The 56,276-nt window shown below is 66.5% G+C and carries 58 protein-coding genes (2 of these 58 cut by a window edge); 27 read left to right on the top strand and 31 right to left on the bottom strand.

What is annotated here, in order from left to right; all coding sequences use genetic code 11:
- Positions 1–160: the end of a hypothetical protein gene (locus AC07XP_RS08220; protein ID WP_495264329.1), read on the top strand. 701 nt of this gene lie to the left of the window's left edge; 160 of the gene's 861 nt are visible here — the last part of the coding sequence; its start codon lies off the left edge, out of view; it ends in the stop codon at positions 158–160.
- Positions 161–247: 87 nt separating this feature from the next.
- Here AC07XP_RS08220 and AC07XP_RS08215 read toward each other — a convergent pair whose 3' ends face one another.
- The 5 genes from AC07XP_RS08215 to AC07XP_RS08195 all read right to left on the bottom strand — a co-directional run bounded on the left by AC07XP_RS08215 (position 248) and on the right by AC07XP_RS08195 (position 6,308).
- Entirely contained in the window at positions 248–2,833 is a 2,586-nt protein-coding gene (locus AC07XP_RS08215) for a bifunctional aconitate hydratase 2/2-methylisocitrate dehydratase (RefSeq protein WP_495264328.1), read from the bottom strand.
- A 93-nt stretch (positions 2,834–2,926) separates the two neighbouring features.
- Positions 2,927–3,484: a hypothetical protein gene (locus AC07XP_RS08210; RefSeq protein WP_062479718.1), complete on the bottom strand. Its 558-nt coding sequence runs from the start codon at positions 3,482–3,484 to the stop codon at positions 2,927–2,929.
- A 23-nt stretch (positions 3,485–3,507) separates the two neighbouring features.
- Positions 3,508–4,521: an HpcH/HpaI aldolase/citrate lyase family protein gene (locus AC07XP_RS08205; RefSeq protein ID WP_495264327.1), complete on the bottom strand. Its 1,014-nt coding sequence runs from the start codon at positions 4,519–4,521 to the stop codon at positions 3,508–3,510.
- Positions 4,518–5,306: a trans-aconitate 2-methyltransferase gene (gene tam / locus AC07XP_RS08200; protein WP_062479714.1), complete on the bottom strand. Its 789-nt coding sequence runs from the start codon at positions 5,304–5,306 to the stop codon at positions 4,518–4,520. Before tam ends, AC07XP_RS08205 begins: the two co-directional genes overlap by 4 nt.
- A gap of 15 nt (positions 5,307–5,321) precedes the next feature.
- Positions 5,322–6,308: a malate dehydrogenase gene (locus AC07XP_RS08195; protein WP_042578072.1), complete on the bottom strand. Its 987-nt coding sequence runs from the start codon at positions 6,306–6,308 to the stop codon at positions 5,322–5,324.
- A 181-nt stretch (positions 6,309–6,489) separates the two neighbouring features.
- Here AC07XP_RS08195 and AC07XP_RS08190 point away from each other — a divergent pair, with 181 nt between their 5' ends.
- From AC07XP_RS08190 to accD, 18 genes are all read left to right on the top strand, one after another.
- On the top strand, positions 6,490–7,248 hold the full coding sequence (locus tag AC07XP_RS08190; RefSeq protein WP_062479713.1) for a GntR family transcriptional regulator: 759 nt from the start codon (positions 6,490–6,492) through the stop codon (positions 7,246–7,248).
- 234 nt (positions 7,249–7,482) lie between these two features.
- Positions 7,483–7,929 carry a succinate dehydrogenase, cytochrome b556 subunit gene (gene sdhC / locus AC07XP_RS08185; protein WP_495264326.1) on the top strand — a complete coding sequence of 149 codons (447 nt, stop codon included), beginning with the start codon at positions 7,483–7,485 and terminating at the stop codon, positions 7,927–7,929.
- A 13-nt stretch (positions 7,930–7,942) separates the two neighbouring features.
- The gene (sdhD, locus tag AC07XP_RS08180; protein WP_062479708.1) at positions 7,943–8,308 is read left to right on the top strand and encodes a succinate dehydrogenase, hydrophobic membrane anchor protein; all 366 of its coding nucleotides are present in this window, start codon (positions 7,943–7,945) and stop codon (positions 8,306–8,308) included.
- A gap of 6 nt (positions 8,309–8,314) precedes the next feature.
- Positions 8,315–10,123: a succinate dehydrogenase flavoprotein subunit gene (sdhA, locus tag AC07XP_RS08175; RefSeq protein WP_095949551.1), complete on the top strand. Its 1,809-nt coding sequence runs from the start codon at positions 8,315–8,317 to the stop codon at positions 10,121–10,123.
- A 22-nt stretch (positions 10,124–10,145) separates the two neighbouring features.
- Positions 10,146–10,847 carry a succinate dehydrogenase iron-sulfur subunit gene (locus AC07XP_RS08170; protein ID WP_062479706.1) on the top strand — a complete coding sequence of 234 codons (702 nt, stop codon included), beginning with the start codon at positions 10,146–10,148 and terminating at the stop codon, positions 10,845–10,847.
- A 24-nt stretch (positions 10,848–10,871) separates the two neighbouring features.
- Complete coding sequence (locus tag AC07XP_RS08165) at positions 10,872–11,192, top strand: FAD assembly factor SdhE (protein WP_062479704.1); 321 nt, start codon at positions 10,872–10,874, stop codon at positions 11,190–11,192.
- Between the two features lie 24 nt (positions 11,193–11,216).
- Positions 11,217–12,527 carry a citrate synthase gene (gene gltA, locus AC07XP_RS08160; protein WP_062479703.1) on the top strand — a complete coding sequence of 437 codons (1,311 nt, stop codon included), beginning with the start codon at positions 11,217–11,219 and terminating at the stop codon, positions 12,525–12,527.
- Positions 12,528–12,707: 180 nt separating this feature from the next.
- Complete coding sequence (locus AC07XP_RS08155; protein WP_495264325.1) at positions 12,708–13,661, top strand: LysR substrate-binding domain-containing protein; 954 nt, start codon at positions 12,708–12,710, stop codon at positions 13,659–13,661.
- Positions 13,662–13,709: 48 nt separating this feature from the next.
- On the top strand, positions 13,710–15,131 hold the full coding sequence (leuC, locus tag AC07XP_RS08150) for a 3-isopropylmalate dehydratase large subunit (protein WP_492697157.1): 1,422 nt from the start codon (positions 13,710–13,712) through the stop codon (positions 15,129–15,131).
- A gap of 14 nt (positions 15,132–15,145) precedes the next feature.
- Positions 15,146–15,796: a 3-isopropylmalate dehydratase small subunit gene (leuD, locus tag AC07XP_RS08145; protein WP_062479700.1), complete on the top strand. Its 651-nt coding sequence runs from the start codon at positions 15,146–15,148 to the stop codon at positions 15,794–15,796.
- 43 nt (positions 15,797–15,839) lie between these two features.
- A complete protein-coding gene (gene leuB / locus AC07XP_RS08140; protein ID WP_062479698.1) occupies positions 15,840–16,928 on the top strand; it encodes a 3-isopropylmalate dehydrogenase in 1,089 nt (362 codons plus the stop codon).
- Positions 16,929–17,018: 90 nt separating this feature from the next.
- On the top strand, positions 17,019–18,164 hold the full coding sequence (gene asd / locus AC07XP_RS08135; RefSeq protein WP_070062265.1) for an aspartate-semialdehyde dehydrogenase: 1,146 nt from the start codon (positions 17,019–17,021) through the stop codon (positions 18,162–18,164).
- A gap of 182 nt (positions 18,165–18,346) precedes the next feature.
- Positions 18,347–21,139: a FimV/HubP family polar landmark protein gene (locus AC07XP_RS08130; protein WP_495264324.1), complete on the top strand. Its 2,793-nt coding sequence runs from the start codon at positions 18,347–18,349 to the stop codon at positions 21,137–21,139.
- 31 nt (positions 21,140–21,170) lie between these two features.
- Positions 21,171–21,995, top strand: a complete 825-nt coding sequence (gene truA, locus AC07XP_RS08125; RefSeq protein ID WP_159275650.1) for a tRNA pseudouridine(38-40) synthase TruA — start codon at positions 21,171–21,173, stop codon at positions 21,993–21,995.
- The gene (locus tag AC07XP_RS08120; RefSeq protein WP_369646099.1) at positions 21,992–22,735 is read left to right on the top strand and encodes a phosphoribosylanthranilate isomerase; all 744 of its coding nucleotides are present in this window, start codon (positions 21,992–21,994) and stop codon (positions 22,733–22,735) included. Before truA ends, AC07XP_RS08120 begins: the two co-directional genes overlap by 4 nt.
- 47 nt (positions 22,736–22,782) lie before the next feature.
- Entirely contained in the window at positions 22,783–24,069 is a 1,287-nt protein-coding gene (gene trpB, locus AC07XP_RS08115; protein ID WP_139702440.1) for a tryptophan synthase subunit beta, read from the top strand.
- Positions 24,069–24,914, top strand: a complete 846-nt coding sequence (gene trpA, locus AC07XP_RS08110) for a tryptophan synthase subunit alpha (protein WP_495264323.1) — start codon at positions 24,069–24,071, stop codon at positions 24,912–24,914. The genes trpB and trpA overlap by 1 nt, the downstream gene beginning before the upstream one ends.
- Positions 24,915–24,938: 24 nt before the next feature.
- Positions 24,939–25,811: an acetyl-CoA carboxylase, carboxyltransferase subunit beta gene (accD, locus tag AC07XP_RS08105; RefSeq protein WP_056572057.1), complete on the top strand. Its 873-nt coding sequence runs from the start codon at positions 24,939–24,941 to the stop codon at positions 25,809–25,811.
- 78 nt (positions 25,812–25,889) lie between these two features.
- On the opposite strand, the gene AC07XP_RS08100 is transcribed toward accD, so the two are convergent.
- Positions 25,890–26,450, bottom strand: coding sequence for a YggT family protein (locus AC07XP_RS08100; RefSeq protein ID WP_056572059.1), 561 nt, complete (start codon positions 26,448–26,450; stop codon positions 25,890–25,892).
- 49 nt (positions 26,451–26,499) lie between these two features.
- Here AC07XP_RS08100 and AC07XP_RS08095 point away from each other — a divergent pair, with 49 nt between their 5' ends.
- The 5 genes from AC07XP_RS08095 (at position 26,500) to AC07XP_RS08075 (ending at position 31,713) form a co-directional block, all read left to right on the top strand.
- The gene (locus tag AC07XP_RS08095; RefSeq protein ID WP_495264322.1) at positions 26,500–27,144 is read left to right on the top strand and encodes an LON peptidase substrate-binding domain-containing protein; all 645 of its coding nucleotides are present in this window, start codon (positions 26,500–26,502) and stop codon (positions 27,142–27,144) included.
- A 123-nt stretch (positions 27,145–27,267) separates the two neighbouring features.
- Positions 27,268–28,830 carry a lysine--tRNA ligase gene (gene lysS / locus AC07XP_RS08090; protein ID WP_159273206.1) on the top strand — a complete coding sequence of 521 codons (1,563 nt, stop codon included), beginning with the start codon at positions 27,268–27,270 and terminating at the stop codon, positions 28,828–28,830.
- On the top strand, positions 28,827–30,107 hold the full coding sequence (locus tag AC07XP_RS08085) for an Hsp70 family protein (RefSeq protein ID WP_495264321.1): 1,281 nt from the start codon (positions 28,827–28,829) through the stop codon (positions 30,105–30,107). The genes lysS and AC07XP_RS08085 overlap by 4 nt, the downstream gene beginning before the upstream one ends.
- A complete protein-coding gene (locus tag AC07XP_RS08080) occupies positions 30,104–30,652 on the top strand; it encodes a YgjP-like metallopeptidase domain-containing protein (protein ID WP_495264320.1) in 549 nt (182 codons plus the stop codon). Before AC07XP_RS08085 ends, AC07XP_RS08080 begins: the two co-directional genes overlap by 4 nt.
- A gap of 182 nt (positions 30,653–30,834) precedes the next feature.
- Complete coding sequence (locus AC07XP_RS08075) at positions 30,835–31,713, top strand: hypothetical protein (RefSeq protein WP_495264319.1); 879 nt, start codon at positions 30,835–30,837, stop codon at positions 31,711–31,713.
- Between the two features lie 36 nt (positions 31,714–31,749).
- On the opposite strand, the gene AC07XP_RS08070 is transcribed toward AC07XP_RS08075, so the two are convergent.
- From AC07XP_RS08070 to AC07XP_RS07950, 25 genes are all read right to left on the bottom strand, one after another.
- Positions 31,750–32,559 (bottom strand): galactosyltransferase-related protein, encoded by an 810-nt coding sequence (locus AC07XP_RS08070; RefSeq protein WP_369629808.1) that lies wholly within the window; start codon positions 32,557–32,559, stop codon positions 31,750–31,752.
- A 148-nt stretch (positions 32,560–32,707) separates the two neighbouring features.
- Entirely contained in the window at positions 32,708–32,860 is a 153-nt protein-coding gene (locus AC07XP_RS08065) for a hypothetical protein (protein ID WP_495264318.1), read from the bottom strand.
- A 108-nt stretch (positions 32,861–32,968) separates the two neighbouring features.
- Positions 32,969–34,318: a galactosyl transferase GMA12/MNN10 family protein gene (locus tag AC07XP_RS08060; protein ID WP_495264317.1), complete on the bottom strand. Its 1,350-nt coding sequence runs from the start codon at positions 34,316–34,318 to the stop codon at positions 32,969–32,971.
- A gap of 31 nt (positions 34,319–34,349) precedes the next feature.
- Positions 34,350–35,417: a beta-N-acetylhexosaminidase gene (gene nagZ / locus AC07XP_RS08055; RefSeq protein ID WP_495264316.1), complete on the bottom strand. Its 1,068-nt coding sequence runs from the start codon at positions 35,415–35,417 to the stop codon at positions 34,350–34,352.
- 44 nt (positions 35,418–35,461) lie between these two features.
- Entirely contained in the window at positions 35,462–35,854 is a 393-nt protein-coding gene (acpS, locus tag AC07XP_RS08050) for a holo-ACP synthase (protein ID WP_056572075.1), read from the bottom strand.
- Positions 35,851–36,618 carry a pyridoxine 5'-phosphate synthase gene (locus AC07XP_RS08045; protein WP_159275638.1) on the bottom strand — a complete coding sequence of 256 codons (768 nt, stop codon included), beginning with the start codon at positions 36,616–36,618 and terminating at the stop codon, positions 35,851–35,853. The genes acpS and AC07XP_RS08045 overlap by 4 nt, the downstream gene beginning before the upstream one ends.
- Positions 36,615–37,388, bottom strand: coding sequence for a DNA repair protein RecO (gene recO, locus AC07XP_RS08040; RefSeq protein ID WP_495264315.1), 774 nt, complete (start codon positions 37,386–37,388; stop codon positions 36,615–36,617). Before recO ends, AC07XP_RS08045 begins: the two co-directional genes overlap by 4 nt.
- Before the next feature lies 1 nt (position 37,389).
- Positions 37,390–38,355 (bottom strand): GTPase Era, encoded by a 966-nt coding sequence (gene era, locus AC07XP_RS08035; RefSeq protein ID WP_495264314.1) that lies wholly within the window; start codon positions 38,353–38,355, stop codon positions 37,390–37,392.
- A gap of 7 nt (positions 38,356–38,362) precedes the next feature.
- Positions 38,363–39,049 carry a ribonuclease III gene (rnc, locus tag AC07XP_RS08030; RefSeq protein WP_056572447.1) on the bottom strand — a complete coding sequence of 229 codons (687 nt, stop codon included), beginning with the start codon at positions 39,047–39,049 and terminating at the stop codon, positions 38,363–38,365.
- 20 nt (positions 39,050–39,069) lie between these two features.
- The gene (locus tag AC07XP_RS08025) at positions 39,070–39,441 is read right to left on the bottom strand and encodes a DUF4845 domain-containing protein (RefSeq protein ID WP_495264313.1); all 372 of its coding nucleotides are present in this window, start codon (positions 39,439–39,441) and stop codon (positions 39,070–39,072) included.
- Positions 39,442–39,482: 41 nt separating this feature from the next.
- Positions 39,483–40,448, bottom strand: a complete 966-nt coding sequence (lepB, locus tag AC07XP_RS08020) for a signal peptidase I (RefSeq protein ID WP_062475534.1) — start codon at positions 40,446–40,448, stop codon at positions 39,483–39,485.
- 11 nt (positions 40,449–40,459) lie between these two features.
- A complete protein-coding gene (gene lepA, locus AC07XP_RS08015; RefSeq protein WP_153282471.1) occupies positions 40,460–42,271 on the bottom strand; it encodes a translation elongation factor 4 in 1,812 nt (603 codons plus the stop codon).
- Positions 42,272–42,793: 522 nt separating this feature from the next.
- Positions 42,794–44,272 (bottom strand): DegQ family serine endoprotease, encoded by a 1,479-nt coding sequence (locus AC07XP_RS08010; RefSeq protein ID WP_390341916.1) that lies wholly within the window; start codon positions 44,270–44,272, stop codon positions 42,794–42,796.
- A gap of 108 nt (positions 44,273–44,380) precedes the next feature.
- On the bottom strand, positions 44,381–45,448 hold the full coding sequence (locus AC07XP_RS08005; protein WP_240531181.1) for a MucB/RseB C-terminal domain-containing protein: 1,068 nt from the start codon (positions 45,446–45,448) through the stop codon (positions 44,381–44,383).
- Between the two features lie 38 nt (positions 45,449–45,486).
- Positions 45,487–46,161 carry a sigma-E factor negative regulatory protein gene (locus tag AC07XP_RS08000; protein ID WP_390341914.1) on the bottom strand — a complete coding sequence of 225 codons (675 nt, stop codon included), beginning with the start codon at positions 46,159–46,161 and terminating at the stop codon, positions 45,487–45,489.
- A gap of 17 nt (positions 46,162–46,178) precedes the next feature.
- Complete coding sequence (gene rpoE, locus AC07XP_RS07995; RefSeq protein WP_235926394.1) at positions 46,179–46,853, bottom strand: RNA polymerase sigma factor RpoE; 675 nt, start codon at positions 46,851–46,853, stop codon at positions 46,179–46,181.
- Between the two features lie 9 nt (positions 46,854–46,862).
- The gene (locus AC07XP_RS07990; RefSeq protein ID WP_159275631.1) at positions 46,863–47,345 is read right to left on the bottom strand and encodes a hypothetical protein; all 483 of its coding nucleotides are present in this window, start codon (positions 47,343–47,345) and stop codon (positions 46,863–46,865) included.
- A gap of 13 nt (positions 47,346–47,358) precedes the next feature.
- The gene (fabF, locus tag AC07XP_RS07985; protein WP_495264312.1) at positions 47,359–48,603 is read right to left on the bottom strand and encodes a beta-ketoacyl-ACP synthase II; all 1,245 of its coding nucleotides are present in this window, start codon (positions 48,601–48,603) and stop codon (positions 47,359–47,361) included.
- Positions 48,604–48,699: 96 nt separating this feature from the next.
- On the bottom strand, positions 48,700–48,939 hold the full coding sequence (gene acpP, locus AC07XP_RS07980) for an acyl carrier protein (protein WP_007830471.1): 240 nt from the start codon (positions 48,937–48,939) through the stop codon (positions 48,700–48,702).
- A gap of 100 nt (positions 48,940–49,039) precedes the next feature.
- On the bottom strand, positions 49,040–49,783 hold the full coding sequence (fabG, locus tag AC07XP_RS07975; protein ID WP_062475549.1) for a 3-oxoacyl-ACP reductase FabG: 744 nt from the start codon (positions 49,781–49,783) through the stop codon (positions 49,040–49,042).
- Between the two features lie 32 nt (positions 49,784–49,815).
- A complete protein-coding gene (gene fabD / locus AC07XP_RS07970; protein WP_495264311.1) occupies positions 49,816–50,769 on the bottom strand; it encodes an ACP S-malonyltransferase in 954 nt (317 codons plus the stop codon).
- 51 nt (positions 50,770–50,820) lie between these two features.
- A complete protein-coding gene (locus AC07XP_RS07965) occupies positions 50,821–51,798 on the bottom strand; it encodes a beta-ketoacyl-ACP synthase III (protein WP_070062242.1) in 978 nt (325 codons plus the stop codon).
- Positions 51,798–52,895, bottom strand: a complete 1,098-nt coding sequence (gene plsX, locus AC07XP_RS07960) for a phosphate acyltransferase PlsX (RefSeq protein ID WP_139702424.1) — start codon at positions 52,893–52,895, stop codon at positions 51,798–51,800. Before plsX ends, AC07XP_RS07965 begins: the two co-directional genes overlap by 1 nt.
- 61 nt (positions 52,896–52,956) lie before the next feature.
- Positions 52,957–53,139 (bottom strand): 50S ribosomal protein L32, encoded by a 183-nt coding sequence (gene rpmF, locus AC07XP_RS07955; protein WP_057592299.1) that lies wholly within the window; start codon positions 53,137–53,139, stop codon positions 52,957–52,959.
- A gap of 173 nt (positions 53,140–53,312) precedes the next feature.
- Complete coding sequence (locus AC07XP_RS07950; RefSeq protein WP_495264310.1) at positions 53,313–53,870, bottom strand: YceD family protein; 558 nt, start codon at positions 53,868–53,870, stop codon at positions 53,313–53,315.
- 86 nt (positions 53,871–53,956) lie between these two features.
- Here AC07XP_RS07950 and AC07XP_RS07945 point away from each other — a divergent pair, with 86 nt between their 5' ends.
- The 3 genes in view from AC07XP_RS07945 to AC07XP_RS07935 are tightly spaced (at most 2 nt apart) and all read left to right on the top strand, a layout consistent with a single transcriptional unit that may run on beyond the window.
- Positions 53,957–54,538 carry a Maf family protein gene (locus AC07XP_RS07945; RefSeq protein ID WP_495264309.1) on the top strand — a complete coding sequence of 194 codons (582 nt, stop codon included), beginning with the start codon at positions 53,957–53,959 and terminating at the stop codon, positions 54,536–54,538.
- Complete coding sequence (locus AC07XP_RS07940) at positions 54,535–55,302, top strand: SAM-dependent methyltransferase (RefSeq protein ID WP_369646081.1); 768 nt, start codon at positions 54,535–54,537, stop codon at positions 55,300–55,302. The genes AC07XP_RS07945 and AC07XP_RS07940 overlap by 4 nt, the downstream gene beginning before the upstream one ends.
- A 2-nt stretch (positions 55,303–55,304) precedes the next feature.
- Positions 55,305–56,276 carry the 5' portion of an MFS transporter gene (locus AC07XP_RS07935; RefSeq protein ID WP_492697197.1) on the top strand. It continues 195 nt past the right edge of the window, so the window shows 972 of its 1,167 coding nt (coding positions 1–972); its start codon is at positions 55,305–55,307; its stop codon lies off the right edge, out of view.

Below are 56,276 nucleotides of genomic sequence, written 5' to 3'. Positions count from 1 at the left end.
CGCCAACTCGAACCTGACCCACCAGGGCGCCAAGCTGTACCGCGGCGATTTCGCCCATTCGCTGCAGGCCTCGCTGCCCTACGCGGTGGGCGGCCCCGCCGGTATGGCGATGGTGCTGAAGGGCCAGGAGCACCTGAAGCCGAATCCGCCGCCGGGCTGACACCGGCAGCGAACGCCCATGAAAAAGCCCCGCCGAAGCGGGGCTTTTTCATGGGGCTGGCGAATCGCTCGCCGGCTGCAACGACCCTCAGGCCGTGACCGTGTCCGCCACGCCCTTGTAGTCCTCGATCTTGTCGAAGTTCAGGTACTGGTAGATCTGCGCGCTGGACGCATCGATCACGCCCGTGGCGGCCATGTACTCCTCGCGGGTCGGGATGCGGCCCAGGCGCGAGCAGATGGCGGCCAGTTCGGCCGAGCCCAGGTACACGTTGGTGTTCTTGCCCAGGCGGTTCGGGAAGTTGCGGGTGCTGGTCGACATCACCGTCGCGCCTTCGCGCACCTGTGCCTGGTTGCCCATGCACAGCGAGCAGCCCGGCATTTCGGTGCGCGCGCCCGCGTTGCCGAACACGCCGTAGTGGCCTTCCTCGGTGAGCTGCTGTGCGTCCATCTTGGTCGGCGGCGCAATCCACAGCTTGACCGGGATGTCGCGCTTGCCTTCGAGCAGCTTCGACGCGGCGCGGAAGTGGCCGATGTTGGTCATGCACGAGCCGATGAACACTTCGTCGATGGTGGCACCGGCCACGTCGCTCAGCGTCTTCACGTCGTCCGGGTCGTTCGGGCAGGCCACGATGGGTTCGTGGATCTCGGCCAGGTCGATCTCGATGACGGCCGCGTACTCGGCGTCGGCATCGCCCTTGAGCAGCTGCGGGTCCTTGAGCCAGGCTTCCTGTGCGGCGATGCGGCGTGCCAGCGTGCGGGCGTCGGCGTAGCCTTCGGCAATCATCCACTTCATCAGCGTGATGTTGCTGTTGATGTACTCCTGGATCGGTTCCTTGTTCAGGTGCACCGTGCAGCCGGCGGCCGAGCGTTCGGCCGAGGCGTCGCTCAGTTCGAAGGCTTGTTCGACCTTCAGGTCGGGCAGGCCTTCGATCTCGAGGATGCGGCCCGAGAAGATGTTCTTCTTGCCTTGCTTGGCCACGGTCAGCAGGCCGCTCTTGATGGCGTACAGCGGAATGGCGTTGACCAGGTCACGCAGCGTGACACCGGGCTGCATCTTGCCCTTGAAGCGCACGAGCACCGATTCGGGCATGTCCAGCGGCATCACGCCGGTGGCGGCCGCGAAGGCCACGAGGCCGGAGCCCGCGGGGAAGCTGATGCCGATGGGGAAGCGGGTGTGGCTGTCGCCGCCCGTGCCCACGGTGTCGGGCGTCAGCAGGCGGTTGAGCCAGCTGTGGATCACGCCGTCGCCCGGACGCAGCGACACGCCGCCGCGGTTGGCCATGAACTCGGGCAGTTCGTGGTGCATCTTGACGTCGACCTTCTTCGGGTACGCCGCCGTGTGACAGAACGATTGCATGACGAGGTCGGCCGAGAAGCCCAGGCAGGCCAGGTCCTTCAGCTCGTCGCGGGTCATCGGGCCGGTGGTGTCCTGCGAGCCGACCGAGGTCATCTTGGGTTCGCAGTACGTGCCCGGGCGCACGCCCTGGCCTTCGGGCAGGCCGCAGGCGCGACCGACCATCTTCTGTGCCAGCGAGAAGCCCTTCTTGGTGTCGACCGGGCTTTGCGGCAGACGGAACAGCGTCGAGACCGGCAGGCCCAGCGCCTCGCGCGCCTTGGCCGTGAGGCCGCGGCCGATGATCAGCGGAATGCGGCCGCCGGCGCGCACTTCGTCGAACAGCACGTCGCTCTTGACCTGGAATTCGGCGATGACCTGCCCGCCCTTCAGGGCCTTGCCTTCGTAGGGACGCAGCTCGACCACGTCGCCCATGTTCATCTGCGTCACGTCGAGCTCGATGGGCAGAGCGCCCGAGTCTTCCATCGTGTTGTAGAAGATGGGAGCGATCTTGCCGCCGAGGCAGACGCCGCCGAAGCGCTTGTTCGGCACGAAGGGAATGTCTTCGCCGGTGAACCACAGCACCGAATTGGTGGCGCTCTTGCGCGACGAACCCGTGCCGACCACGTCGCCGGCGTAGGCCACGAGGTGGCCGCGCGCGCGCAGGTCTTCGATGAACTTCACCGGGCCGCGCTTGCCGTCTTCTTCAGGGACGATGCCGGGGCGGGCGTTCTTGTGCATCGCCAGGGCGTGCATCGGAATGTCGGGACGCGTCGTCGCATCGGGTGCGGGCGACAGGTCGTCGGTGTTGATTTCGCCAGCCACCTTGAAGATGCTGACGGTGATGCTTTGCGGCACTTCCGGGCGGCTGGTGAACCACTCGGCATCGGCCCAGCTTTGCAGCACGCCCTTGGCGTGGGCGTTGCCCTTGTCGGCCTTTTCCTTGACGTCGTGGAACTGGTCGAACATCAGCAGGGTCTTCTTCAGGCCTTCGGCTGCCACGGCGCCGACTTCGGCGTCGTCCAGCAGGTCGATCATGGGGCTGATGTTGTAGCCGCCGAGCATGGTGCCGAGCAGTTCAGTGGCGCGAGCGCGCGTGATGAACGCGTTCTTCTCGGTGCCGTGGGCCACGGCCGCGAGGTAGCTCGCCTTGACCTTGGCGGCGTCGTCGACGCCGGCGGGCACACGGTAGGTGAGCAGGTCCAGCAGGAAGGCGCCGTCCTTGGCGTTCGCGCTCTTCAGGAGCTCGATCGCTTCGGCGGTCTGCTTCGCGCTCAGGGGCAGCGGCGGGATACCGAGCGCGGCGCGTTCGGCAACATGATCAACGTAGGCTTGCAACATCTTCTTTTCTCCGGAAACTAGGCTATCGGGCGTGCGGAACGGTCTCGAGCGGCCAAGCAAGAGCCGCGCCGCACCCCGGGTTCGGTGCTCTTCTTACTTCTTGGCTGCGTCGGCACCTTCGAAAAGGGCCTTCGGCGGGTTCTTCTTCATCTCGTCGGCAAAGGCGACCTGGGCGGCGGTCTGGCATTCGTCGGCAATGCGCAGGCCGGCCTTCTGGTTCATCAGCATCGACTTGTTGCCCAGCTGGAGCCACATGGCGCCGGCACGCGGGTCTTCGAGGCGGATGGCGCCGGTGCGGCTTTCGACCGGGTGCATGCGGTACTTCAGGCCCTTGGTGGTCACGGTGAAGAAGCCGGGCTTCTTCTCGTCGGGCGTGACGGTCACGTCGGCGCCGAGTTCGCACTGGGCCTTGCCGATGGACACGCGTTGCGCCACGGCCAAGTCGGACTCGGACAGCACGATGTTGGTGTCGTCGGCGATCGGCGTGACCTCTTCGACGGCCTTGGCCGCCTTGCGGGTGACCTGGCGCTTCGGCGGGGTCTTCTTGGCTTCGGCCTTGGCCGCGGCCGGCTTGGTGGCGGTGGCGTTCTGGGCCACGGCGGCGAAAGGCAGGGCCAGCGCAACGGCGGCGATCAGTGCAATTTTCTTCATGAGCGGGGTTCCTTCAGGCTGATTCAGTGGGTTTCAGGAGACCGCGATGCAAACCAGGCTTTCGCCTCGGAGGGCAACGCGCGCCCTGTTGCGTGGGCGCGCGTCAGGACCTGCCAGAAGTGGCGGTAGCTCGCGCGGTCGTGCAATGTGCCATCAATTTGTGTCGGTGCCCAATCCGCGTCTGCGGCTTTTGTAATGATTTTTGTGGCAATTTGAATCTGCGCCTCGTCGGGCGCGAAGGCCTCGAGGATCGGCCGGATCTGGTTCGGGTGGATGCTCCACATGCGCGTGTAGCCGAATTCGGTGGCCGCCTTGCGGGCCGCCAGGCGCATCGCATCGGTGTCGTTGAACTCGGTGACCACGCAGTGCGAAGGCACCTTGCCGTAGGCATGTGCCGCCGAGGCCAGTGCCAGCTTGGCACGCACGACCAGCGGGTGGCTGAACTGCCCCGCCGCACCCATGCCGTCGGCGGGAATGGCGCCGGCATGCGCCGACACGAAATCCATCAGGCCGAAGCTCAGCGACTGCACGCGCGGATGCGCGGCAATCTCGAAGGCGTTGTGCACCGCCAGCGGCGATTCGATGAGCACGTGCAGCGGCAGCGCGGCGGCATCGGCGGCGTCGAGCGCGGCAACAGCCTGACACACATCGGCCACGGATTCGACCTTGGGCACCATGAGGTGGCTCAGCCGCTGGCCGGCGCGTCCGGCGATGGTGACCACGTCGCCGGCAAAAGCCGGGTGGTCGACCGGGTGCACGCGCACGCCGACGCGCATGCCGGGCTGGGCGGCCAGCGCGAGCTCGGTGACGAGCGCGGCATGCTCCGCCTCGCCGCCGACCGGGGCGCCGTCTTCGCAGTCGAGGGTGACGTCGAACACGCAGGCGCCGAACTCCTGCGCCATCTCGGCCTGGAGCGCGAGGCTCTTCTTCATGCGGGCTTCAACGCCGCTGTAGTGGTCGCACACCGGCAGGGTCACGGCGCCGGCCTGTGCGCCGAGCAGCACGTCCGCGGGGTGGGCGGCGTTCTTGGTGGTCATGCGTCTTTTTTCTTGTGTGCCACGATGAACATGCGCGGGAAGGCCAGCAGGCGCTTGCCGTCGGTGCGCACCGGGTAGGCCTCGTCCACCCGGCGTTCGTATTCGGCGAGGTAGCTCGCCTGCAGGTCGGGCGGCAGGCGGTCGACAAAGGGTTTCAGGCCCGTGCCCCGCACCCATTCGACGATGGCCGCGGCGTTGGCCATCGGGTGCTGGTAGATGGTGTGCCAGACATCGACATGGGCCGCACGCGCGGCCAAGAGGTCGTAGTAGCCGCCGAGCGGCAGCAGCAAGGTGCGCAGCTTGTCGGCGTCGCCGATGGGCTCGGCCCAGGGCGCTTCGGCCGCCACCGCCCGCATCAGGCGGTGCGTGGGCTCCTGGCGGTTGTCGGGCATCTGGACGGCGAGCACGCCGCCCGGGGCCAGCGCGTCGAACAGGCGGGGGATCAGCGTTTCGTGATCCGGCACCCATTGCAGGGACGCGTTGGCATAAATGAGATCGGGCGCTTCTGTTTCACGCGGCGCCCAGGTCGCGATGTCGCTCAACTCGAAGCGCGCCGCCGGCAGGCGCTCGCGCGCGCTGACCAGCATGGCTTCGGAGTTGTCGGTGCCCGTGACCTGCGCCGTCGGGAACCGATGTGCCAGCAGCTCGGTGGAATTGCCCGGTCCGCACCCGAGGTCGACCACGCGGGCGGCCTCGGCAAGCGGGACCCGCGCCAGGAGTTCCTGTGCGGGCCGGGTGCGCTCGTCCTCGTAGCGACGGTAGAGCGCGGGGTTCCAGTCGAGCATGCGGGCGGGCTTGCTTTACAGCAGGTGGGCGACGCCGGCGCGTTCGCCTTCGAGCTCTTCCAGGGTCTTGTTGATGCGCTCCTGGCTGAAGGCATCGATCTCGAGGCCTTCGACCAGCTTGTACTCACCGTTTTCGCAGGTGACCGGGAAGCCGAACATCACGTCCTTCGGAATGCCGTACTGGCCGTCCGACGGGATGCCCATCGTGACCCACTTGCCGTTGGTGCCCAGGGCCCAGTCGCGCATGTGGTCGATGGCGGCGTTGGCAGCCGAGGCAGCCGACGACAGGCCGCGCGCTTCGATGATGGCCGCACCGCGCTTGCCGACGGTCGGCAGGAAGGTGTTGGCGTTCCATTCCTGGTCGTTGATCATCTTGGCGACGCTTTCGCCGTTGATGGTCGCAAAGCGGTAGTCGGCGTACATCGTGGGCGAGTGGTTGCCCCAGACGGTGAGCTTCTCGATGTCGGCCACGGCCTTGCCGGTCTTGGCGGCGATCTGGCTGGCAGCGCGGTTGTGGTCCAGGCGCAGCATGGCGGTGAAGTTCTTGCGCGGCAGGTCGGGTGCCGACTTCATGGCGATGTAGGCGTTGGTGTTGGCGGGGTTGCCGACGACCAGCACCTTCACGTTGCGCGAAGCGACAGCGTTCAGTGCCTTGCCTTGGGCCGTGAAGATGGCGCCGTTGACGGCCAGCAGCTCGGCACGTTCCATGCCGGGGCCGCGGGGGCGCGAACCGACCAGCAGGGCGTAGTCGGCGTCCTTGAAGGCGGTCATCGGGTCGCCGTGGGCTTCCATGCCGGCCAGCAGCGGGAAGGCGCAGTCGTCGAGCTCCATCATCACGCCCTTGAGCGCCTTCTGGGCCTTCTCGTCGGGGATTTCGAGCAGTTGCAGGATGACCGGCTGGTCTTTGCCGAGCATTTCGCCGGAAGCGATACGGAACAACAGGGCGTAACCGATTTGACCGGCGGCACCGGTAACGGCAACGCGGACAGGCTTTTTGCTCATGGGAAGACTCCAGAAGGTGGTGAAACGGGTTAGCGCTCTCGTGGGGCGCCGCGGTCCAGCGGGGGGAAGCTTTCCCGCGGCGCGGGACCGGGCCGCATTTTAAGCCGATTCGACAAAGGCCGTCTTATGTCTTATATAAGATATCCTCTGGGGGTCCGCCACGGCGCACCCCACCGCTGCCATGAACACGCCCTCCACCCTCGACGAGCCCACGACGCCGTCCTTCAGTCCGCTCTACCAGCAGATCAAGACCCTGATCCTGCAGAGCCTGCAGGCCGGCGAGTGGAAGCCGGGCGAACCCATCCCCAGCGAGATGGACCTGGCCGTGCGGTACCGCGTGAGCCAGGGCACGGTGCGCAAGGCGATCGACGAGCTGGCAGCCGAAAACCTGGTGGTGCGCCGCCAGGGCAAGGGCACCTTCGTGGCCACGCATGCCGAGCAGCATGTGCAGTACCGTTTTCTCAAGCTCGTGCCCGACGCCGGCAGCCCGAGCGCCGAAGGTCCGGCCGAGCGCACCATCGTCGACTGCAAGCGCCTGCGCGCCTCGGCCGACGTGGCGCGTGCGCTGAGCCTGCGCACCGGCGACGCCGTGCTGCAGGTGCGCCGCGTGCTCGCCTACGCCGGCGTGCCGACCATCCTCGAAGACCTCTGGCTGCCCGGCGCGCCCTTCAAGGGCCTCACGGCCGACCGGCTGCGCGCCTGGCCGGGCCCGATGTACGCGATGTTCGAAACCGAGTTCGGCGTGCGCATGGTGCGCGCCGAAGAAAAGATCCGCGCCGTGCTGCCCGATGCCGAACAGGCGCAGCTGCTCGACGTGCCGCTGCAGATGCCGCTGCTCAGCGTGGAGCGCGTGGCGCACACGTACCACGACATGCCGATGGAACTGCGCCGCGGCCTGTACCGCACCGACACCCACCACTACCGCAACCAGCTGGGCTGATCCGATGGCGCCGAAGAACCTCGCCCGCGCGGGCACAAACGCGCACACTCAGCCCGCGCAACGCGACCTCGAGCCCCGAGCATCCGACTGCCGCAGTGCGTTGACTCCTGTGCGTCCGATGCGCGATGGTGCATTGCAATAGAATTTTGCGTTGTTTGCATTCCGCAGAAGAAACAAAAGCGTTCGCTCTCAGAACAAGCCAACAAGTCACAAAGCCACGAAAGCCATCTCCCTATGACCGAGCTTGCAACTCCCCCCCGGCCGCCGCGTCGCGAATTCCGGAACATCAACGCCTTCACCGATCTCACGACCTACCGGCTGCCGCCGGCCGGCATCGTGTCGATCCTGCACCGCGTGAGCGGTGTTCTGATGTTCCTGCTGATGCCCTTCATCATCTGGATGTTCGACACCTCGCTGTCATCTGACTATTCGTTCGCGAAATTCAAGGCCGCGTTCAACACCGGCATCGGCTTTGCCCCGGGATGGTTCTTCAAGCTCGTCGCACTGGCCCTCATCTGGGCCTACCTGCACCACTTCATCGCCGGCCTGCGTCACCTCTGGATGGACGTGAGCCACTCCGCCGTGACCAAGGAGTTCGGCCACAGCTCGGCCATCTTCACGCTGCTCGCGAGCATCATCCTCACGCTGGTGCTTGGCGCCAAGCTGTTCGGCCTGTACTGAGAAGGAGCCAACCATGTCTGTGAATTACGGCTCCAAGCGCATCGTCGTCGGCGCGCACTACGGTCTGCGCGACTGGCTCAGCCAACGCATCACCGGCGCCCTGATGGCGCTGTTCACGATCATCCTGCTCGCACAGCTGATCTTCTCGCGCGGCCCCATCGGTTACGACCTGTGGGCCGGCATCTTCGCCGCACAGTGGATGAAGGTCCTGACCTTCTCCGTGATCGTTGCCCTGCTCTATCACGTGTGGGTCGGCATGCGCGACGTGTGGATGGACTACGTCCAGCCCGTCGCCATCCGTCTCGTGCTGCAAGTTTTCACCATCGTCTGGCTTGTCGGTTGTGCGGGTTGGGCCATTCAAGTGCTTTGGAAGATCTGACCCACCATGACCTACACAAAAGAAAACATCACCAAGCGCAAGTTCGACGTCGTCATCGTCGGTGCCGGCGGCTCCGGCATGCGCGCCTCGCTGCAACTCGCCCGTGCCGGCCTCAACGTGGCCGTGCTCTCCAAGGTGTTCCCGACCCGTTCGCACACCGTCGCTGCCCAGGGCGGCGTGGGCGCCTCGCTCGGCAACATGAGCGAGGACAACTGGCACTACCACTTCTACGACACGATCAAGGGTTCCGACTGGCTCGGCGACCAGGACGCGATCGAGTTCATGTGCCGTGAAGCACCGAAGGTCGTGTACGAGCTCGAGCACTTCGGCATGCCCTTCGACCGCAACCCCGACGGCACGATCTACCAGCGTCCGTTCGGCGGCCACACGGCCAACTACGGCGAGAAGGCCGTGCAGCGCGCCTGCGCCGCGGCCGACCGCACCGGCCACGCGATGCTGCACACGCTCTACCAGAAGAACGTGGAAGCCCGCACCCAGTTCTTCGTCGAATGGATGGCGCTCGACCTCATCCGCGACAACGAAGGCGACGTGGTCGGTGTCACGGCCCTCGAAATGGAAACCGGCGACCTGCACATCCTGCAGGCCAAGACCGTGCTGCTGGCCACCGGCGGCGCAGGCCGCATCTTCGGTGCGTCCACCAACGCGTTCATCAACACCGGCGACGGCCTGGGCATGGCCGCACGTTCGGGCATCCCGCTGCAGGACATGGAGTTCTGGCAGTTCCACCCCACCGGCGTGGCCGGCGCGGGCGTGCTGCTGACCGAAGGCTGCCGCGGCGAAGGCGCCATCCTGCTGAACAGCAACGGCGAACGCTTCATGGAGCGCTATGCGCCCACCCTGAAGGACCTGGCCCCGCGCGACTTCGTCTCGCGCTCGATGGACCAGGAAATCAAGGAAGGCCGTGGCTGTGGTCCCAACAAGGACTACATCCACATGAAGCTGGACCACCTGGGTGCCGACACCATCCACAAGCGGTTGCCGTCGGTCTACGAGATCGGCATCAACTTCGCCAACGTCGACGTCACCAAGGAACCGATTCCCGTGGTGCCCACCATCCACTACCAGATGGGCGGCATCCCGACGAACATCAACGGCCAGGTCGTCATCCAGAAGGGTGAAGACAACAGCGCCGTGGTGAACGGCCTGTACGCGGTGGGCGAATGCTCCTGCGTGAGCGTGCACGGCGCCAACCGCCTGGGCACCAACTCGCTGCTCGACCTGCTGGTGTTCGGCCGCGCGGCCGGCAACCACATCGTCGAGTTCAACGACAAGCTCAAGGAACACAAGGAACTGCCCAAGGATGCGGCCGACCGCACGCTGCAGCGCCTGAACGAGCTCGAAGCCTCCACCGGCGGCGAATACGCCCAGGACGTGGCCGGCGAGATCCGCGCCGTCATGCAGCAGCATGCCGCCGTGTTCCGCAAGCAGGCCTCGATGGACGAAGGCGTGGTCAAGATCGCCGCCGTGCGCGAGCGCGTCAAGTCGATCGGCCTGAAGGACAAGTCCAAGGTGTTCAACACCGCCCGCATCGAAGCGCTGGAAGTCGACAACCTGATCGAAGTGGCCCAGGCCACCATGGTCTCGGCCGCCGCCCGCAAGGAATGCCGCGGCGCCCACACGGTGGAAGACTACGAGCGTCCCGCGGACGACCCGGTCGCACCGCTGGGCCGCGACGACGCCAACTGGATGAAGCACACGCTCTGGTACAGCGCGGACAACCGCCTCTCGTACAAGCCCGTCAAGCTGCAGCCGCTGACGGTGGCATCCGTGCCGCCCAAGGTCCGCACGTTCTAAGAATATTTACAAGGTCCATACGATGAAGCGCACATTCCAGATCTACCGCTACGACCCGGACAAGGACGCCAAGCCCTACATGCAGACGGTCGAGGTCGAACTCGACGGCCATGAACGCATGCTGCTGGACGCCCTGATGAAGCTCAAAGCGCAGGATCCCACGCTGTCGTTCCGCCGCTCGTGCCGCGAAGGCGTCTGCGGCTCCGACGCGATGAACATCAACGGCAAGAACGGTCTGGCCTGCCTGACCAACATGAACACGCTCAAGGGCACCGTCGTGCTCAAGCCGCTGCCGGGCCTGCCCGTCATCCGCGACCTGATCGTCGACATGACCCAGTTCTTCAAGCAGTACAACTCGATCAAGCCGTACCTGCAGAACGACACCGTGCCGCCCGAAAAGGAGCGCCTGCAGTCGCCCGAAGAGCGTGAAGAGCTCGACGGCCTGTACGAGTGCATCCTGTGCGCGAGCTGCTCCACGAGCTGCCCGAGCTTCTGGTGGAACCCCGACAAGTTCGTCGGCCCGGCCGGCCTGCTGCAGGCCTACCGCTTCATCGCCGACAGCCGCGACGAAGCCACCGCCGAGCGCCTGGACAACCTGGAAGACCCGTACCGCCTGTTCCGCTGCCACACGATCATGAACTGCGTGGACGTGTGCCCGAAGAGCCTGAACCCGACCAAGGCCATCGGCAAGATCAAGGAACTGATGGTGCGTCGCGCCATCTGACGGTTTTTCCGAGAAGCCTTACTTATGTCGACCCCCGCCAACGCCCCCGATACGCTGCTCGGCGAACGCGCGCTGAGCAAGCTCAAGTGGCGTTGCCGGCGCGGCCTGCTGGAGAACGACCTGTTCATCGCCCGCTTCTTCGAGCGGCACGAATCCCACATGACCGTCGGTCAAGCGGGAGCGATGGAGACATTGATGGACCTGTCGGACAACGACCTCCTCGACCTGCTGCTGTGCAGAAAGGAGCCCGAGCCCGCATGGGCCGGGGCCGAGGTGGTCGCATTGCTGCAGCTGATGCGTACCGACGGCGCTCAGCGTCCTGCCATTTTTTCTCCTTCGTCCTGAATCCACCTCTGAAAGTAAACCGAAATGAAAGCATCCGATACCAAGGCCACGCTGTCGTTCAGCAATGGCGGCGACAACGTCGAACTGCCGATCTACAAGGGCACCATCGGGCCCGACGTGATCGACATCCGCAAGCTGTATGCACAGACCGGCATGTTCACGTACGACCCGGGCTTCATGTCGACCGCCGCCTGCCAGTCGGCCATCACCTACATCGACGGTGACAAGGGCGAGCTGCTGTACCGCGGCTACCCCATCGAGCAGCTCGCGACCAACTGCGACTTCATGGAAACCTGCCACCTGCTGCTGTACGGTGAACTGCCGGACGCAGGCAAGAAGGCCAGCTTCACCAAGCTCGTGACCAACCACACGATGGTCAACGAGCAAATGCAGTTCTTCCTGCGCGGCTTCCGCCGTGATGCCCATCCGATGGCCATCATGACCGGCCTCGTGGGCGCCCTGTCGGCCTTCTATCACGACAGCACGGACATCAACAATCCCGAGCACCGCGAGATCGCCGCGATCCGCCTGATCGCGAAGATGCCCACGCTCGTGGCCATGGCCTACAAGTACACCGTCGGCCAGCCGTACATGTACCCGAAGAACGAACTCAGCTATGCAGGCAATTTCCTGCACATGATGTTCGCCACGCCGTGCGAAGAGTACAAGGTGAACCCGGTGCTCGAGCGCGCGCTCGACCGCATCTTCATCCTGCACGCCGACCACGAGCAGAACGCCTCGACCTCGACGGTGCGCCTGTGCGGCTCGTCGGGCACGAACCCCTTCGCGGCCATTGCAGCCGGCGTGGCGTGCCTCTGGGGCCCGGCCCACGGCGGCGCCAACGAAGCGGCGCTGAACATGCTGTACGACATCCAGCGCGAAGGCGGCGTGGAAAAGATCGGCGAGTTCATCAAGAAGGTCAAGGACAAGAACTCGAACGTCAAGCTGATGGGCTTCGGCCATCGCGTGTACAAGAACTACGACCCGCGCGCCAAGCTGATGCAGGAAACCTGCAACGAAGTGCTGACCGAGCTGGGCCTGGAAAACGACCCGCTGTTCAAGCTCGCCAAGGAACTCGAAAAGATCGCCCTGGAAGACGAGTACTTCGTGTCGCGCAAGCTGTACCCGAACGTCGACTTCTACTCGGGCATCGTGCAGCGCGCCATCGGCATCCCCGTGCCGCTGTTCACCGCGATCTTCGCGCTGGCCCGCACGGTCGGCTGGATCGCCCAGCTGAACGAAATGATCGGCGACCCCGAGTACAAGATCGGCCGCCCGCGCCAGCTGTTCGAAGGCTCGCCCAAGCGTGACGTGAAGCCGATCTCGGCTCGCTGATCGACCGGCTGCGGAACCTCCGCTCCCTGAAAAAAGCTGCCTCCGGGCAGCTTTTTTATTGCCCGTTCGGCATGCCCCTCCTCGCCAGCCGGCAGCGATGTCATCGCGCATCGCGATGGCAAGGGCTTCAAAACAGGAAGAAAATAGCAAACTCATCGCCAAACGCGATGCCCAAGCCCCATGAGCACGTCCGAACGCAACTTTGCCCGCCGCATCGACCTCACGTCGTTGCAGCTGTTCGTGGCCGTGTGCGAGCTGGGCAGCATCGGGCGCGCGGCGGAGCGCGAGTTCATCGCGGCCTCGGCCGTGAGCAAGCGGCTGTCCGACCTGGAGGCCACGCTCGGCACCGCCCTGCTCTACCGCCATGCGCGCGGCGTCGACCTCACGCCGGCCGGCGAAAGCCTGCTGCACCACGCCCGCTCGGTGCTCTACAGCCTCGAGAAGATGCAGGGCGAGCTCAGCGAATACGCCGACGGCGTGCGCGGCCATGTGCGGGTGCACGCCAACATCTCGGCCATCGTGCAGTTCCTGCCGGAAGACCTGGGCGTGTTCTCGCGAGCCCATGAGGCCATCAAGATCGACCTCGAGGAGCACCTGAGCAGCGAAGTGATCCGCGCGGTGCAGGAAGGCGCGGCCGACCTGGGTGTGTGCCACGTGGCCGGCGGCGCGGGCGAGTTGCAGAGCCTTTCCTACCGGCACGACCACCTCGCACTGATCGTTCCCGAGGGGCACGCGCTGGCCGCGCACGAAGCGATCGATTTCGTCGACTCGCTGGCCTTCGACCACGTGGGCCTGCACACCAACAGCTCGATCTACGTGGCGATGCACGAAGCGGCATTGAGCGCCGGCCGCAGCGTGAAGCTGCGCATCCACGTCACGGGCCTGGACGCCATGTGCCGGATGATCGACAACGGCCTGGGCATCGGCGTGATGCCGCAGCGCGCCTTCGAACTCATGCACAACGGCATCGGCCGCGGCCTCGTGAGCGTGACGCTCAACGACGCCTGGGCGGCGCGCGAGATCCGGCTGGTGGCGCGCGACTTCTCCACCCTGCCGGTGGCGGCGCGCACGCTGGTGAACCACCTGCACGCGGCGGCCGATTCGGCCGACGCCACCGAACGACTCGCGGCCTAGACCGCGTCGACAGACAATCCATTTCCCCACGAAAGACAAGAGACCGACATGGCACGCACGCTCTACGACAAGATCTGGGACGAACACGTCGTCCACACCGAGGAAGACGGCACCGCGATCCTCTACATCGACCGCCACCTGGTGCACGAAGTGACCAGCCCGCAAGCCTTCGAAGGCCTGCGCGAGGCCGGCCGCAAGCTGTGGCGCATCAGCTCGGTCGTGGCCACCGCCGACCACAACACGCCGACCACCGGCTGGGAGCGCGGCTACGAAGGCATTGCCGACCCGACCAGCAAGGAACAGGTCACCACGCTGGACCACAACATCGCCGAGTTCGGCGCCGCCGCGTTCTTCCCGTTCCTGAGCAAGCGCCAGGGCATCGTGCACGTGATCGGCCCGGAAAGCGGCGCGACGCTGCCGGGCATGACAGTGGTCTGCGGCGACTCGCACACCTCCACGCACGGCGCGTTCGGCGCGCTGGCGCACGGCATCGGCACCAGCGAGGTCGAGCACGTGATGGCCACGCAGACGCTGCTGGGCAAGAAGGCCAAGAACATGCTCGTGAAGGTCGAAGGCAAGCTGCCCTTGGGCTGCACGGCCAAGGACATCGTGCTGGCCATCATCGGCAAGATCGGCACCGCCGGCGGCACGGGCTACACCATTGAATTCGCCGGCTCGGCCATTCGCGACCTGAGCATGGAAGGCCGCATGACGGTCTGCAACATGGCCATCGAGGCCGGCGCGCGCGCCGGGCTGGTGGCGGTCGACGAAAAGACCATCAGCTACGTGAAGGGCCGCCCGCTCGCGCCCACCGGCGTCGAATGGGACCAGGCCGTGAGCTACTGGCGCACGCTGCAGTCCGACCCCGGCGCGACCTTCGACGCCGTGGTCGAGCTTGACGCCACGCAGATCCAGCCGCAGGTCACCTGGGGCACCTCGCCCGAGATGGTGGTCGAGATCAACGGCCGCGTGCCCGATCCCGACAAGGAAAAGGACGCCAGCAAGCGCAGCGCCATCGAGCGCGCGCTGGTCTACATGGGCCTGGAGCCCAACAAGGCCATGAACGACATCTTCATCGACAAGGTGTTCATCGGCTCGTGCACCAACAGCCGCATCGAGGACATGCGCGAAGCCGCCGCCGTGGTGAAGAAGCTGGGCCAGAAGGTCGCGAAGAACGTGAAGCTCGCGATGGTCGTGCCCGGCTCGGGCGTGGTGAAGGAACAGGCCGAGCGCGAAGGCCTCGATGTGATCTTCAAGGCCGCGGGCTTCGAATGGCGCGAGCCCGGCTGCTCGATGTGTCTGGCGATGAACGCCGACCGCCTCGAGCCCGGCGAGCGCTGCGCATCGACCTCGAACCGCAACTTCGAAGGCCGCCAGGGCGCGGGTGGCCGCACCCACCTCGTGAGCCCCGCGATGGCCGCCGCCGCAGCCGTGCACGGCCACTTCGTCGACGTGCGCACCTTCGCCTGACCTGGAGACATCACATGCAGAAATTCACCGTGCACAAGGGCCTCGTGGCCCCCATGGACCGCGAGAACGTCGACACCGACGCGATCATTCCCAAGCAGTTCCTCAAGTCGATCAAGAAGACCGGCTTCGGTGTGAACCTGTTCGACGAGTGGCGCTACCTGGATGCCGGCTTTCCGGGCCAGGACCCGGCCAGCCGCAAGCCGAACCCCGACTTCGTGCTGAACCAGCCGCGCTACGCGGGCGCCTCGGTGCTGCTGGCGCGCAAGAACTTCGGCTGCGGCTCGTCGCGCGAGCACGCGCCGTGGGCGCTCGACCAGTACGGCTTTCGCGCGATCATTGCGCCGAGCTACGCCGACATCTTCTTCAACAACAGCTTCAAGAACGGCCTGCTGCCGATCGTGCTGCCCGAGTCGCAGGTTTCGCAGCTGTTCGACGAAGCCTTCGCCTTCCCGGGCTACACGCTGACCATCGACCTGGAACGCCAGGTGGTCGTGAAGCCCGACGGCCAGGAGTTCGCGTTCGACGTGCAGGCCTTCCGCAAGTACTGCCTGATCAACGGGCTGGACGACATCGGCCTGACGCTGCGCCACAAGGACAAGATCAAGGCCTTCGAGACCGAGCGCCTGGCGCAGAAGCCCTGGCTCGCGCACACGATGATCTCGTGATCGGCGGCCTTTCCGTTTTCAAGAAAAAACCTCAGACCAACTTATGAAAATCGCAGTTCTCCCGGGTGACGGCATCGGCACCGAAATCGTGGCGGAAGCCGTCAGGGTGCTCGAAGTCCTCGACCTGAAGTTCGAGATGGAATCGGCACTGGTTGGCGGCGCGGCCTACGAGGCGCACGGCCACCCGCTGCCCGAATCGACGCTCAAGCTCGCCAAGGACGCCGATGCGGTGCTGTTCGGCGCCGTCGGCGACTGGAAGTACGACAAGCTCGACCGCCCGCTGCGGCCCGAGCAGGCCATCCTGGGGCTGCGCAAGAACCTGGGCCTGTTCGCCAACTTCCGCCCGGCCATCTGCTACGAGCAGCTGGTGGGCGCCTCGAGCCTGAAGCCCGAGCTGATCGCGGGCCTGGACATCCTCATCATCCGCGAGCTGACCGGCGACATCTACTTCGGCCAGCCGCGCGGACGCCGCATTGCCACCGACGGCCACTTCCCGGGCGCTGAAGAAGCCTTCGACACGATGCGCTACTCGCGCCCCGAGGTCGAACGCATCGCCCGCGTCGCCTTCGAGGCGGCCCGCAAGCGCAGCAAGCGCGTGACCAGCGTGGACAAGGCCAACGTGCTGGAGACCTTCCAATTCTGGAAGGACATCGTGACCGAGGTCGGCAAGGAGTACCCGGACGTCGAACTCGACCACATGTACGTCGACAACGCGGCCATGCAGCTCGTGAAGGCGCCCAAGAAGTTCGACGTGGTGGTCACCGGCAACATGTTCGGCGACATCCTCTCGGACGAGGCCGCGATGCTCACCGGCTCCATCGGCATGCTGCCCTCGGCCTCGCTCAATGCGAGCAACCAGGGCCTGTACGAGCCCAGCCACGGTAGCGCGCCCGACATTGCTGGCAAAGGGGTTGCCAATCCTTTGGCTACAATCCTGTCCGCTGCCATGATGCTCCGCTTCTCCCTCAACCAGCCCGAAGCTGCCGACCGTATCGAGTCGGCGGTCAAGCACGTGCTCGCCTCCGGGCTGCGCACGGGCGACATCTGGTCCGAAGGCACGAAGCGCGTCGGCACCCGCGAAATGGGCGACGCGGTCGTAGCAGCCATCACCAAAAAGACGATTACCGGCTAACCGCAGCCCGCTTCGTCACGCCCTCCCCCGGCCGACGAGTCGGGGGCAAAAAAGACTGATTTTTTCTTTCTTCACTAAGGGCAAACTGAAATGGCGAACGCATCCAAGCAACCTCTGGTCGGCCTCGTGGGCTGGCGCGGCATGGTCGGCTCGGTCCTCATGGACCGCATGCAGGCCGAAGGCGACTTCGGCCTCATCGAGCCGGTCTTCTTCTCGACCTCGAACGCGGGCGGCAAGGCCCCGGCGATGGCCAAGAACGAAACCGCGCTCAAGGATGCGAACGACATCGAGGCACTGAAGAAGTGCGACATCGTCATCACCTGCCAGGGCGGCGACTACACCAGCGAGGTGTTCCCCAAGCTGCGCGCCGCCGGCTGGAACGGCCACTGGATCGACGCGGCCTCCACGCTGCGCATGAACGATGACGCGATCATCGTGCTCGACCCCGTCAACCTGCCCGTGATCCAGAACGCGCTCGCCAAGGGCGGCAAGAACTGGGTCGGCGGCAACTGCACCGTCAGCTGCATGCTCATGGGCGTGGGCGCCCTCTACAAGGCCGGCCTGGTCGAGTGGATGACCAGCATGACCTACCAGGCGGCCTCGGGCGGCGGCGCGCAGCACATGCGCGAGCTGCTGACCCAGTTCGGCACCCTCAACGCCGAAGTGCGCGCCCTGCTCGACGACCCGAAGTCGGCCATCCTCGAGATCGACCGCAAGGTGCTGCACAAGCAGCAGAACCTCAGCGCCTCCGAAATCGCCAACTTCGGCGCGCCGCTGGGCGGCTCGCTGATCCCCTGGATCGACAAGGACCTGGGCGACGGCATGTCCAAGGAAGAGTGGAAGGGCGGCGCCGAGACCAACAAGATCCTCGGCCAAGGCGCGGGCTTCGGCACCGCCGCCACGCCGGTGGACGGCTTCTGCGTGCGCATCGGCGCGATGCGCTGCCACAGCCAGGCGCTGACCTTCAAGCTCAAGAAGGACGTGCCGGTGGCCGACATCGAAGCGATGATCGCCGCCGACAACCCCTGGGCCAAGGTCGTGCCGAACACGCGCGAAGCCACCGTGAAGGACCTGACGCCGGTGGCCGTGACGGGCACCATGGACATCCCGGTCGGCCGCATCCGCAAGCTGGCGATGGGCCCCGAGTACGTCGGCGCCTTCACCATCGGCGACCAGCTGCTGTGGGGCGCGGCCGAACCGCTGCGCCGCATGCTGCGCATCCTGCTCGAAGCCTGATGCGGGCAGCTCAGGGCCTTGAAATACAAAAATGTTGCCAAAAGGCAACACAGGATGTCATCGGAAGTATGCGCGCACTGGGTAGATCAGGCGCATTGCCTTGTCAGTGCATGTTGATGATGCTAACGTCCTCTTACAAATTCAGGGCCTGAGCCGCCCCTATCAGCATGACAAGACATCTGTTGCCCGCGGCCCGCCCTTCGGCCGCCCGCCCCGCCCTGCCGTCGAATGGCTGGCGCCTTTCCATCCTGGGTGCCGCTGCGGCCCTGACGCTGGGACTGGCCAGCGCCGACGCCAGCGCCTTCGCGCTGGGACCGCTGCGGGTGCAGTCGGCACTGGGCGAACCGCTGCGCGCCGAGATCGATGTCACTGAAATGGCCGCCAACGAGGCGGAAGGCCTGAAGATCAACATCGCCACGGCCGAAGCCTTCAAGAACGCAGGCATCCCGTACAACGCGGCCCTGGGCGATGTGAAAGCCACGCTGCAGCGCCGCGCCGGCGGCCAGTACGTGGTGCGCCTGGCCGGCAACCGTCCGCTCAACGACCCCTTCATCGACCTGCTGCTCGAAGCCAATGGCGCCTCGGGCCGCATCGTGCGCGACTACACCGTGCTGCTCGATCCGCCGGCCACGCGCCAGGCGGCAGCCGCACCGGTCGCGCCCATCGCACCGCAGATCGCCACGCCGGTCGAGCGCCCCGCGCCCGCCCCGCGCGTGCGCCGCGAGCCTGCGCCTGCAGTCGCTGCAACGCCTGCACCCGCTGCGGCTGCACCGGCCCCTGCGACCGCACCGGCTCCTGCGCCGGCACGTGCCGCCGTCGCCGCGCCCAGCGGCGGCAGCGGCGAGCAAGTCACGGTGCGCCGCGGCGACACCGCCGGCAAGATCGCCTCCGCTCACAAGCCCGCCGATGTCTCGCTCGACCAGATGCTGGTCGCGCTGCTGAACGCCAACCCCGACGCCTTCGTCGGCGGCAACGTCAACCGGATGAAGGCCGGTGCCGTGCTCGACCTGCCGAACGCTGCCGCAGCGGCCGCCGTGCCGGCCGCCGACGCACGCCGCACGATCACCGCACAAAGCCGCGACTTCGGCAGCTACCGCCAGCGCCTCGCCGAAAACGCCCCGACCACCAACGTGGCCGCCGCGAGCCGCCAGGCCTCGGGCAAGCTGCAGGCCAGCGTGGAAGACCGCAATGCCGCCGCCAGCGCCCCCGACAAGCTCACAGTGTCGCAAGGCAACGCCGCCGCACGCGCCGCCGACGAAAAGGTCGCGCAGGCCCGCCAGGCGCAGGACAGCAGCAACCGCGTCGCCGAGCTCACGAAGAACATCAACGAGCTGAACAAGCTCAAGGCCGGTACCGGCACGGGCACCGGATCGTCCGCTGCCGCCGCCGCGCCCGCAGCGCCGGCCACCACGCCCGGCATCGCCGTTCCCGCACCGCTGACCGGTGCCACGACGCCGACGCCGACGCCAGCGGTAGCGGCCGCTCCTGCGCCCGCCGCGGCCCCTGCCGCCGCAGCCACCGCACCGGCAACGCCGGCGCCGGCAGCCGCTCCCGCTGCAACGCCCCCGGTCGCTGCGGCCTCCGCTGCAGCACCCGCCGCAGCCACCGCACCATCGGCCACCGACGCAGCCGCCTTGCCCGTGGCAGCCGCTGCCAGCGCTGCAGTTGCAGCCGCCGCGCCCATCGTCGCACCCAAGCCCGTGGTCAAGGCCGCACCACCGCCGCCCCCGCCGGAACGCAGCTTCCTCGACGAGTTGCTCGACAACCCGCTGATGCTCGCCGGCGCCGCGCTGATTGCGCTGCTGGTCGGCTTCCTGCTGTACCGCGTGCTGGGCCGCCGTCGCGAAGAGATGAGCGAAAGCGTGTTCCTCGAGAGCCGCATTCCCAAGGACTCGTTCTTCGGCGCCAGCGGCGGCGAATCGGTCGACACCAAGAACCGCGGCGATTCCACCGTGTCGTCGCTGTCGTACTCGCCGAGCCAACTCGACGCGGGCGATGTCGACCCGGTCGCCGAAGCCGACGTCTACTTGGCCTACGGCCGCGACCTGCAGGCCGAGGAAATCCTGCGTGAAGCGCTGCGCCTGAACCCGGACCGCACCGCCATCCACCTCAAGCTGCTCGAGATCCACGCCAAGCGCCGCGATGTGCGCGCCTTCGATGGCCTGGCCACCGAAGTGCACAAGCTGACCAATGGCGCGGGCTCCGAATGGAACCGCGTGGTCGACATGGGCAAGGACCTCGATCCGGGCAACCCGCTGTACGAATCGGGCACGGGCACCGCACGTGGCGCCAGCCAGGCCGAAACCGCCGCATTCGCCGGCGCGCTGGCAGCCGCCGCCAAGCCGGCTGCCGCCGTCGCAGCCGCCGTCGTGGCGCCGCCGCCCCCGGCCGCACCGCCCGTCGCGTCGGCCCCGCCGGCCTTCATGCCCTCGGTCGCACCGCTGGACTTCGACCTCGACCTGACCCAGCCGCCCGCACCGGCACCTGCTCCGGTGGGTGCCAGCCTGCCGAAGTCGGTCTACGCGCCGACGGCCGCACCGGCCCCGCTGAGCAACGGCCACGCCGCGGCACCTGTCGATCTCGAAAACGATTTCGACACGGCCCCCGGCGCGCTGACGGCCCATACGCGCCCCTCGTCGCTGAACGACGCGGAGCACAACACCCGCCCGGCCATGCTGCGCGACACGCTGCCTGCCGACTCGGGCTTCATCGAGTTCGACATGAGCGCCCTCGCCGGCCTGCCGGCCCGCTCCGCCGCCGCCGAAGCACCGCGCTCTGCGGCCGTGGCCACCTCGCCGTCCGCCCTGGACGACGACGGCGACGACAACCCGCACGCCGTGAAGCTCTCGCTGGCCCGCGAACTGCAGGCCATCGGCGACGTCGAAGGCGCGCGCTCGCTGGTCGAGGAAGTCGAAGCCGAGAGCGCCGGCGACCTCAAGTCGCAAGCCAAGCAGCTGCTCGCCGAACTGCGCTGAGCCGGTTGCCGACTGCCCTTCTGATCGCTTCGTGAGGCTGGCACTCGGCATCCGCTACAACGGCCAGGCATACGAGGGCTGGCAGAGCCAGCGCTCGGGCCGCACGGTGCAGGACAAGCTCGAAGCCGCCCTCGCGAAGTTCGCCGGCCTGCCCGCCGGCAGCCGGGTCAGCACGCTGTGCGCCGGCCGCACCGATGCCGGCGTGCACGGGCTGATGCAGGTGGTGCATTTCGACACCGACATCGAACGCGACCCTTTCTCCTGGATGCGCGGCACCAACCGCTACCTGCCCGACGACATCGCGGTGCAGTGGGCGCACCCGGTGCCCGCCGAATTCCATTGCCGCGCCAGCGCCCTGGCACGCCGCTACGTCTACGTGCTCTCGCAGTCGCCCGTGCGGCCCAGCCTCGACGCGGGCCGGGTCGGCTGGTCGATGTACCCGCTCGACGGCGATGCGATGCGCGCCGCGGCGGCCCTGCTGGTCGGCCGGCACGATTTCAGCTCGTTCCGCGCCTCGGCCTGCCAGGCCCTCTCGCCGGTCAAGGACCTGCGGCGCCTGGAGATCACGCGCGTGGGCGACGGCGAGCGCTGCCGCTGGCACTTCGAGTTCGAGGCCGACGCCTTCCTGCACCACATGATCCGCAACCTGATGGGCAGCCTGGTGCGCATCGGCCGCGGCGATGAACGGCCCGAATGGATCACCGAGGTGCTCGAGGCGCGCAGCCGCAAGGTCGCCGCGCCCACCTTCTCCGCCGACGGCCTGTACTTCCTCGGCCCGTTGTACGACGCCAAGTGGGGTCTGCCGGCCGAGGCCACGTTCCAGGGCGAGCGGGCTTCGTATGATGGCCCGCCATGACATCTCCCGCCCCCCTCGCCCCGCGCACCCGCATCAAGATCTGTGGCCTCACGCGTGAGGCCGACGTGGACGCGGCGGTCGAGGCCGGCGCCGACGCTATCGGCTTCGTGCTCTACCCGAAGAGCCCGCGCGCCGTGAGCGCCGAGCGCGCCGCCGAACTGGCCTCGCGCCTGCCGCCCTTCATCACGCCTGTGCTGCTGTTCGTGAACGCGGACGCTCCCGAAGTCCTGGCCTCCCTGGCCCGCGTGAAAGGCGCCATCGCGCAATTCCACGGGGAAGAAACGCCCGAACAGTGCGAGGAAGCCACCGGCCCGGGACGCTTTCGTTACATGCGCGCCGCCCGGATTCCGCTGGGGGCTGCCGGGGCCGGCTTCGACCTCGTAAAATACGCGTCCGATTACTCCCGCGCCCAGGCCATCCTGCTCGACGCCCATGTCGAAGGTTATGGCGGAGGCGGCAAGGCTTTCGATTGGTCACTTCTTCCACCCGCCGTCGACGCTCACCTCGTCTTGAGTGGTGGGCTCACACCTGCAAACGTGAGCGATGGCATTCACAGCCTGCGGACGCGCTGCAAGACGCTGTCCGTTGATGTGAGCTCGGGCGTCGAAATCGACGGTCCCGGGCACAAGGGCCTCAAGGACGCCGGAAAGATCCGGGCATTCGTCGCCGCCGTGAGAGCCGCAGATGCGGCGAACACTGTCAAGGCCTCGGCAGCCGACGCTTCGTCCTTCTCCAGTTAGCCGCCGCACCCGATCGCATTCGGGCTGCGGCCCATCGATCGAGAACCATGCAAAGCCAATTCCAGGACTACCAGCAACCCGACGCCAGCGGCCACTTCGGCCCCTACGGCGGCACCTTCGCGAGCGAAACGCTCACGCACGCGATCAACGAGCTACGCGACGCGTACGCCAAGTTCAAGGACGACCCGGCCTTCCTGGCCGAGTTCCACTACGAGCTGAAGCACTTCGTCGGCCGCCCCTCGCCGATCTACCACGCCGCGCGCACCAGCCGCGAAATGGGCGGCGCGCAGATCTACCTGAAGCGCGAAGACCTGAACCACACCGGCGCGCACAAGATCAACAACGTGATCGGCCAGGCGATGCTCGCGCGCCGCATGGGCAAGCCCCGCGTGATCGCCGAGACCGGCGCCGGCCAGCACGGCGTGGCCACGGCCACCATCTGCGCGCGCTACGGCCTCGAATGCGTGGTCTACATGGGCAGCCAGGACGTGAAGCGCCAGAGCCCCAACGTCTACCGCATGAACCTGCTGGGCGCGACCGTCGTGCCCGTCGAATCGGGCAGCAAGACGCTGAAGGACGCGCTCAACGAGGCCATGCGCGACTGGGTCACCAACGTCGAAAACACCTTCTACATCATCGGCACGGTGGCAGGCCCGCACCCCTACCCGACGATGGTGCGCGACTTCCAGAGCGTGATCGGCACCGAGTGCATCGCGCAGATGCCCGCCATGCTGGCGGCCGACGGCATCACCGGTGAAGCCGAGGGCAAGCAGCCCGACGTGGTGGTCGCCTGCGTGGGTGGCGGCAGCAACGCGATCGGCATCTTCCACCCCTACATCCCGTTCGCAGGCACGCGCCTCATCGGCGTGGAAGCGGCCGGCGAAGGCCTGGACAGCGGCAAGCACGCCGCCTCGATCTTGCGCGGCAGCCCCGGCGTGCTGCACGGCAACCGCACCTACCTGCTGCAGAACGACGACGGCCAGATCACCGAGACGCACAGCGTCAGCGCGGGCCTCGACTACCCGGGCGTCGGCCCCGAGCACGCCTACCTGGCCGACATCGGCCGCGCCGAGTACGTCGGCATCACCGACGTCGAGGCGCTCGAAGCCTTCCACTACCTGTGCCGCACGGAGGGCATCATTCCCGCGCTCGAATCCAGCCATGCCCTGGCCTACGCCCTGAAGCTCGCCAAGACCATGCGCCCCGACCAGTCGATCCTCGTGAACCTCTCGGGCCGTGGCGACAAGGACATCGGCACCGTCGCCGACCTGTCGGGTGTCGATTTCTACGACCGCCCCTCGATGCGCGGTCTGAGCGTGAAGGGAGGCAAGTGATGAGCCGCATTGCCGCCAAGTTCCAGGCCCTGCAAACGCAAGGCCGCCGCGCGCTGATCCCTTACGTCACCGCCGGTTTCCCCTTCGCCGACATCACGCCCGAGCTCATGCACGGCATGGTCGAGGCGGGTGCCGACGTGATCGAGCTGGGCGTGCCCTTCTCCGACCCGATGGCCGACGGCCCCGTGATCCAGAAGGCCGGCGAGGCCGCGCTGGCGCTGGGCGTCGGCATGAAGCAGGTGCTCGCCATGGTGGCCGCCTTTCGCGCCAAAGACACGGCCACGCCGGTCGTGCTCATGGGCTACGCCAACCCGGTCGAGCGCTACGACCTCGTGCACGGCAAGAAGGCCTTTATCCGCGACGCGGCCGCGGCCGGCGTCGATGGCCTGCTGGTCGTCGACTACCCGCCCGAGGAATGCGAGGACTTCGCCGCCGACCTGAAAGCCGCCGGCATCGACCTGATCTTCCTGCTGGCCCCCACCAGCACCGCCGAGCGCATGGCGCAGGTGGCGCGCATCGCGAGCGGCTACGTGTACTACGTGTCGCTCAAGGGCGTGACCGGCGCCGGCCACCTCGACACCGAGGCGGTCGGGCGCATGATCCCGCGCATCCGCGAGCACGTGAGCATCCCCGTCGGCGTGGGCTTCGGCATCCGCGACGCGCGCACGGCGCAGGCCATCGGCTCGGCGGCGGACGCCGTGGTCATCGGCACCAAGATCATTCAACTCATCGAAGACCAGCCCCGCGACAACGTGGTGCCCACGGTGCGCGAATTCCTGGCCGGCATCCGCGAGGCGCTCGACGCCCTGCCGGCCGCCACGGCCAAGAACGCGGCTGGTCGATAATCACTGCCCTCACAAGGAGCCCCCATGAGCTGGCTTGAAAAACTGCTACCCGCCAAGATCGCACAAACCGACCCGTCCGAGCGCCGCCAGGTGCCCGAGGGCCTGTGGATCAAATGCCCGGCCTGCGAGACCGTTCTGTACAAGACCGACCTCGAGCACAACCAGAACGTCTGCCCAAGCTGCAGCCACCACCACCGCATCGGCGCCCGCGCGCGCCTGGATGCCTTCCTGGACGCCGAAGGCCGCTACGAAGTCGGCCAGGAAGTGCTGCCGGTCGACGCCCTGAAGTTCAAGGACAGCCGCAAGTACCCCGAACGCCTGAAAGAAGCGCTGGAGAACACCGGCGAGACCGACGCGCTGGTCGTCATGGGCGGCTCGGTCCACAGCATCAGCGTGGTCGTGGCTTGTTTCGAGTTCGAGTTCATGGGCGGTTCCATGGGCAGCGTGGTCGGCGAGCGTTTCGTGCGCGGCGTCGAGACCGCCATCGAGCAGAAGGTGCCTTTCATCTGCTTCACCGCCACCGGTGGCGCGCGCATGCAGGAAGGCCTGCTCTCGCTGATGCAGATGGCCAAGACCAACGCCGCGCTCACGCGCCTGGCGAAGAAAGGCCTGCCCTACATCAGCGTGCTGACCGACCCGACCATGGGCGGCGTGAGCGCCGGCTTCGCCTTCGTGGGCGACGTGGTGATCGCCGAGCCCAAGGCGCTGATCGGCTTTGCCGGCCCGCGCGTGATCGAGTCGACCGTGCGCGTGACCTTGCCCGAAGGCTTCCAGCGCGCCGAGTTCCTGCAGACCAAGGGCGCGATCGACTTCATCAGCGACCGCCGCGAACTGCGCAAGACCATCGCCAGCACGCTGGCCATGCTGCTGCGTCAGCCGGCCGACGCGGTGCTCTGACCGTTTCAGGCCCTGGCCTGTACGCCCGCACGCCGAAAGGCGGTGCGGGCGTTTTGCTGTCTGGGGTACCCCGACGCGTCAGGCGCCGAGCCGGAACGCGAAGACCAGCAGGTTGCCCAGCACGATCGCCACCACCTGCAGCACCACGATGGCGGCCAGCGGCGACAGGTCGACGCCACCGATCAGCGGAATGAAGCGGCGGAAGGGCCGCACCAGCGGCTCGGCCAGACGCGAGATCAGGTCGAGCAGCATCGGCGAGGCGCCGGGAATCCACGACAGCACCGCGTACACCACCAGCAGCGCCGTCAGGCCCGACACCGCCAGCTGCAGCAGGCCGACCAGCGACACCAACGGCAGCGCCGTGATTCGCGCCAGGCTGCCGGCCAGCAGCCACAGCACCAGGAACTTGAGCATCACCAGCAGCCAGGCCGCGATCAGGCTCGCGAGGTCCCAGCGCTTCACCGCGGGCACGATGCGCCGCAGCGGCAGCACGATCCAGTCGGTGATGGCGAACACGAAACGCCCCAGCGGATTGCCGAAGGGCACGCGGTGGTACTGCATGTACAGGCGCAGCAGGCAGGCGCCGCCGAGCAGGCCGACGATCACGTCGAGAAGAAACGAAGGAATCTGATAGAGCATGGGGCGCAGCCGTGAGCGGAATGCGATGATAGCCACGCAAGGTTCTTCGATGACGACACAACCCCTTTTGCATTCACTGCCATTGTTCCCACTCGGCACGGTTCTCTTCCCCGGCGGCCTGCTGCCCTTGCGCATCTTCGAGGTCCGCTACCTCGACATGATCGGCAAGTGCCGCAAGGCCGGCGCCCCCTTCGGCGTGGTCAGCCTGACGAGCGGCGCCGAGGTGCGCAAGGCCGGCGCCGAAGCCGAGAGCTTTGCCGCCGTCGGCACGCTCGCCGACATCCGCACCTTCGACGCGCCGCAAAGCGGCCTGCTGCAGATCGAATGCGTCGGCACGCAGCGCTTTCGCGTGCGCAGCAGCGAGCTGCAGAAACACGGCCTGTGGGTCGCGGAGGTCGAGGCCATTGCCGACGACGTCGCGCTCGACATCCCCGACGACCTGCGCCACACCGCCACCGCGCTGCGCCGCCTGATCGACACCCTCGAAGAGCGCCGCCACGCGCAGGGCGACACCGTGCGCCTGCCGATCGGCGCGCCCTATCGCCTCGACGACTGCGGGTGGGTGGCCAACCGCTGGTGCGAGCTGGTGCCGATGCAGCTTGCGCTGAAGCAGCGGCTGATGGAACTCGACAGCCCGCTGATGCGCCTGGAGCTGGTGAGCGACCTGCTGGCGCGCACCGGCATCACTGAATAGTTTGCTTCCTTTTTTATAGCGTCTTGTGCAGGATTGACGGGCGCTCAGGAGCGGTTTCATTCGAAAGCGATCGGCTAAAATGCCGGGCTCGCGCACGCTCCGGTTGCGCCTCATCCGCTCCTCATGTCCGATCACCTCACCCCTCCCATTCCCGCGCCCGCTGCAGCCCCCTCCTCTGCACCCGCCGTCGACGACAACCAGCTCATCGTCGAACGCCGCGAAAAGCTCAAGCTGCTGCGCACGGCGCAGACCGAAGGCAAGGGGGTCGCGTTCCCGAACGACTTCAAGCCCGGCCACCGCGCCGCGGCGCTGGTCGAGCAGCACGGCGGCACCGAGCCGGAAGCCCTGGAAGCACAGGCCGTCGCCGTCAGCGTGGCCGGCCGCATGATGCTCAAGCGCGTGATGGGCAAGGCCAGCTTCGCGACCGTGCAGGACGCCACCGGCCGCATCCAGCTGTACGTGACGCGCGACGCCATCGGCGAAGAGGCGTACGCCGACTTCAAGCGCTGGGACCTCGGCGACATCCTCGGTGCCGAAGGCACGCTCATGAAGACCAAGACCGGCGAGCTGTCGATCAAGGTCAGCCGCCTGCGCCTGCTCACCAAGAGCCTGCGACCGCTGCCCGACAAGTTCCACGGCATGGCCGACCAGGAGCAGAAGTACCGTCAGCGCTATGTCGACCTGATCACCGACGAGTCGGCCCGCGTGCGCTTCACCGCGCGCAGCAAGGCCGTGAGCGCGCTGCGCGAGTTCATGGTGGCCAACGACTTCCTCGAAGTCGAGACGCCCATGCTGCACCCGATCCCGGGCGGTGCGAACGCCAAGCCGTTCAAGACGCACCACAACGCGCTCGACCAGGAGATGTTCCTGCGCATCGCGCCCGAGCTGTACCTCAAGCGCCTGATCGTCGGCGGCTTCGAGCGTGTGTTCGAAATCAACCGGAGCTACCGCAACGAGGGCATCTCGGTGCGGCATAACCCCGAGTTCACGATGATGGAGTTCTACGCGGCCTACTGGAACTACCGCGACCTGATGGACTTCACCGAGACGCTGATCCGCACCATCGCCGACAAGGCCGTGGGCACGCAGCAGCTCACCTACGGCGGCAAGGCCGTCGACCTGACGCAGCCCTTCGAGCGCCTGACGATCCGCGAAGCGATCCTCAAGCACACCGACGCCGGTGATGGCGTGGACGACACTGCCTGGCTCATCAACGCCCTGCGCAAGCTCGGCCTGAGCGAAGAAAAAGACAAGCTCTCGCAGCGCAGCCTCGCCAGCCTGCAGGTGATGTACTTCGAGGAGACCGTGGAAGAGAAGCTCTGGCAGCCGACCTTCATCATGGAGCACCCGACCGAGATCTCGCCGCTGGCACGCGCCAACGACGAGCGCCCCGAGGTCACCGAGCGTTTCGAGCTGTACATCACCGGCCGCGAATTCGGCAACGGCTTCAGCGAGCTGAACGACGCCGAAGACCAGGCCGCGCGCTTCAACGCGCAGGTGGCCGCCAAGGACAGCGGCGACGACGAAGCCATGTTCTACGACCACGACTTCGTGCGCGCCCTCGAATACGGCATGCCGCCCACTGGCGGCTGCGGCATCGGCATCGACCGCCTGATGATGCTGCTGACCGATTCGCCGAGCATCCGCGACGTGATCCTGTTCCCGGCGCTGCGCAGGGAATCTTGAGCGTGTTGTCACCGTCGTCGCTGCCGACGATCGGCATCGACTTCGGCACCTCCAACTCCGCCGTGGCCTGCCGGGTCGACGGCGTGGCTCGCCTGCTGCCCATCGAAGGCGCGGCCACCACCCTGCCCACCGCGATCTTCTTCAACGCCGAAGACCGCACGACCCACTTCGGTCGCGACGCCATCGGCCAGTACCTCTCGGGCACCGAAGGCCGCCTGATGCGCTCGCTGAAGAGCCTGCTCGGCAGCGCGCTGATGCAGGAAAAGACGGCGATCTACGACGGCCTGGTGAGCTTCGAGGACATCATCGCGCGCTTCCTGCGCGAACTGGCCGTGCGCGCCAGCCGCGAGCTCGGCCAGACGCCCGAGCGCGTGGTGATCGGGCGACCCGTGCATTTCGTGGATGACGATCCGAAACGCGATGAACGCGCCGAGGAAAGCCTGCGTCACGCGGCGCGCGCCGCGGGCTTTCGCGAGATCGGCTTCCAGCTCGAACCGATCGCAGCCGCCTTCGACTACGAGCAGCGCATCACGAAAGAGTCGATCGTGCTCATCGTCGACATCGGCGGCGGCACCTCCGACTTCACCGTCGTGCGCGTCGGACCCGAGCGAGCTGCACGCGAGGACCGCACCGACGACGTGCTGGCCACCAGCGGCGTGCACATCGGCGGCACCGATTTCGACCAGCGCCTGAACCTCGAACGCGTGATGCCGCAGTTCGGCTTTCGCCACACCGGGCCGCAAGGGCGCGAGGTGCCGAGCAAGGTGTTCTTCGAACTCTCGTCCTGGCACCTGATCAACTGGCTCTACGCCGCCAAGGCGGTGCGCCAGGCGAAAGACCTGCGCACGAGCTACAGCGACACGCGGTTGCACGACCGGCTGATGACCGTGCTCGAAGAACGGCACGGCCACCGCATCGCGAGCGCGGTGGAAGCGGCCAAGATCGATGCGTCAGTGACCGACGCGGCGACAGCCATCGACCTCTCCTGCGCCGAGCGCGGGCTGGTGGCCTCGCTCACACCGGACGATATGGCTCAGCAGCTGGCCGGCCCGCTCGAGAACGTGATCGCCTGCGCACATGCGTGCGTCAAGCGCGCCAGCTTGCGCAGCAGCGACCTCGATGCGATCTACCTCACCGGCGGCTCCTCGGCGCTGCGGCCATTCCAGCACGCCCTGCGCAAGAGCTTTGCGGGCGTGAACCTGGTCGAAGGCGACCTGTTCGGCGGCGTGGCCACAGGGCTGGCCTGCGCGGCGCACACGGAGCGCCGTCGCGCATGAAGTACCTGGCGGGCTATCCGGCGCCCCTGCTGGACCAGGTCCGCCAGTTGGTCGCCGAAGACAAGCTGGGGGTGCTGCTCGGCAAGCGCTATCCCGACGGCGTGCACGGCATCCAGACCGATCGCGCACTCTACGACTACGTGACCGAACTCAAGAACGAGTTCATGCGCAAGGCCGCCCCGCTGTCGAAGGTGATGTTCGACAACAAGCTGCACGTGATCCGCAATGCGCTGGGCACGCACACCACGGTGTCGCGCGTGCAGGGCGGGAAGCTCAAGGCCAAGCGCGAGATTCGGGTGGCGAGCCTGTTCAAGGACGTGCCCCTGGCGTTGTTGCGGATGATCGTCGTGCACGAGCTCGCGCACATGAAGGAACGCGACCACGACAAGGCTTTTTACGCGCTGTGCATGCACATGGAGCCGGACTATCGGCAGCTTGAATTCGACTTGCGGCTGTATCTGACGCACCTGGATTCAGACGGAACGCCGCTCTGGGCATCGAACGGCCACGCTCATCGTCTGGCCGCCGAGTCAAACGGGGCGTAAACTTTTTCAGCTCGCAGGCGTTGGGCAAGATCCCGAGTGACTGCGAGGAGTGAAAAAATGAAACTCCTGATCAAAGGCATCAACGGGTTTTGCAGGAAAAATGCTGTGACCAACGAAAATCTTGATCGAGCCCGCCCCGACACCTTTGCTCGCAGGCAGCGCCCCTAGCGCGTGATCCTTCAATGAATCCAAAACTGCATCTCACTTCTGTCGGTGACCCGCAAATGGTCGGGGAGATCGTCGAAGGCTTCCGGCTGGGATTGTGCGAGCTCGGGTACGACGTCACGTGCAACTACGCCCAGATCGATGCGGCTCGGGTCAACATCATCATGTTCGGGGCCGCATCGCTGAAGTGGAAGGATCTCGCTCATCTGGCGCCGAACTGCATCGTCGTGAATATCGAGCAACTCGTGGAGGGTGGAAACGCCTTCAATCCGATCTATCTGGAAGTTCTGCGTAACAGCTACGTGTGGGAGTACAGCGAGCTGAACTTTAGAAGGTACGCGGAACTCGGCATACCGCACGCCAGCCTGGTTCCACTCGGCTACCAGGCCGGGGCGATCCTGGCACCGCCGGAAGCTCAGGCCCCTCCCGTGGAAGACATCGATGTGCTTTTCTTCGGCAGCCTGAATGCGCGGCGACATCGCCTTCTCGATGAAATGCGCGAGCGAGGGTTGCGTGTCGAAGCACATCACTCGATTCCTGCCGAAGAGAGGTCTGCGCTCCTGATGCGAAGCAAGTTGATGCTCAATGTGAGCTATCTTGACACCACGCGAACCGTGGAGCTTCCGCGGCTGGCCGTAGGATTTGTCGCAAGGAAAGCCATCCTCACGGAGATCTACGATGACAGCGAATTGCGCACCGAGTTGCGTCAGGGCCTTTTCGGCGTCCCCTACGAGCAGCTGGTCGACACAGCAGAGCGACTGATTTCCACGCCCGAGCAGTTGCGCGAACGCGCCGACCTGGGGCATCGGCTATTTACCGCGAAGTCCCAGGCTTCGTTCATTCAGCCAGCATTGAAACAATTCTTCGCTTGGCGCGAGAACCAGGCTGCGCGTTGATTCAGTCGACGGTTGAGGCGGGTTTGCCGCTCGGTTTCAGCGAAAAAAATCGGCCAGCTCACGCGCGAGTGTTTCCAACTCTTCCTGCGACATGCTCTCGATGGCGTTCGACGCGCGCAAGTTGTCGGAGTCGCGGATGCTCTCGATCAATGCATTGCGCGAACCCGAGTCGTGGTGCAAATGGAAGAGGGGCACGGGTATCGAGTGCCAGCGCAACCCCAGCCGCCCCGCCCTGCGCAGCAGTTCATCGTCCTCGCCGCCCCACCCCTCCAGGCGCGCGTTGTATCCGCCGACGCGGATGTACTCGCTGCGCTTGAACAGCACAATGCCCCCGTTGGCATTCGAGTACAGCACGCTGGTGTCCGCAGGCAACTGCTCCGCGTTGATCGATGCGAACCATGCGTAGTCGGGCGACTGCATGAAATTGCGCTTGAGCTCGCCGGCAATGTTGATGACGTTCCAGTAAGGGCACAGCACGTCGCTGTCGCCGCGGTCCAGCAGCGCATCGACGCAGCCGCGCAGCGTTGACGGCTGGGCAATGGAGTCGGCGTCATGAAAGCAGATGACAGGGCTGCGGGCCAGCCGAACGCCCGTGTTGTAGAGCATCGATTTGGGAAACGGCCCGTCGTGGTGGATGAAGACATGCCGGATCTTCGGATCGTTCAACCTCTGCCACTCGAAGCGCGGAGTCGGCGCAGCCTCCATCAACCACAACCGGTAGTCGGTATAGGTGCGGCCCAGATGCGCCAGCACGGCGTAGAGGTTCTCTCGCCGCTCTTCATTCGCCTCCCGGTAGGAGACGATGATGTCGATATCACGAAGGGAAATCTTGTCGGCTTCGGCCATGGGACAACGCTTGTCAGAGGGGGCGATACAGCACCACATTGTGCCCGTCGGTCTGTTCCTTGTAGCGCGTGTCGCGAATCGTCAGGTTGACCGGCAGCTTCTGGCCGCTGGAATGTCCGTTGAAAAGTCCGGCCCCATTTGACCGCACTCACCACCTCGGCCAGGCCGGGCCCGGCCCAGTTGTCATGTCCCATTCCGGTGCGGAAACGATGAGATAGCGCGACCGGTAGTTGAGAAATTCCAGCAGGTCGCGGCCTTGCGAGTGGAGCATGTGCTCGATGACATCGCCCAGGATCACCACGTCGTAAAGATCGTTGCTGCGCTCAGGGAGCTTGTCAGCCGTGATCGGAAGAATCTGGTGGTAGCGTGTGCTTCCCAGCTTGTGGCAATGCGCCGGCGTCGTGCCTGCCTACCGGACCTGCTGCGACGCGGCGTCCATCGCAGCCATGTACACGGACCGATAAGGCTCGGCGAGGCTCACGAAATGCACGAGCAACGTGTCTTCGCTTGCAAGCAAGGGTGGCGTGTTGATGGTCAGGTTGTCGAGCACGCTGCGCTCGTCCAGGAGCGACGCCTGGCTCAACACCTCGTTGGTGTAGTACTGGTCGCCCATGCTGCTGTAGACGCCCGACTTGTCGGCCACCTCGCCGATCCGCGACCAGATCTGCGCCAGCAATTCGAGGTTGCGCGGCGTACTGCGGAACCCCATCACGCCGGAATTGAAGAACCACGCGCCCACATCCTTGGCCAGCAGCAGGTCACGCCCCTGCAGCAGGGGCTCGATCGGACGAGACTGGTTGAAGAAGAGCACATCGGCATCGACCCAGATCACCCAGTCGTGATCTGGCAGGTGCTGTTGCAGCAGCCAGCTCCTGACCCAGGAGCCGTTGATGCCCGGTCCGATCTCGTGGGGAACCTCGCGATACACGTGATACGCGTAGCCGTGCACGTCGCAGTAGCGGCGCACGTTGTGCTCCGAGACCCGGGCATAGGTCTGCACGTGGTGGGTGTAAAGCGTCACAAACGCGATGCGTGCGCCGGGGTTGAGGCTGCTGAGAGGTTCGTCGCCAAGCGAGGGGTATTGGGGTGGCTGCAGTACGGGCCGACCGTGCATCAGCGCGCCGTTGACTTCGCGCACCAGCAAGGCCTGCAGGTTCACGTCGTGCAGGACCTCGTCGCGCCATCCACCGCCTGGCAACGGAACAGGCAATGGCGCCAGATTGACCACGAAGACCCGCGCGTTGTGCCACTGCGCAATGCGCCAGGACACGTTGAAGTAGACATCGGCCACGATGCCATTGCACGCCAGCAGTCCTGCTGGACGCAGCCGTGCCGTCTCGTCGAGCCGGTCAGACTCCAGTGCAACGACATGGCCCGAGTCCACGATCAGCTGGTGCAGCAACGCCCGATTGGCCGCCGTGTTGCGCACGACCAGCGTGTTGGTCATGGCCGGACCCGGTCGACCGTCGGTTGGCGGCCCTTCCGCCGCGAGCAGGTCGAAGCCTTGCACCAGGGTGTCGATGGCCACGGGGTGAAAGATCACCGAATCGCCATCGAGAAAAAACAGCCAGTCACCCTCGTCCAGCGTCCGCAAATGGCGAAGGATCTGGCTGTACTTGGCGCTGGCACGCAGCGCCGGATGGATCAGCTTGTCGCTCTCCAGCCATTGGTGAGGGTAGCCAAACAGGCGACAGTAGTGCGCATGGTTGCGCAGCACAGCCTCATCCATGCGCTGAAAAAGACTGAGGCACAGGGGCATGGCGGGCTCTGGATTGGCGGGACAGCAGCGCTCAGATGTCCACGATCCGCCTTGCGTCGCGGTATCCGCGCGAGGCGACCAGCGTCTGCCAGTCGGGTGCGGCGCCCGTCGGCAGCAGCGCCTGCCGGCGCGCTTCGCTGTTCGTGTCCGGCTGCCATCGGCCCGCGCGCACGGCAGCCTCGAATCCGTCGAGGAAGTCGTCCAGCAAACGCCCGTCTCCCACACTCTGGTTGCACAACAGCGCCAGATCGCATCCGGCTTCGAGCGCAGCCAACGCCGCATCTGTGTAGCTCAGCAGCTCGCCATCGATGTAGCGCCCTGCCTCCATGCTCAGGTCATCGCTGAACACGGCGCCGTCGAACGCGAAGCGCTGGCGCAGGATTGCCTTGAGCCATTTCGACGAGAAACCCGCCGGCCGCTTGTCGACCTTCGGGTAGATCACATGCGCGGGCATCACGGCCGCGAGCGTGCCGCCCAGCCAGTCGTAGGGCCGCGCATCGTCGGCCAGAATGGCCTTCAGGCTGCGCCGGTCGACCGGAATCTCGACGTGCGAATCGGCCTGCACGAAACCGTGCCCCGGAAAGTGCTTGCCGCAGTTGCGCATGCCCATCTGCAGCATGCCGTGCATCACGCTCTTGGCGAGCAGCGCGACCACGCGCGGGTCGCGGTGGAAGCTGCGGTCGCCAATCACGCTGCTGCCGCCGTAGTCCAGATCGAGCACCGGCGCGAAGCTGAAGTCGACGCCGCAGGCGCGCAGCTCGCCGGCCAGCACCTGCCCGGCAGCGGTGGCAACCTGCGTGGCGCGCAGGGCATCGTGCATCCACAGTTCGCCCAGGCTGCGCATCGAGGGCAGCCGCGTGAAGCCGTCGGTGCGAAAGCGCTGCACCCGACCGCCTTCGTGGTCGACGCAGATCAGCAGATCGGGCCGGATCGCCTTGATCTCGGCGTTTAGCGCGGTCATCTGCGCGCGATCCTGCCAGTTGCGGGTGAAGTGGATCACGCCGCCCACATGCGGGTTCGCGAGGCGCCGGCGGTCGGCGGGGGTGAGTTCGGTGCCGGCCACATCGATGAGGAGCGGCGCGTGGTTCAGTTCGGTCATGTCGGTCGATCGGTCGGCAAGGCGCAACGGCGCCGGAGATTCGTTCAGGCCTTTTCCACCACCACGAAGCTGGCGGCGTACTCGGTTTCGTCGGTGACGGTCACGTGCGCCGTCAGGCCCTGCGCCTCGAACCAGTCTTTCAGTTCGCCGTGCAGCACGATCACCGGCTTGCCGCTGCGCAGGTTGGCGATCTCGCACAGGCGCCAGCTCATCGGCATGCGCATGCCCAGGCCGATGGCCTTGCTGAAGGCTTCCTTGGCGGAAAAACGCGTGGCGAGGTAGCTCAGGCCGCGCTTGGGCCAGCGCGCGGCGCGGGCCTGCCAGATGGCGAACTCGGCGTCGCTCAGCACCCGGCGGGCGAAGCGTTCGCCCTGGCGCTCGAAGGTGGCCGCGATGCGGCGCACATCGCAGATGTCGGTCCCGATGCCGTAGATCATGCGGCGTCGGCGATGCAGCGCAGGTAATCGCGCGTGGTCGCGGCGTACCCGAGTTCGAGCGCATCGGCGACGAAGGCATGGCCGATCGACACCTCGTGCACGCCGCGCACCGCGCGCAGGAACGGCGTGAGGTTGTCGCGGCTCAGGTCGTGGCCAGCATTGACGCCCAGGCCCGCCGCATGGGCGGCCTGCGCCGCGGCCACGTAGCGCGCGAGCACGGCGGCTTCCTGCGGCGTGCCGCGCGAGGCGGCGTAGCCTTCGGTGTAGAGCTCGACGCGGTCGGCGCCCACGGCCTTGACGGCGGCCATCATCTCGGGGATCGGGTCCATGAACAGGCTCACGCGCACGCCCAGCGCCTTGGCTTCGGCGATCAGCGGGCGCAGGCGCTCGGCGTCTTCCGGGAAGCTCCAGCCGTGGTCGCTGGTCGACTGGGTTTCGCTGTCGGGCACGAAGGTGGCCTGGTGCGGCTTGAGTTCGCGCACGAAGTCCATCAGGTTGTGGAAGGGGTTGCCTTCGATGTTGAACTCGATGCCCGGCCAGTCCTTGGCGAGCAGTTCCGACAGGTCGCTCACGTCGTGCGCGCGGATGTGGCGCGCGTCGGGGCGCGGATGCACGGTGATGCCCTGCGCGCCCGCCGCCAGGCAGGCCTGGGCGGCGCCCACCACGCTCGGGATGCCGAGGTGGCGCGTGTTGCGCACCAAGGCGACCTTGTTGAGATTGACTGACAGGGCCGTGGTACCGGCATCGCCCGAAGAAGTGCTCATAGTGCTTGCAGATCCCTCATCATTTGCCGCGTGCGCAGCGTGGTCACGCCGCAATGGTAGTTGAGCAAGGCCCGCAGCTGGTTGCGCAGGGCACTGTTGCTGCCGGCGTTCATCGTCGCGACCTCGCGCAGGGTGGCGGTGAACGGGGTGCGGTCGTCGAGCACGCTCTGCAGCACCTGCCAGTCGGCGCCGGGCAGCGCGGCCTCGTCCTTGGCCGCCTGGCGCAGGCCGGCTTCGGGCACGAGGGTGTAGCGCGTGCGGGCCGCCAGCGGCTCCAGGGTGAGCGTCTGCACGTCGAGCGAGGGCAGCAGGCCGACCGAACGCAGCAGCAGCAGCTCGAAGGCACGCAGCGCGGCGGCCTGCGTCGCGGCCTGGGCGCCCGCGTGGTCGCCGGCCAGCACCTGCACCACGCCGGCGTAGGCGTCGAACAGCGCCTCGTGCGCGTCGTCGCGCGCCAGCAGGCGCAGCAGGAGTTCGTTGACGTAGTAGCCCGAGAGCAGCGCCTCGCCGGTCGGCATGACGTGGCCGCCCATCCATTCAGCGCCTTTCAGCGTGCGGATCTCGGCGTCGCCGCCGTAGTTGAGCTGCAGCGGCTGCAGCGGCAGCAGCACGGGACGGAAATTGGAACTCGGCCGCTTCGCCCCCTTGGCCACGAGCGCGATGCGCCCGTGGTGGCGGGTGAAGACCTCGAGGATCAGGCTCGACTCGCTCCAGTCGTAGCGATGGAGCACGTAAGCCGGTTCATGCGAAACGCGATGAGCGGCAGCCACTTCATTCGTAGCCGAAGGAGCGCACGCGCGCCTCGTCGTCGGCCCAGCCCGAGCGCACCTTCACCCACAGCTCGAGGAACACCTTGGCGTCGGCCAGCTTCTCGAGCTCGACGCGGGTTTCCATGCCGATGCGCTTGATGCGTTCGCCCTTGTCGCCGATCACCATGGCCTTGTGGCCGTCGCGCTCGACCACGATGGTGGCGGCGATGCGCAGCAGGCGCTTCTGGCCCTTCTTCTGGGGCGGCTCTTCCTCGAACTTGTCGATGATGACGGTCGAGGTGTAGGGCAGCTCGTCGCCCGTGAGGCGAAAGAGCTTTTCGCGCACCAGTTCGCCGGCGAGGAATTTCTCGCTGCGGTCGGTGAGCTCGTCTTCGTCGTAGAACCAGGGCTGCTCGGGCAGGTATTTCTCGCAGATGCCGAACAGGCGCTCGACGTCCTTCGAGTTCTTGGCCGACATCGGCACGAACTCCGCGAAGCTGTGCTTGGCCTGCATCGTCTGCAGCCACGGCGCGATGTCGCCGCGGCGGTGCACGTTGTCCAGCTTGTTGGCCAGCAGCACCGTGGGGATGCCCTTGCCCAGCAGCTTGAGCACGCGCTCGTCGGCCGGCGTGAAACTACCGGCCTCGACCACGAACAGGATCAGGTCGACGTCGCCGACCGCGCCCTGCACGGTCTTGTTGAGCGACTTGTTCAGCGCGTTGGCATGCAGGGTCTGGAAACCCGGCGTGTCGACGAACACGAACTGCGTGACGCCCAGCGTGCGCATGCCGGTGATGCGGTGGCGCGTGGTCTGCGCCTTGCGCGAGGTGATGCTGATCTTCTGGCCGACCAGCGCATTGAGCAGCGTCGACTTGCCCACATTGGGCTTGCCGACGATGGCGATCAGGCCGCAGTGCTGCGGCCCGGTGGCAGGCGTGTCGCCTGCGGTGTCTTCGGGTCCCGCTGCGGGATTGGTTACATCGTTCATTCTGATTTCACGCGGCGCCGCGTGCCTTGAGCCGGATCAACATGGCGGCCGCGGCAGCTTGCTCGCCGGCGCGGCGCGAGCCGCCGATGCCGCGCTCGCGAAGGCCCAGCTCGGGCACCTCGCACTCGACATCGAAGGTCTGCTTGTGCGCTGCACCCAGCGTCGCTGCCACGCGGTACACCGGCAGCTTCATTTTGTGGCCCTGCAGCCATTCCTGCAATTCGGTCTTCGGGTCTTTCGCGGCGGCTTCCATGCGCGGATTGATCTCGACCGCCTCGTAGAGCCGGTGCACCAGCGCCTGCGCGGCGGCAAAGCCGGCGTCCAGGTAGACCGCGCCGATCAGCGCTTCGAGCGCGTCGGCCAGGATGGAGGGCCGGTTCGGGCCGCCCGAGCGGGCTTCGCCTTCGCCCAGGCGCAACAGCGGCGACAGCGCCAGTCCCAGCGCGAGCCGGTGCAGCGTGTCCTGCTTGACCAGGTTGGCCCGCACGCGCGACAGGTCGCCCTCGGGCAGTTCCGAGAGACGGATGTACAGCAGGTGCGAGACGGCCAGGTTCAGCACCGAATCGCCGAGAAACTCGAGGCGCTCGTTGTGGTCGGCCGAGAAACTGCGGTGCGTGAGCGCGAGCTGGAGCAGACGCGGGTCCGAGAACGTGTACTGAAGGCGCGCCTGCAGCGCGACGAGGCTGCCGTCCACCTTCTTGTTCGACACCGCGGTCAGCGGGACGTGCCCTTGTATTTGAGCGTCAGGTAGGCCGGCCCGAACAGGGGGATCTCGCGCTCGTACGCATACGACACGACGACCTTGTCGCCCACCTTCTTGATCTCGAGGTCCCGGCCGCTGACCGACTTGAAGTCGTCGATGGCCTGGGCGCGGTCGAAGATCGCGCGGATCTCGGGCACCGTGGCGCCTTCCTTGGCCTTGTTGGCGGCCTTGTCGATGGCCTGCCATTCGATCAGCGTCGGAATGACCTGCGCGACGACAACGCCCACACAGCCCAGCACCGCCGCGACGAACACCAGGCCGATGAACGAGATGCCGCGCTGGTGCGCGGCACTGCCACGGACGGACCGACTGTTGGTTCTCATGCCCTCTTACCCCTCGAACAGTAACGTTGACTGTTGATTAATTATTGAAACGGACCGATGCGACCGAGATCGCCGAAGTTCATCCAGACGAAGAAGGCCCTGCCCACGATGTTCTTGTCCGGTACGAATCCCCAGAAACGGGAATCGGCCGAATTATCGCGGTTGTCGCCCATCATGAAGTAGTTGCCTTCGGGCACCTTGCACACCACGCCCTCGACCGAGTAGCGGCAGTTCTCGCGGAACGGGAAGTCGCTGGCCCCTGGCACGAAGGCGGGGGCGTTCTCGTCGTTGAGGATCTTGTGCTGCTTGCCGCCCAGGTCTTCGTCGAATTGCTTCAGGATGCGCATCGACTCGCCATCGAGGTAGTCGGCGATCGGGGCCTTGCCCACCGGCTGGCCGTTGATCGTGAGCTTCTTGTTCAGGTAGGCCACCTCGTCGCCCGGGATGCCGACCACGCGCTTGATGTAGTCCATGCTGGGCTTGGGCGGGTAACGGAACACCACCACGTCGCCGCGCGCCAGCGGCGTGCCGTCGGTGAGCTTGGTGTTGACGACCGGCAGGCGCAGGCCGTAGGTGAACTTGTTGACCAGGATCAGGTCGCCGGTCAGCAGCGTGGGCATCATCGAGCCCGAGGGAATCTTGAAGGGCTCGTACAGGAACGAGCGCAGCAGGAACACCACCAGGATCACGGGGAACAGGCCCGCGGTCCAGTCGAGCCACCAGGGCTGCATCAGCAGGCGCTCGCTGGCCTTGGCGTCGGTGGTGTCGACCTGGGTGATGCCCTGCCCTGCCAGCCGCGTGTTGCGTTCGGCGATGGAGCTCTCGAGCGTGGCGGCGGCGCGTTCGCGCTGCGGCAGGAAGTAGAAGCGCTCGGCCAGCCAGTAGACCCCGGTGACCACCGTGGCCACGAACAGCAACAGCGCGAAGTTGCCTTCGAGCGCGCCGAAATACCAGGCGCCGACGTAGCTGGCGAACGCCGCGAGAACCAGGGTGGTGAGGTATGCCATGTTCGTGGTGATCAGTCTTCGACTTGCAGAATCGCGAGGAAGGCCTCTTGCGGGACTTCGACGGAGCCGATCTGCTTCATTCTTTTCTTGCCCGCCTTCTGCTTCTCGAGCAGCTTCTTCTTGCGGGAGATGTCGCCGCCGTAGCACTTGGCGAGCACGTTCTTGCGAAGTGCCTTGATTGTCTCACGCGCAATGATCGTGACCCCGATGGCCGCCTGGATCGCCACGTCGTACATCTGGCGCGAAATGATCTCGCGCATCTTCGACACCACCGCCCGGCCGCGGTACTGCGACTGGCTGCGGTGCACGATGATCGACAGCGCATCGACCTTGTCGCCGTTGAGCAGGATGTCGACCTTCACCACGTCGGAGGCGCGGTACTCCTTGAACTCGTAGTCCATGGAGGCGTAGCCGCGGCTCACCGACTTCAGCTTGTCGAAGAAGTCGAGCACGATTTCGCCCAGCGGCATCTCGTAGGTCAGCATGACCTGGCGGCCGTGGTAGGCCATGTTCAGCTGCACGCCGCGCTTCTGGTTGGCCAGCGTCATGACGGAGCCGACGTATTCCTGCGGCATGTACAGGTGCACGGTGACGATGGGCTCGCGGATTTCCGCCATCTTGCCGACGTCGGGCATCTTGGACGGGTTCTCGACCATGATCACTTCGCCGTCGTTGCGCACCACCTGGTAGACCACGCTGGGCGCGGTCGTGATCAGGTCCTGGTCGAACTCGCGCTCCAGGCGCTCCTGCACGATCTCCATGTGCAGCAGGCCCAGGAAGCCGCAGCGGAAGCCGAAGCCCAGCGCCTGGCTCACTTCGGGTTCGTAGCGCAGCGACGAATCGTTGAGCTTGAGCTTCTCGAGCGCGTCGCGCAGCGAGTCGTACTCGCTGGCTTCGGTCGGGTACAGGCCCGCGAACACCTGCGGCTGGATTTCCTTGAAGCCGGGCAGCGCCTCGGTGGCCGTGGCGGCCGCGCCACCAGTGCCGGGCCGGATCAGCGTGACCGTGTCGCCGACCTTGGCCGCCTGCAGCTCCTTGATGCCCGCGATGATGTAGCCCACCTCGCCGGCTTCGAGCGACGCGCGCGCTTCGTTGGCGGGCGTGAAGACGCCGATGCTGTCGGCGTTGTACATCGCACCCGACGCCATCATCTTGATGCGCTCGCCCTTCACGAGGCGACCGTCGACCACACGCACCAGCATGACCACGCCGACGTAGGCGTCGAACCAGCTGTCGATGATCATCGCGCGCAGCGGGCCGTCGGGATTGCCGCGCGGCGCGGGCATGCGCGCGACGATGGTCTCGAGGATGTCGTCGATGCCGACACCGGTTTTTGCGGAGCACGGAATCGCGTCGGTCGCGTCGATGCCGATCACGTCTTCGATCTCGGTGCGCGCGTTGTCGAGGTCTGCGTTCGGCAGATCGATCTTGTTGAGCACCGGGATCACTTCGACGCCGAGGTCGAGCGCGGTGTAGCAGTTGGCCACCGTCTGCGCTTCAACGCCTTGCGATGCATCGACGACGAGCAATGCGCCTTCACATGCCGACAGCGAGCGGCTCACTTCGTACGAGAAGTCGACGTGGCCCGGCGTGTCGATCAGATTGAGGTTGTAGACCTGTCCGTCGCGTGCCTTGTAGTGCAGCGCGGCGGTCTGCGCCTTGATGGTTATCCCACGCTCTTTTTCGATGTCCATCGAGTCGAGCACCTGCGCTTCCATCTCGCGTTCCGCGAGGCCGCCGCAACGTTGGATCAAACGGTCTGCGAGCGTCGACTTGCCATGATCGATGTGCGCAATGATCGAAAAATTTCTGATGTGATTCATCAACGGGAACGCTTAAGTACTTGAATTGGCTCGGGCGCCGAGGGGCGGGGCCAAGAAAAAAGGGCGCGTCTTCTGGAGACGCGCCCTGAACCAACAAGCAATGGCAACTGCAGTAGTTGGAACTTCATTGTAGGCAAAAAGGGAAGCACGTACATCCGGGAACAGGGTCCAAAGGGCTCGTTGCAGGTCCACAACATCAAAGATACTCACAACTTATCAACAGGATCGGTGGAGCAGTAGCTGAACAACTTGTGGGCGATCTGTGGAGCACCGGTGGACGGCTGTGTGACATCTCGCATCGTGAAGGCCATCGCCCTCTTTATGCGCTGACTGGCCGCCAGGAGCTGTCTATTCTACCGAAATTCGTCCTTAGCCCTTTTATAAGTTAGTGATCGCAAACAAATCTTGGCGTTTTCGAGGCCTCGGATTTTTTTAGAGGCCGGCGCCGAAGCGTCGTAAACACCTCGAAAAAATGGCCCCAAACCCGACTGCCGGGTGGGGCCACTTGACGCCGCCGCCGTATCAGCGTGCGGGTCGGATCAAGGCGTACTGCGCCCAGTCGCCTCGGCGGTAGAGCACGCTCAGCGACTTGGCCTTGTCCGCCTTGGCGACCGCCGCCTCGAATTCGCGGGCATTCGCCACCTCGAGATTGCCCACCGCCAGGATGACGTCACCCTCGCGCAGGCCGGCCCGCGCCGCGGCGTCGTTGGCGGCATCGACCTTCACGCCGCCCTTCAGCTTGAACTCCTTCTTCTGCGCATCGCTGAGGTCGCTGACCGCGAGGCCGAGCGACTTGAGAGCCGCGGAAGCAGACGGCTTCGCAGCCGGCTCGTCGCGGTCGGTCGCGCGCTTGGCGGGCTTGTCGGGCTCGATCTCGGCGATGGTCACGCTGAGGTCGCGCGAGCTGCCGCGGCGGAACACGGTCAGCGTGCTCTTGGTGCCTGGCTTGGTGTTGCCCACGAGGCGCGGCAGGTCGCTCGGCTTTTCGATCGCCTTGCCGTCGAACTTGGTGATGACGTCGCCCGGCTCCACGCCGGCTTTCTCGCCTGGCGAACCGGCTTCGACGCCGCGCACCAGCGCGCCCTGCGCCTTGCCCAGGCCGATGGCCTCGGCCACGTCCTTGGTGACCTGGTCGATCTGCACGCCGATGCGCCCGCGCGACACGCGCCCCGAGGTGCGCAGCTGCTCGCTCACGCGGATGGCCTCGTCGATCGGGATCGAGAACGAGATGCCCATGAAGCCGCCCGAACGCGAATAGATCTGGCTGTTGATACCCACCACTTCGCCGCGCATGTTGATCAGCGGGCCGCCCGAGTTGCCGGGGTTGATGGCCACGTCAGTCTGGATGAACGGCAGGTACTCACCCGTGTCGCGCTGCTTGGCGCTCACGATGCCGGCCGTGACGGTGTTCTCCAGGCCGAAGGGCGAACCGATCGCCATCACCCACTCGCCGACGCGCAGCTTGGAGATGTCGCCCACCTTCACCGCGGGCAGGCCCGTGGCTTCGATCTTCACCACGGCCACGTCGGTGCGCTTGTCGGCACCGATGATCTTGGCCTTGAACTCGCGCTTGTCGGGCAGCGTGACCAGCACCTCGGAGGCGTCTTCCACCACGTGTGCGTTGGTCATGACGTAGCCGTCGCCCGTCAGGATGAAGCCCGAGCCCACGCCGCGCGGACGCTCTTCTTCCTGCTGCGGACGGTTCGGGCGCGGCCCCTGGCGCGGCGTGCCTGGCAGCGGCTGGCCGAAGAAGCGGCGGAAGAACTCCTGCATCTCCTCGTCCATCTCGCCGTTGCCGCCACCGCGCTGCGCGACCTTCTCGACGGTGCGGATGTTGACCACAGACGGACCGACCTGGTCGACCAGGTCGGTGAAGTCGGGCAGCGTGCGCGTCTGCGCATGCACCGACTCGACCGGCAGGAAAGTGGCGCCGGCCGTCAGCGCCAGCGCAAAGGCCAGCAGACCGGAACGAAGCTTGTGTCCCTCGACTTTGAACATCATCGGTTGTCTTTCCAAAAGAACAGAGCTGCAAATAACGACAGAGGCTATGAGTACCCGGCGCCGGCTTGGTTCAGCCCGAACGCCTGCACGGCGTCAGCCTATCGCCCGTCAGCGCGTGCGCGCGAGGCTCTGGGCAAAGGCATTGAGCGTCTGCTGCGGCACCTCGCCGACCGCGGTCAGCCACCAGTCGCTGGCCGGTGCGGGCAGTCGCCGGCGGATCGCGTTGGTGGCGCCGATGGTCAGCACGCCGTCGCCCGGCGTGCGCGTGGGATCGTAGCGTTCGATGAAGAGCGAGACCGTCGCCAGGCCATCGGAGAAGGTCCACTGGACGGTGGTCGCCTCGGGCTTGGGCGGCTTGCCGTCGCCGGCGGGCAGCGCGGGGCGCCGGAAGAAGCTTCGGGGCTTGAATCCGGCCACGGGTGTGCGCAGCATCCAGCCTTCGTCCTGCGCGGTGCTGCGCTCGAGTTCGAGCTTCTCGATGCGGTAGCCGTTCGTGTTGGCCATCATCTGCGCCAGCGCCTGCGCCTTTACGGGCGCATCGAGCTGCAGTTCGGAGAACGCCGACTGCTCGACCACGCGGGTGTCGCTGTCGACGGTCTGGAGCTTCACCACGAGGCCGGAGCGCCGCTCGCTCCAGATGCGATAGCCGAAGCGCAGGCCGTCGCGCGGCACCAGCTGCACCACGTCGGCGTCGAAGCCCGCGACGCGGTCCTTGCCGATGGCGCGCACGTCGTAGTAGTCGCCCACCGACGAATCGGGCTTGTCGGGCAGGTTGGGGAAAAGGTCGAGGTTCTCGCGCTTCTCGACCTTCACGACCTTCGCCTCAGGCAGGAAGGTCATCACGTTGCGGTTGCGCCGGAAGGTCGAGCGCGGCGGGCCCGACAGCGCTTCGATGCGCTCCAGCTGGTGATCGCCGTCGCGCACATGCCAGATGCGCGCGCTCGACAGATCGCCACCTGGCGCCGACACCACGAAGGTGCCCACGTAGCTGCGCTGCCGTGCGCCCGCATGCATGCGCTGCAGCCACTCGGTCACGCCCATGGCCGGCGGTTCGTCGGTCTGCGCCGAGGGCACGCTCTTCGTGTTCGCCGCACCGTAGCGGGTCTGCGCGGTGGCCATCTGCCCCAGGCAAAGAACAGCAAACGCGAGCACCAGGGTGCGTGCGGAAATCGGCATGTGAACAACGGTCATTGCAGGCGGCGACGGTCGCGCAATCAGCGCGTGGGGCCCTCGAAGGTGGCGTTGCGCAGGAAACCGGACGGCATTTGCGATGCACCACCGGCCTGCTGGTGGGCTTCGAGCAGCTGGTCGAGGCGCGGATCGCGCAGCATGACCTGCGGATTGCCGCTGCCGACCAGCACGCGGGTCGGCGTCAGGGCACCGTTGCCCGGCAGCTCGCTGCCACCGGCCGCGGCCGCCAGCACCGAGTTCGCCACGGGCGGCTGCACCGCGGCCAGTTGGGCACCGCCGTTCGGCACCGCGGCACCGTTGCCGACCAGCGTCCAGCTGATGGCCGCCACGGCCATCAACGACGCGGCGCCGGCCACCAGCTTCCAGCGGAACACCGGCTCGTTGGCCGCTTCGGCGCGTTGCCGCACGGGCATCGCGGCCGGCACGGCGGCCAGCGGCGCCACGGCCGCAGGCGGAGCGATCACGACCGGCTCCTGCGCCAGCCGCTGCTGGAAACGCGCCAGGAAGGCCGAGGTGTCGCTGCAGCGCGAATGCGCCGACGAGCGCAGCACGTCGCCCACCACGTGGTACGCATGCCAGGCGTCGCGCGAGTCGTCCTCCGCGCAGACGGATTCGATCGCACGCGCGAACGCCTCGCCCTGCAAATGGCCGTCCGCCAGTGCGGACACCTGTTCCCGAACCGTCATCGTCTGATTCATGTCATTCACCTGCTGATCTACCAACGCTTGCCGGACTGGTTGTCCAGCAGCGGCTTGACCCTGGCCGAAATGGCCTCGCGCGCCCGGAAAATACGCGAGCGCACCGTGCCGATCGGGCAATCCATGACCTCGGCAATCTCTTCGTAACTCATCCCCTCGATCTCGCGCAGCGTGACCGCCTGGCGCAGCTCGGTCGGGAGCGCTTCCATGGCAGCCTCGACGGCACTGGCGATTTCATTCGCCGCCATGACCGATTCGGGGGTTTCATCGCTGGTTGGTTCGTTTCCAGGACGGTAAGTTTCATCTTCGTCGTCCGAGGACGAACGCAGTGCGCTTTCGGAGACGGTCGGATCGCGCTTCATGTCCACCAGCGCCTTCTTGGCGGTGTTCACGGCGATCCGGTACAGCCAGGTGTAGAACTGCGCCTCGCCGCGGAACTGGTGCAGCGCACGATAGGCGCGAATGAAGGTTTCCTGGGCGATGTCCTCGATCAGGTCGACGTCGCGCACCATGCGTCCGATCAAGCGTTCGATGCGGCGCTGGTACTTGATGACCAGCAGCTCGAACGCCTTCTGGTCGCCGGCGACGGTGCGCTGCACCAGCTGGAAATCGACCTCACCCGGGCGCGGCGCCTGCGCCGCCTCATCGGGCAGCGCGGACTCCGGAGGCACGGGAGGCAGGGAAGTGGTCATCGAAACGGGTCAGGGCGCATCGGCCGGAGCGGTCGCGCGCCAGGGATCGCCGGCCGGCTCGGCCGCCGGGGGCCGCGCATAGACCGCGCGGCGCACGTCGCGCCAGCGCTCGGGCATGGCCCGCTGCTCGAGCCAGACCCAGCGGGCCGCGCGGCCGGGTTCGGCCAGGCGGACCAGCAGCAGCGACTGGAAATCGAGCGCCACCACGGCGCGCGCGGCGAGCACGCCGCGCGTCGGATCGGCACCGGTCAGCGACCAATGCGATCCATCGAAATGCAGCGTCGCCACCCCGTCGCGCCGCAGGCCGAAACCTGCCGCGACACCGGAAAAGACGACGCTGAGAAGCAGCAACAACTGGCGCCAGCCATTGCTATCGAACAGATAGCAGGCCGCGCCCGCGCAGCAGACGCCCAGAGTCCAAAGGGCCAGAAGAATCCGGGTCGCGCCGCGGGTGCGCCCCACCGGATAGGTCACCGACGGTGCGCTGTGCATGGGAGAGCGACGCTCAAGCGCGCTTGAACACCAGCGTGCCGTTGGTGCCGCCGAAGCCGAAGTTGTTCTTGACCGCGACATCGATCTTCAGATCGCGCGCCTCGTTGGCGCAGTAGTCGAGATCGCACTCCGGATCCTGGTTGACGATGTTGATCGTCGGCGGGCTCTTCTGGTGATGCAGCGCGAGCACCGTGAACACCGATTCGATGCCGCCCGCGCCGCCCAGCAGGTGGCCGGTCATGGACTTGGTCGAATTGACGACGAGCTTCTTCGCGTGATCGCCGAACGCCAGCTTGACCGCGTTGGTCTCGTTGAGGTCACCAATCAGCGTCGAGGTGCCGTGCGCGTTCAGGTACTGGACCTCGTCGGCGTTGACACCCGCATTGGCCAATGCCATCGCCATCGAACGGCGCGGGCCGTCGACGTCGGGCGCGGTCATGTGGTACGCGTCGCCGGTCATGCCGAAGCCGGAGACCTCGGCATAGATCTTCGCGCCACGCGCCTTGGCGTGTTCGTACTCTTCGAGCACCAGCACGCCGGCGCCCTCGCCCAGCACGAAGCCGTCGCGGTCCTTGTCCCACGGGCGCGAGGCCGTGGCGGGATCGTCGTTGCGGGTGCTCAATGCGCGAGGCGCGGTGAAGCCACCGATGCCGAGCGGAGAGATGGTCGATTCGGCGCCGCCCGCGATCATGACGTCGGCATCGCCGTACTCGATCATGCGTGCCGACGTGCCGATGGCATGCAGGCCGGTGGTGCAGGCGGTAACCACTGCGATGTTCGGGCCCTTGAAGCCGTACTTGATCGAGACGTGGCCCGAGATCATGTTGATGATCGACGCCGGCACGAAGAACGGCGAAATGCGGCGCGGGCCGCGGCTCGCGTACTCGCCGTGCGTCTGTTCGATCATCGGCAGACCGCCGATGCCCGAGCCTATGTTGCAGCCGATGCGCACGGCCTTTTCATAGGACAGCGCGTCGCCGGTCGGCAGTCCGCTGTCCTGCACCGCCTGGATGGCGGCGGCGAGTCCCAGATGAATGAAGCGGTCCATGTGACGCGCTTCTTTCTCCGAGATGTATTGGGTGATGTCGAAACCCTTGACCTCACCGGCGAACTTGCAGGCGAAGGCGCTTGCATCGAACGCGGTGATGTTCGCAATGCCCGACTTCCCGGCCAACAGGTTGGTCCAGGATTCGGTTGCGGTGTTTCCGACAGGAGCGATGCAACCGAGTCCGGTCACGACGACGCGGCGTTTGGTCATGCCGGCAAACCTTTCTGGAAGCGCTGGACAGCTGCCGAGCGGCGCGGGCGGTTGAAAAAAGAGCCGCCGGCCGTCGTTGCAGTGTCAGCTGGCCGATCAGGCCTTTTGATTCTTGGTGGCGTAGTCGACGGCGTTCTGCACCGTCGTGATCTTCTCTGCGTCTTCGTCCGGGATCTCGATGCCGAACTCGTCTTCGAGTGCCATCACGAGTTCGACCGTGTCGAGCGAGTCAGCGCCGAGGTCGGCCACGAAAGCCTTTTCGTTCGTCACTTGGGACTCTTCCACGCCGAGTTGCTCGGCGATGATTTTCTTGACACGTGCTTCGATATCGCTCATTTGATTCCCTCTAAGGGTTGTAGGTAACTGGTGGATTTTAGCCGGGCGGCCCGTGGCATTTGCCCCGCGCTCCGGTACGGAAAAAGATTGCGCCTTTCGGCTACATGTGCATGCCGCCGTTGACGTGCAGTTCCTGCCCCGTCACGTACGAGGCCTGCGGCGATGCGAGGTAGGCCACCGCATGCGCGATGTCGGCCGGCTTGCCCAGGTGGCCCAGCGGGATCTGCGAGAGCAGCGCCTGTTGCTGGGCTTCCGGCAGGCTGGCCGTCATGTCGGTTTCGATGAAGCCCGGCGCGACACAGTTGACCGTGATGTTGCGGCTGCCGAGTTCGCGGGCCAGCGCACGGGTCATGCCCGACACGCCGGCCTTGGCGGCCGCGTAGTTGGCCTGGCCGGCATTGCCGGACGCGCCCACCACGCTCGTGATGCTGATGATGCGGCCATAGCGCTGCTTCATCATCGGGCGGATCACCGCGCGCGAGAGACGGAAGACGGCCTTGAGGTTGGTGTCGAGCACCGCATCCCAGTCGTCGTCCTTCATGCGCATGGCGAGCGTGTCGCGCGTGATGCCGGCGTTGTTGACCAGCACATGGATCGCGCCGTAAGCCTGCACGATCTCGTCGATCAGGGCTTCGACAGCAGCGCCGTCGTTCACGTCGAGCGCACGGCCGCGGCCGTCGAACGCGCTCAGCGCCTGGGTGATCTTGGCAGCGCCGTCGTCGGTGGTGCCGGTGCCCACGACCTTGAGGCCGCGCTGCGCGAGTTCGAGCGCAATGGCAGCGCCGATGCCGCGCGTTGCGCCGGTGACCAGGGCGACCTGGCCTTCGAATTTGGGAGTGCTCATAAAAGAGAAAAAGTATCGGGGCCTGGCGGCGTTCAGCCGGCGAGCGATTGTCGGACGTCCGCGAGGGTGGCCGGGTCGTACACCGACGCGGCTTCCAGTTCGGGGGCGATGCGCTTCACCATGCCGGCCAGCACCTTGCCGGGACCGCACTCGATGATGGCGGTTGCACCGCGCAGTTTCAAGGCCTGAACGCTCTCGACCCAGCGCACCGGACCGGCAGCCTGGCGCACCAGGGCATCGCGGATGCGGCCGGCATCGGTCTCGACGGCCACGTCGATGTTGTTGAGCACCGGAATCTGCGGCGCGGCCAGCGCCACGCTCGCGAGCTTCTCGCGCAGGGCTTCGGCCGCGGGCCTCATCAGGCTCGAATGGAACGGCGCCGACACCGGCAGCGGCAATGCGCGCTTGGCGCCGTTGGCCTTCAGCAGCTCGCAGGCCTTGTCGACCGCGGCCTTGCTGCCGGCGATCACGGTCTGCATCGGATCGTTAAAGTTCACGGCCTCGACCACTTCGGCGCTGCCGGGGCCGAACGCGGCGGTGGCTTCGGCGCAGCCGGCGACCACCTTGTCGGACGCCATGCCGAGGATCGCCGCCATCGCGCCGACACCGACCGGTACCGCCTGCTGCATGGCCTGCGCACGGAAACGCACCAGCGGTGCGGCCTGCGAGAGCGTGAGCACGCCCGAGGCCACCAGCGCCGAATACTCGCCCAGCGAATGGCCGGCGACGACGGACGGCGTGGCGCCGCCTTCGGCCAGCCAGGCACGCCAGGCGGCCACGCCAGCCACCAGCATCACAGGCTGTGTATTGGTGGTGAGCGCAAGCTCTTCCTTGGGACCGTTCTTGATCAGTGCACCGATGTCTTCGCCCAGCGCTTCGGAGGCTTCACGCAAGGTCTCGACCACGGCCGGGTGATCGCCCCAGGCGTCGAGCATGCCGACCGCCTGCGAGCCCTGACCCGGAAAGACAAAAGCAAAGGATTTCATTGTTGTTTCTTCGTCACCGCGCCGACGCCCGCTTCGGGGCGCCGCGACGCACTACAGATTCAATAGCACCGCGCCCCAGGTGAAGCCGCCGCCCACGCCTTCCAGCATGAGGGTCTCACCCTTCTTCACCTTGCCCGAGCGCACGGCTTCGTCGAGCGCCAGCGGGATCGAGGCGGCCGAGGTGTTGCCGTGCTCGTGCACCGTGACGACCAGCTTCTCGCGCGGCAGCTTCAGCTTCTTGGCCGTGCCTTCCATGATGCGGATGTTGGCCTGGTGCGGGATCAGCCAGTCGATGTCGGCCTCGGTCTTGCCCGCCTTGGCGAGCGTGGCGCGCGCGGCGTCTTCGAGCACGCGGACCGCCAGCTTGAAGACGGCCTGGCCGTCCATGTGCAGCAGCGGCGTGCCGAGCACGTTGCCGCCCGACACATGGCCCGGCACGCACAGGATGCCGACGTGCTTGCCGTCGGCATGCAGGTCGCTGGCCAGGATGCCGGGCTCGTCGGAGGCCTCGAGCACCACCGCGCCCGCGCCGTCGCCGAACAGCACGCAGGTGGTGCGGTCGTTGAAGTCGAGGATGCGGGAGAACACTTCGGCGCCGATCACCAGCGCGCAGCGCGCGGTGCCCGTGCGGATCATCGCGTCGGCCACCGTCAGCGCGTAGACGAAACCGCTGCAGACCGCCTGGACGTCGAAGGCCGGGCAGCCGGCGATGCCGAGCTTGTGCTGAAGGATCGCGGCCGACGACGGGAACACCATGTCGGGCGTCGAGGTCGCGACGATGATCAGGTCGACGTCGCTCGCCTTGCGGCCGGCGGCTTCCAGCGCATGCTTCGCGGCTTCGAGGCCGAGATCGCTGCTGCTGACATCGGGCGCCGCGAAGTGGCGCGCGTGAATGCCGGTGCGCTCGACGATCCACTGATCGGAAGTTTCAATGCCGCGTGTCGCCAGATCCTTGGCAAGATCGTCATTGGTGACGCGGCGGGGGGGCAGGTAGCTGCCGGTGCCGGTAATGCGCGAAAAAGGGGTCATCAAGCGTGAAGGGCTGTCGCGTCGGCCGGCGCCGCCGACTCCTGCCGCGCGAGCAAAGGCGCGGCGTGGGCGATGCGGGCCCGCACGCGATCGAGCAGGTTGTTGCGAGCGGCATCATAAGCGCGATCCAACGCATGGCCGAAAGCCACTTCGTCGGCCGAGCCATGGCTCTTGAACACCAGCCCGCGCAGGCCGAGCAGGGCCGCGCCGTTGTAGCGACGGTGATCCAGGCGACCTTTGAACGCTTTTAGAACCGGGTAAGCAACAATAGCCGCCAGTTTCGTGAGAATGTTTCGCGAGAACTCGACGCGAATGAACTCGCCGATCATCGACGCGACGCCTTCGCTGGCCTTCAGCGCCACGTTGCCGACAAATCCGTCGCACACGACGATGTCGGTCGTGCCCTTGAAAATGTCGTTCCCTTCGACGTTGCCGTAGAAGTTCAGATCCTTGGAGTTGGCAGCTGCACGCAGCAGTTGGCTGGCCTTCTTGATGGTTTCGCTGCCCTTGATGGCTTCTTCGCCAATATTGAGCAAGCCGACCGAAGGCGATTCGTTGCCGGTCAATGCCGAAACGAGCGCCGAGCCCAGCACGGCGAACTGGAGCAGGTCTTCGGCGTCGCAATCGACGTTCGCACCGAGATCGAGCACGGTGGTCGCCCCGCCCTTCACATTGGGCAGCTGCGGCGCGATGGCCGGACGGTCGATGCCATCGAGCGTCTTGAGAAGATAGCGTGCGATCGCCATCAATGCGCCCGTGTTGCCGGCAGATATGGCCGCTTGCGCCGCACCATCCTTGACTTGCTGGATCGCGACGCGCATCGAAGAGTCCTTCTTCTTGCGCAGGGCGATTTCGATGGGATCGTCCATGCCGACCACTTCGCTGGCCGGCACGATGCGGGCGCGCGGATGGTCGGCAAACCCCGCCAATGCGGCCGGTGCACCGACGAGCAGCAACGAGGCTTCGCTGTGCCGCTCGAGAAACGCGCGGCAGGCCGCGAGCGTGACACGCGGCCCATGATCACCCCCCATGCAATCCACGGCGAGCGTGATTGCGGCGGGCGCAGCAGTGAGTTCGGGAGAAAAAGGCGCAGCCATCAAAACAAAGGCCCGACGCTACAGCAAAAGTAGCTTCGGGCCTTGGCCTTGGGATTCGAGATCAGGCTTCGGACTTGTTCTTGAGCACCTGACGGCCGCGGTAGAAACCGTTCGGGCTGATGTGGTGGCGCAGGTGCGTTTCGCCAGTGGTGGGCTCGACAGCGATGCCGGGCACGCCCAGGGCGTTGTGGGAACGGTGCATGCCGCGCTTGGAAGGCGACTTCTTGTTTTGCTGGACGGCCATGATGGCTCCTGGACGGTTAGGTGGGTGACTGGATGCGGGCTCAAGCGGTGGCAATGAGGTGAAAGCTCCGGCGGCATGCATGGAATGCCACGTTCTGCCTTTGCCTTGTATGCATTGCTGCTCACGGCGGCGCGCGCGAAGCCCATGATTATAGCCCAGCCAGAGAGAAAGGGCTACTTGCCCTCTTCGGGCTTGCGCGGACGCAACGCACCGAGCACGGCAAAGGGGTTCGGCTTGGCCTCTTCGGCCGCCTGGAAATCGTCGTCGCTGGAGGACAGGCGGACCGGCGTCGGGCACACGTCGTGGACCGGCATGACGGGGATTTCCATCAGCAGCTCGTCCTCGATCAGCCCGCGCAGGTCGAAATCGCGGCTGACGACCAGCAAGTCTTCGTCGGATTCCTCGTCTTCCGCCTCGGCCGTGGCCTCGTCGGCCACGAAGCGGAACCAGCGGTCCACGAACAGTTCGGTGTCGACGGGCGACAGGCAGCGCTGGCAGACCAGGGGCACGGTGGTTTCGACATCCAAGTGCAGCCAGGGTGTCGCCTTACCGTCGGCGCCGGGGCGCTCTTCGCCGGTCGCTTCCCAGCGGACCACGGCGTCGGTGGCCGGCGTCGCCAGTTCGGCGACCAGGCGTGCGAAACCCGGGACCGGATCGGCACCATCCAGCTTGGCAGCCGCCGCGGTGAACGCGGGCACATTGAGCCTTTCGGGGGCAAATTCTCTCTTCATCCGCCCCAGTCTAGCGCGCCGGCCGGCCTCCCAGGCGAGCAACCCGCCGAGCCGGTCGGGTCCGGTCGCTCACGCACAATCGCTGCATGCAACGCACCGTGATCCTTGCCTCGACCTCGCGCTACCGCCGCGAACTGCTCAGCCGCCTCCATCTGCCCTTCGAGGTGCACGCCCCCGAAGTCGACGAAACCCCGCTCGACGGCGAAACGCCCCGCGCGCTGGCCGAGCGCCTGGCGCTGGAAAAGGCCAACGCCGTGGCCGCACGCTTTCCCGAGGCGGTGGTGATCGGCTCCGACCAGGTCGCCGACCTGGCGGGCGAAGCGCTCGGCAAGCCCGGCGACCACGCACGGGCCACCGCCCAGCTGCGCCGCATGCGCGGCCAGACGCTGATCTTTCAGACCGCCGTCGCCGTCGTCTGCCATGCGACGGGCTTCGTCCAGCGCGACATCGCTCCCGTGCGCGTGGTGTTCCGCGACCTTTCCGACGCCGCCATCGAGCGCTATCTATTAGCCGAACAGCCCTACGACTGCGCCGGCAGCGCCAAGAGCGAGGGCTTCGGCATCGCGCTGCTCGACGCCATCGACAGCGACGACCCGACCGCGCTGGTCGGCCTGCCCCTGATCCGCACCTGCCGGATGCTGCGCGCCGCGGGGGTCGACCTGCTGTGACCACCCCAGGCAAGCTCTACCTCGTCCCCGCGCCGCTCGATTTCGGCTGCGACCTCCAGGCCCCGCTGCAGGACGCCCTGCCGCTGGGCACGCTGCAGGCCGCCGCAGGCATCACGCACTGGATCTGCGAGAACGCCAAGTCGGCCCGCGCCTACCTGAAGCGCATCGACGCCGTCGTGCCGCTGGCCGCGCCGCTGCAGGCGCAGAACATCCAGGAACTGCCGCGCGAGGTGCACAAGAAAGGCGACCACGCCGGCCAGTTCGACGCCCGCCCGCTGCTGGCCGCCGCACTCGAAGGCCACGACGTCGGCCTGCTGAGCGAAGCCGGCATGCCCGCCGTGGCCGATCCTGGCTCGTCGGTGGCGCGCGCCGCGCACGACCTGGGCATCACCGTCGTGCCGCTCACCGGACCGGTGTCTTTGCTGCTGGCCCTCGCAGCAAGCGGCCTGAACGGACAGAACTTCGCCTTCGTCGGCTACCTGCCGCAGGACGGCGGCGAACGCCAGGCGCGCATCCGCGAGCTCGAGGCGCTCGCACTCAAGACCGGCCAGACGCAGCTCTTCATCGAAACGCCGTACCGCAACGCCGCCCTGCTGCAGGCGCTGGTGCAGACGTTGCAGCACAACACCCGCCTCGCCGTCGCGCGCGGCCTGACGCTCGCCACCGCACAGGTGCGCAGCGAGACGGTGAAAGCCTGGCGCGCCGCCAAGCCGCAGGCCACGACCGACGAGCGCCTGCCCGCCGTGTTCGCGATCGGGCGCTGAGGGTGGGGCCGGGCGTCACGGCCGGTACGCGCTGGGCGTCGCGCGCCCAGTTCTTCGCGTCGGGCTTCATCTTCGCGACCTGGGGCGTGCACGTGCCGACGGTCAAGGCGCACTACGCCATCGACGAGGCGCAGCTCGGGCTCGCCATGCTCGCGGCGGGCGCTGGAGCAATGGTTGGGCTGACGAGCGCAGGTCGCTGGATCGGCCGCCACGGCCCGCGCCGCATGGCCGCGCTGTGCGGCTGCATCTACGCACTGTTGATTGCCGGCCTGATCGCGATGCCCGGCTACGCCGCGCTGCTGGGCCTGCTGGCGGTGTTCGGCCTGGTCACCAGCGTGTTCGACGTGGCGATCAACACCGAAGCCGCGCAGCTCGAATTGCGCGGCAATCAGCCGTTGATGAGCGGCATGCACGGCATGTTCAGCCTCGGCGGCATGGTCGGCGCCGCGAGCGGCAGCGCGGCGCTGGCCGCCGGCATGGCGCCGCAGACCCACTTGTGGACGGTGGCCGTGGTGATGATCGGGCTGGTCGCAATCGCGTCGACGCGCATGCTGCCCACGCCGGCCGCACCCGCCGACGGTGCGGCTGCGGCGGACCACGGCTTTCGTCTGCCACGCGGCGTGCTCGCGGTGCTCGGCGTGCTGGCCGCGCTGGGGCTGATCGCCGAGGGCGCCATCTACGACTGGAGCGTGCTCTACATGCAGCAGGAACTGGGCAGCCCGCAGCAGCAGGCCGCGCTGGCCTATGCGAGCTTTTCCGCCGCGATGGCAGCCGCACGTTTTGGCGGTGATGCGATGCGCGCCCGTTTCTCACCCACGGCCTTGCTGCGCGGCAGTGGCCTCCTCGCGGCGGGGGCGATGACGCTGGTATTGCTGACCGACCTGCCCTGGCTCGCACTGCTCGGCTTCGCAGGCGTCGGCGTTGGTTTCGCGAATGTGGTGCCGATCCTGTTCGGCGCCTCGGCCCGCGTGCCG

Source organism: Variovorax sp. GW531-E2, assembly GCF_059423125.1.
Note: the sequence above shows the minus strand (reverse complement) of the source record. Positions and strands in the feature narration are given on the sequence as shown.

Coding starts and splice junctions, on each gene's coding strand:
- AC07XP_RS08215 (WP_495264328.1), bottom strand. CDS start 2,833: ATGTTGCAAGCCTACGTTGATCATGTTGCCGAACGCGCCGCGCTCGGT.
- AC07XP_RS08210 (WP_062479718.1), bottom strand. CDS start 3,484: ATGAAGAAAATTGCACTGATCGCCGCCGTTGCGCTGGCCCTGCCTTTC.
- AC07XP_RS08205 (WP_495264327.1), bottom strand. CDS start 4,521: ATGACCACCAAGAACGCCGCCCACCCCGCGGACGTGCTGCTCGGCGCA.
- tam (WP_062479714.1), bottom strand. CDS start 5,306: ATGCTCGACTGGAACCCCGCGCTCTACCGTCGCTACGAGGACGAGCGC.
- AC07XP_RS08195 (WP_042578072.1), bottom strand. CDS start 6,308: ATGAGCAAAAAGCCTGTCCGCGTTGCCGTTACCGGTGCCGCCGGTCAA.
- AC07XP_RS08190 (WP_062479713.1), top strand. CDS start 6,490: ATGAACACGCCCTCCACCCTCGACGAGCCCACGACGCCGTCCTTCAGT.
- sdhC (WP_495264326.1), top strand. CDS start 7,483: ATGACCGAGCTTGCAACTCCCCCCCGGCCGCCGCGTCGCGAATTCCGG.
- sdhD (WP_062479708.1), top strand. CDS start 7,943: ATGTCTGTGAATTACGGCTCCAAGCGCATCGTCGTCGGCGCGCACTAC.
- sdhA (WP_095949551.1), top strand. CDS start 8,315: ATGACCTACACAAAAGAAAACATCACCAAGCGCAAGTTCGACGTCGTC.
- AC07XP_RS08170 (WP_062479706.1), top strand. CDS start 10,146: ATGAAGCGCACATTCCAGATCTACCGCTACGACCCGGACAAGGACGCC.
- AC07XP_RS08165 (WP_062479704.1), top strand. CDS start 10,872: ATGTCGACCCCCGCCAACGCCCCCGATACGCTGCTCGGCGAACGCGCG.
- gltA (WP_062479703.1), top strand. CDS start 11,217: ATGAAAGCATCCGATACCAAGGCCACGCTGTCGTTCAGCAATGGCGGC.
- AC07XP_RS08155 (WP_495264325.1), top strand. CDS start 12,708: ATGAGCACGTCCGAACGCAACTTTGCCCGCCGCATCGACCTCACGTCG.
- leuC (WP_492697157.1), top strand. CDS start 13,710: ATGGCACGCACGCTCTACGACAAGATCTGGGACGAACACGTCGTCCAC.
- leuD (WP_062479700.1), top strand. CDS start 15,146: ATGCAGAAATTCACCGTGCACAAGGGCCTCGTGGCCCCCATGGACCGC.
- leuB (WP_062479698.1), top strand. CDS start 15,840: ATGAAAATCGCAGTTCTCCCGGGTGACGGCATCGGCACCGAAATCGTG.
- asd (WP_070062265.1), top strand. CDS start 17,019: ATGGCGAACGCATCCAAGCAACCTCTGGTCGGCCTCGTGGGCTGGCGC.
- AC07XP_RS08120 (WP_369646099.1), top strand. CDS start 21,992: ATGACATCTCCCGCCCCCCTCGCCCCGCGCACCCGCATCAAGATCTGT.
- trpB (WP_139702440.1), top strand. CDS start 22,783: ATGCAAAGCCAATTCCAGGACTACCAGCAACCCGACGCCAGCGGCCAC.
- trpA (WP_495264323.1), top strand. CDS start 24,069: ATGAGCCGCATTGCCGCCAAGTTCCAGGCCCTGCAAACGCAAGGCCGC.
- accD (WP_056572057.1), top strand. CDS start 24,939: ATGAGCTGGCTTGAAAAACTGCTACCCGCCAAGATCGCACAAACCGAC.
- AC07XP_RS08100 (WP_056572059.1), bottom strand. CDS start 26,450: ATGCTCTATCAGATTCCTTCGTTTCTTCTCGACGTGATCGTCGGCCTG.
- AC07XP_RS08095 (WP_495264322.1), top strand. CDS start 26,500: ATGACGACACAACCCCTTTTGCATTCACTGCCATTGTTCCCACTCGGC.
- lysS (WP_159273206.1), top strand. CDS start 27,268: ATGTCCGATCACCTCACCCCTCCCATTCCCGCGCCCGCTGCAGCCCCC.
- AC07XP_RS08080 (WP_495264320.1), top strand. CDS start 30,104: ATGAAGTACCTGGCGGGCTATCCGGCGCCCCTGCTGGACCAGGTCCGC.
- AC07XP_RS08075 (WP_495264319.1), top strand. CDS start 30,835: ATGAATCCAAAACTGCATCTCACTTCTGTCGGTGACCCGCAAATGGTC.
- AC07XP_RS08070 (WP_369629808.1), bottom strand. CDS start 32,559: ATGGCCGAAGCCGACAAGATTTCCCTTCGTGATATCGACATCATCGTC.
- AC07XP_RS08060 (WP_495264317.1), bottom strand. CDS start 34,318: ATGCCCCTGTGCCTCAGTCTTTTTCAGCGCATGGATGAGGCTGTGCTG.
- nagZ (WP_495264316.1), bottom strand. CDS start 35,417: ATGACCGAACTGAACCACGCGCCGCTCCTCATCGATGTGGCCGGCACC.
- acpS (WP_056572075.1), bottom strand. CDS start 35,854: ATGATCTACGGCATCGGGACCGACATCTGCGATGTGCGCCGCATCGCG.
- AC07XP_RS08045 (WP_159275638.1), bottom strand. CDS start 36,618: ATGAGCACTTCTTCGGGCGATGCCGGTACCACGGCCCTGTCAGTCAAT.
- era (WP_495264314.1), bottom strand. CDS start 38,355: ATGAACGATGTAACCAATCCCGCAGCGGGACCCGAAGACACCGCAGGC.
- AC07XP_RS08025 (WP_495264313.1), bottom strand. CDS start 39,441: ATGAGAACCAACAGTCGGTCCGTCCGTGGCAGTGCCGCGCACCAGCGC.
- lepB (WP_062475534.1), bottom strand. CDS start 40,448: ATGGCATACCTCACCACCCTGGTTCTCGCGGCGTTCGCCAGCTACGTC.
- lepA (WP_153282471.1), bottom strand. CDS start 42,271: ATGAATCACATCAGAAATTTTTCGATCATTGCGCACATCGATCATGGC.
- AC07XP_RS08010 (WP_390341916.1), bottom strand. CDS start 44,272: ATGATGTTCAAAGTCGAGGGACACAAGCTTCGTTCCGGTCTGCTGGCC.
- AC07XP_RS08005 (WP_240531181.1), bottom strand. CDS start 45,448: ATGCCGATTTCCGCACGCACCCTGGTGCTCGCGTTTGCTGTTCTTTGC.
- AC07XP_RS08000 (WP_390341914.1), bottom strand. CDS start 46,161: ATGAATCAGACGATGACGGTTCGGGAACAGGTGTCCGCACTGGCGGAC.
- rpoE (WP_235926394.1), bottom strand. CDS start 46,853: ATGACCACTTCCCTGCCTCCCGTGCCTCCGGAGTCCGCGCTGCCCGAT.
- AC07XP_RS07990 (WP_159275631.1), bottom strand. CDS start 47,345: ATGCACAGCGCACCGTCGGTGACCTATCCGGTGGGGCGCACCCGCGGC.
- fabF (WP_495264312.1), bottom strand. CDS start 48,603: ATGACCAAACGCCGCGTCGTCGTGACCGGACTCGGTTGCATCGCTCCT.
- acpP (WP_007830471.1), bottom strand. CDS start 48,939: ATGAGCGATATCGAAGCACGTGTCAAGAAAATCATCGCCGAGCAACTC.
- fabG (WP_062475549.1), bottom strand. CDS start 49,783: ATGAGCACTCCCAAATTCGAAGGCCAGGTCGCCCTGGTCACCGGCGCA.
- fabD (WP_495264311.1), bottom strand. CDS start 50,769: ATGAAATCCTTTGCTTTTGTCTTTCCGGGTCAGGGCTCGCAGGCGGTC.
- AC07XP_RS07965 (WP_070062242.1), bottom strand. CDS start 51,798: ATGACCCCTTTTTCGCGCATTACCGGCACCGGCAGCTACCTGCCCCCC.
- plsX (WP_139702424.1), bottom strand. CDS start 52,895: ATGGCTGCGCCTTTTTCTCCCGAACTCACTGCTGCGCCCGCCGCAATC.
- rpmF (WP_057592299.1), bottom strand. CDS start 53,139: ATGGCCGTCCAGCAAAACAAGAAGTCGCCTTCCAAGCGCGGCATGCAC.
- AC07XP_RS07950 (WP_495264310.1), bottom strand. CDS start 53,870: ATGAAGAGAGAATTTGCCCCCGAAAGGCTCAATGTGCCCGCGTTCACC.
- AC07XP_RS07945 (WP_495264309.1), top strand. CDS start 53,957: ATGCAACGCACCGTGATCCTTGCCTCGACCTCGCGCTACCGCCGCGAA.